Below are 55,664 nucleotides of genomic sequence, written 5' to 3'. Positions count from 1 at the left end.
GTGGACGTGCGCCTTGGTGCGCTTTCCCGGCGGGATGGTGGCGATACCCAGCCATAGCGCCTTGGCTCCAACGCTCTCCGCGCTGATCCCGGGCAGGTAGTCCGACCCTTGCTCGGCGCGATACCCTCCGCCGCCCTTCACAACGACGGCCCTGCCGGCGACAGGCGATGGACTGTCCGACCCGGCTGCCTGCTTCAGCATCGTCATTTTCGACCTCCATGTGGTAGTGTGCCACAGCGGCCAGATTGAACAGGCGAACAGCGGAAGTCCTTAAGCGAGCGGCGAAAAGTTCCAAATTCTTGCGAAAGCCGGCGAAGATCGTCTCATGGCAACCCAACACTTCGCGTTTGGCCCCTTCGTGCTCGATTTGCAGCGCGGAGCCCTCATGCGCGAAGACCGGCTGGTTGCGGTGGGACATAAGGGCCTGGCGCTGCTTCACGCCATGCTGCGATCACCAGGGCAGGTGCTGAGCAAGGCGGCGCTCATGGAGGCCGCATGGGCCGATACGGTTGTCGAGGACAGCAATCTCTCGGTTCAGATCGCCGCATTGCGCAAGCTGCTCGGGCCGCAGCCGGACGGCAGCGAGTGGATCGCCACCGTGTCCCGAGCAGGCTATCGGTTCGTCGGCAGCGTGTATACGCCGGAATCTTCCGTACGCGATGCCCCGCCGGCGGGCGGTCAGCCGGCAAACCTGCCGGACAGACCATCCATCGTCGTCTTGCCGTTTGCAAATGTCAGCGGCGACAAAGAGCAGGAATATCTGGCGGACGGCATCACCGAGGATATCATCACGACCCTGACAAGGTTCAGGTGGTTTCGAGTCACCGGGCGCAACTCAAGTTTCGCCTACAAGGGTCAGTCGATCGATTCGAAAAAAGTGGCCCACGAACTTGGCACCCGGTACGTGCTCGAAGGAAGCGTGCGGCGATCCGGACAGCATCTGCGAATCTCCGCGCAACTGGTCGATGCCGCGTCGGCGAGCCAGATTTGGGCCGAGCGATACGAGATGGAGCTCAAGGAGGCCTTCGCCGTTCAGGATGCCATCGCCGAGCGAGTAGCCGGTGCGATCGAGCCTGAGCTGCTTAAGACGGAATCACTTCCGGCCGCCGCCCGTCACAGCGGGAACGTCACGGCCTGGGACCTGGTACGCAAAGGCACTTGGCATTTTCATCACGTTGGCCGCGACACCCACTTGAAAGCCCGGGACCTGTTTCGGCGAGCGTGCAGGTTGGACCCCGAACTTGCAGAGGCCCATATCTGGCTCGCCCGTGTGAGCGCCGGCGTCATCGCGTATGGCTGGAGCGACAAGGCGGAGCAGGACATTCGGGAAGGTCTCGACGCCGCATTGAAGGCGATCCAGCTTGATGAGAGGAATCCCTATTCGCACTATGCGCTGGCCATCTGCAGTGCGTATGCCAACGCGCCAGAACAGGCGGTTCTTGCCGCAGAGAAGGCGATCGAGATCAGCCCAAGCTTTGCCCTTGGCCACCTCGTGTTGGGCATGGGACAGCTATTTCGAGGGAGCGCAGGCGAAGCGGCATCGTCGCTCGAACGAGGCCTCACGCTGAATCCCCATGATCCGCAGAACTTCGTTTGGTGCAATTTGCTGGCGCTCGCGAGCCTTTTTGCCGGCAAAGCCGAGGACGCGCTTGGCGCGGCCGTCAAGGCTCGAAAGCTTCGCCCGGCATGGCGTCCCATCTTTGAGACGCTCGCCTGCTGCTACGCTGCGCTCGGTCGGCTGCAGGAAGCAGGACTATGCATCGATCAGATGCGCCAACTGGAAGAGCTTTCCGCCGACGCCTTGGGACCACTCAGGTTGCGTAACCGGCATTGGATGGACGAAGTTGCGAGCCTGCTGAAAAAGGCCGGTTGGCAAGAATAGAGGTGCTGGGCCGACTTGCCGGCTTGCCCACGAGATGTCGTGCGGGATCGCGGGCAGTCGCAGTTTTGCCGATTGGAGCGCGCGGCAGGCTGCGGCATCATAGCGCCATAGCGAAGCAGTAGTGCCCATCTTCATCGGCCGTGGCGCGCCAGCTACGCCAGAGCACGCGATGACGATATGGAGCAGCCCTTTGCCCGATCTTGTGTGCCGATGCGCGTGGTGACGTCGTGGCCCACCGACCCGTCACCGAGTTGAGTTAGCGCGAACGCCTGCGACTGCCGCGCTTGCGTTCCGATACTCCATTAAGTCCGGGCGAGAGGGTTGTCTCTGCGACTTCCAGAAAGGCGTGAACCAGTCCAGCACGCAGCGACGCTCTGGTCCAAAGCAGACCTATGTACCGGGTGAACGAGTCGTCGGGAACAGGCAATTTCCGCAGCGACAAACCTTCCGGCCACGGCGGGGACCAATCGGGTACGAGCGACACTCCCAAGCCCCGATCGACCATGATGGCGATCGCCTCGAGTCCATCAAGTTCAAATCGCTCCTTGGGCCGAAGGTGGGCGTGACGGAGATAGCCGTCGACAAGGCGACCAGCCCAGCCCGTGCGGTCCAGTCGAATGAAGGGCTCCGAGGTCAAGGCAACATGAGGATCGCGGACCGATGCCGCTGCGGAGGTTAATACAATTAAAGGCTCTTTCCGCAACACGCGCCAATCGCAAGTCTTTGGGATTGGAAATGGTGGCTTGACGATTATCGCCGCGTCAAGCTCACCGCTCAACACCTTCGCGTAAAGCGGCGCCGGCATGTCACCCACAATATGAATTTCGATTTGCGGATACTTCTTCGCCATCCCGGACAGGATGTTTGGCAACAACCCCGCCTTCGCGCTCTGTATTGCGCCCAGCCGCAGTTCTCCCGAGGGCGTATCGTTGGCTGCGATCGATTTGAGATCGCGTACATGCCTTAGAAAATCCCTTGCGTGAACGAGAATCGCCGCTCCCGATTGTGTGGGCCGCACGGTTCGACCGGAGCGGAACAGAAGACGGACCCCGATCTCATTTTCAAGAGCACGGATCCGCTGGGCGACCGCGGCCGACGTCAGGTTAAGCTGACGCGCAGCCTCGGCGAGCGAGCCTTGCTCGACCACAGCAACGAAGCTTTCGAGAAAGCGTGTATCCATGGCAAACAAAAACTAACGTCTAAAGCAACTATTATCAATTTTTTATTTTGCATTGGACGGCGCATCATCGCCACACATCCGCGCCATGGGAGCCGCCACATGATGAAGGAGCAGATTGAAACCATCGTCATCGGCGGTGGCCAGGCCGGGTTGGCCATGAGCTATCACCTCCGGCAGCTCGGACGCGAACATCTCATTCTCGAACGGCGGCGTATCGCGGAGCGGTGGCGCAGCGAGCGGTGGGACTCCCTGATGTTTCAAAGCCCCAGCTGGAACATCCGCCTGCCGGGACTCGCCTTTCAAGCCAACGACCCCGATGCGTTCGCGTCGCGCGACGATATCGTGGGCTTCCTCGAGCAATATGCGGCGGTCATTCGCGCGCCGGTGCGCAGCGGAATATCCGTCACCAGCCTTCGCCGGAAGGCGGGATCGACGAGTCTGATCGTCGAGACACCGGCCGGGCTGATCGAAGCGAAAGACGTGGTCATAGCGACGGGACCCTATCATGCGCCGGTGGATCCTCTGCCGATCGCCGGCACTACGCTGCAACTGCACTCCAGCCGCTATCGCAACCCGGGATCACTTCCTCCGGGCGCGGTGCTGGTAATCGGATCGGGCAATTCGGGCTGTCAAATCGCAGAAGAGCTCTGCCACGCCGGCCGCCAGGTGTATTTGTCGGTGAGCCGTCATCGACGCGCGCCGCGCCGTTATCGCGGACGGGACCTTATCTGGTGGCAACAGGCATTGGGTGAGGCCGATGTGACCGTCGAACAGCGCCCAGATCAACCAACCTCAAGACTGTTGACGGGCGTTGCTGGCGGACACGACGTGGATTTGCGCCAGCTCGCCGCGAATGGCGTCGTCCTCCTTGGCCGCGTGATCGGTGGCAATAACAACGAACTAGCCATGGCAGATGATCTGCGTGGAAATCTGGAGAGCGGCGACGCGTCATTGGCTGATTTCCTGCGGCGAGCTGATGAGTACGCCGCCCGCAACCGTCTCGAACTATCTCCCTCGGACGAGCGCCCCCAGGTCCTGCCCGACCCGAAAGAAGTGGCCAATCCCGTCCTGACCCTTGAGACCCGCACGGCCGACATCTCCACCATCATTTGGGCCAACGGGTTTCGGTACGACTTCGATTGGATTGATCTCCCGATCTTTGACAACGGGACTGCGGCTGCGCGAGTACCCATGCACAAGCGCGGAATCACAAGCCTGCCTGGCGTGTATTTCCTGGGGCTGCCGTGGCTCTATAAGTACAAGTCCGCGCATTTGCACGGAGTCGGCGAAGACGCGGAATATCTTGCCGAGCAGATGAAAAGCAGATCAGGTTCGCTCAGTCAGGCGTTTCCGAGCCTAGCCCATCACGACAATCCGGGACTGATCTAGAGGGCCGCTATCGAAGGATAGCCAGACCACACCGCAAATCGGGAAGACAGCCGTCGGTGAAGCATAGCGCAGGATCGCAGGTCATCACAGATTAGCCGATTGGAGCGTTTGGTCGGCCGCTGCGTCATAGCGCCACGGCGAACACGTAGTGCCCATCTTCATCGGCCGTGGCGCGCCAGCCTTGTTGACGGCATGCAAGCCAAACCTTCCACGAATCGCGGGACACGTCGATGCAAAAGATCGGACGAATGATGCCGCGAGAATGCGGGCACAGGCTGCATGGCTATTTGACGTCTGAAGTTTGCGCAACGCGCGCCCCGGCCGGTCCTTGCTCTTGATCTGTTCAGGCCTGATCACCAAGTAGAGTCTGGGCGCGACCATCGAGGCTGCCGAGGGTCGCTATTCGCTTTCCTCGGCATGCCGATAGTCGTACGTGGCCTCCCGGAGGGAGGACGCAATGCTGCGATACATCCGGTTGGCGGCAATCGTCATGATTGCGACTGTGCTGGGCATTTCGACCAGCGTAGCCGAGACCTGCGCCCAGCGATCTGATTTCATTGCCCTCCTCAAGGACCGTTTCGGCGAGATCGAGGTGGCCCAAGGATTATCCAGCAACGGCCATCTCGTGGAGATCTTCGTTGCACCGGCAGGCAACTGGACAATCCTGCTGTCGCGGCCCAACGGTCTGTCGTGCCTGGTCGATGCAGGCGAGCCCTGGTTGATGGCGCCGGCCGCCGACCAGACAGGCGGAGCGACCCAACATCCAACCTCCACGCTTCCTGGTCAGCGTGGAGATTGAACGGACGCCGCCTCCAGTTGCATCGAGCGGATGTTTGAAAGGAATGGCGCTCGCGACGAGCGTCGGGCTGGTCGGCGCATGACAGACCGTCTCGACGCGACGGCCGTCGGGCTTCCAACACGAAGGCGCCGTAGTCGTTTGCGTGATAGCTCGGCCGAAGCCCGGGCGCGCCGTCGTCGTGTCCCCACACGGAAGGGCCACAGCGTGAAAGGCGTCGACCGCGGCGCGGTCGAGAGCGCGAAAGCAGATATGCGCGCCGGGAATAGGCGTCCTTACCTCCGCTTCGCGGGTAATTGTGAACTCAACGCCGGGCGACCCCGGCGAGGCATCATAATCGGAACCACGGCCCTCGCCGAAATCAACGATACGGACAAGGCCAAGCGGACGCGGTACTGCGCCGTAGAAACGACGACTGCGATTGATGTCGGTGACACCGAGCGAGAACATGATCCAGCACAGCATTCCGCCCTCAAACTGGGTCCCCGCGGCCGCAGCGCGAACTCGCATAAGCTCGCAGCTTCTGCGGCTTGAGCGTACGCCAGGCGCTATCATAGCGCTACGGCGAAACAGTAGTGCCCATCTTCAGCGGCTGTGGCGCGCCAGTTCGTCTTTCGGCACGGTTTGTTGTCCGGCCATGGTGCCGGCCGATCTGCCGGTTTCCGGCAGACCGGCCTCGCCTCAATGATGAGCCGACACGCTCTTCATGTATTCGGATATGAGATCGGCACCGGCAAAGTGGCCCACGTCCCCAAGGCTGACCATGCCGACCATCCGTTTGCTCTTGTTGATCACAGCCAGCCTGCGGATCTTCAGCGTCTCCATGTGATGCACCGCTTTCGCCAGATCGTCGTCTTCCCGGCAGCAGTGAATGCCTTCGGTCATCACATCCCGCGCCGTGGTGCGCGCAGAATTGAAGTTCTTGCTCGCAAGACCTTTGCAGACGAGGTCGCGATCCGTCACCATCCCGATCAGACGATCGTCTTGCCCGATCGGAATGCAGCCGACGTCGTGCCCTTGCATCAATTTTGCGATTTCGGTGATCGGGGTATCGGGGCTAACCCAATCGACGCCCTTGTGCATCACGTCCTTGACTTTCATGGAGGATCTCCCTTCCAAGGCAGCAGCCCCCTCGCTGGCAACTATACAGCAGATCGGGCGTGGCCGCATGCGTGCTGCGCCTCAAGGCGCAGCGACATCATGCCCTCAGTCGTGCGCACTGAAGCGGCCGTGCAGAGAACCGGCGGTCAAGCGTGCGAATTGCGCACGACCGAGATGAAGCAACGTCTCATGATCGCCGGCTTCGACATAGATCTCGGGCTGCATCTGGATGCTGTCATCAACGATGACGTCGAGCCCGTAGCAGATGCCGGCGGCGGGAACCGCCCCATGCGCACAGTCCGCGAACAGCCGATCGACCTCGCTTTCAGCGGCCATGGTGATATCGTCACCGAAGCTCGCCTTCAGATCCGCCAGCCTGAGGTGATGCGATGCGGGCAGCACCGCGAGCAGGTAGCCGCCGTTGCGGCGCAACACAACGGCCTTGGCCAGGCGATCACCCGGGACGTGACACGCCTGGGCGGTCAAGGCTGACGACATCGTCAGCACATGCGGAATTTCGTCGTACTCGATGTTTTCCGCAGCGAGATATTTGTGCAGTGTGGGAGAAATGGTCATGACATCACCTCCGGTGCGACATGCAACCATCCACCGTGGTCCCTGCCCGCCGCACGATGAGCGGCTGCGTGGTTCTCAAGACAGAACATAAGTCCTGCTGCAGGACACTGCAATTCGATCCCTAGAGCCGTTGGCTCTAGATTTTTGTTTTGACGCGTTTTCTTGACGCGAACCGGTATCCACTTCGCTCGAAAACGCTCTAATCTGGCCGCCGCGCCAGGCTCAAGTTCCGGGCCTTGTCCAGATTGCGGGCCTCCGCCAGCGCGGCCGCACCCGGCAAGAGGGCCGCCGCAAGGTCGGTTTCGGTGAAATCGGCGCTGGCGAGGTTGGCGCCGGAGAGGTCGGCTCCCGCAAGGTCAGCCTTGTTGAGGTTGCAGTTCGCCAGATTGGCGTTCTGCAACCGCGCGAATTCGAGATCGGCGCGCGCGAGATTGGCGCCGCTCAGATCCGCATTCCGGAGATCGGCGGATTTGAGCACACCACGCATCAGGCCCATCGACTGGTTGCGCATATCGGCGCTCAAATCCGCACCCGCGAGCCTGGCCCCGATCAGGCTGGCACCGGAAAGATCGGCGGTGATGCGGGCGCCGCTCAAATCGGCGCCACCAAGCTTGGCGCGCTGCATCTGCGTGCCGAGCAGCGATGCCTTGACGAGCGAAGCCCCCGTCAGATCTGCGTCGATGAGCCAAGCCTGGTTCAGCACGGCCCGATCGAAGCGCGCGGCTTTCAGATTGGTCCGGTTGAGCTTTACGAGATGAAGGTTGCCACCGGAGAAGTCGAGGCCCGAGAGATCGAGGCGCGACAGTCGCTTTCCCTCCAGATCTACGGTGTATCGGTCTCCTTGATGCGCCGTCTTGAGGAGCGCGTCGACGTCGGCGCGCGACATCTCCGACGTCGTCATATCGGGACTGTCGAGGTCGACGCTGCGCAACATGTCCTGCGACATGGCGGCAATCGGATCAACGAGCAGCGCCGCCATGGATACAAGAGCAAACGCGAGACGAAACCGCATCGCCGTCTCTCCGCCTTTAAGGTGTCGCCTCTCATCTTCGTGCCGGCCGCGCCGTGGAGATGCGCTTCCGGCGTCAGAGTATGAAACCGGATCACGATCCTGGCAATGCTCGTGACCGTTTCGTGCGCAGGGACGGGGCCTCGGCAGCGCGACAACGGGCCGATGCGAACCGGCCGCGCTTCTCAGCTCCGGCTCAGCAGTTGCCAGGTCGACGTGGCATGCGCGATCGGCTCGCCGGCTGCGGTGGAGGCCTGCGACTGCACGAAGAAGGTCTTCCGGCCGCGCTTCAGGAAGGTCGCGTGACAGGTCAGGCGCCCTTCGCGAACCGCGGCAAGATATTGCACCTTCATCTCCAGCGTGGTGCCGGCACCCGCGACGTGGTTGACGAGATGCCCCATCGAGATGTCGAGCGCGGTCGCGAGAACCCCACCGTGCAGCGTGCCTTGCGGGTTGAACAGCGGCCTCTCGACGTCGAAGGAGACGATGCATGCCTCGCCCTGGTAGGCGATCTCCAGACCGAAGAAGCGCGACAGGAAGAACGACCCGAATTCCTGGCGCTCGTCCGCGACGGCGCGACGCATCATCTGCTCGGCGATATCTCTCATGGCGACACTCACTTGATCACGATAATCAGTTCCGCGATCGCACGAAGCTCCGCCCAAAGTCTCCGAACGCGCCTTCGACTGCGAATCTCTCGAGCCGATCGTCGGTCCAGCCGCGCCATTCCGCAAGCACCTCGCGCGTGTGTTCGCCGAGCATGGGCGGCCGGGTGGAAGGTGCCGGGGGCTCGTCGTCGAACCGCGTCGGCCGCGCGATGAACCTGACGTCCCCTGCCGCCGGATGGCGGACGGTCTGGACCATGCCGCGCTGCGTGAGTTGCGGCGTCTCGCAGACTTCGCCGACCGATTTGATCGCGCCGCAGGGAATGCCGGCCGCGCCTAAAGCTCGCAGCCAATCGGCGCGGCTCCTGCGGGCGAAGATGGGGGCGAGGATCGCGATGAGTTCGTTGCGGCTCGCCGCGCGCTTCGGGGCGGTTTCGAAGCGCACGTCATCGCGCAAGTCCGGATCGCCAATGACGCCGCAAAAGGCCGCCCAGAACTTGTCGTTGGCGACCCCGACATTGATCCAGCCGTCACTGGCCTCAAACGGTTCGTACGGGCTGATGGTCGGATGGACGTTGCCCCGGCGCGTCGGGCTTTGTCCCGAGGCGAAGTACATGCCGGCGTTGAACGTCAGGAGCGACGCCATCGCATCGAGCATGGAGACGTCGACCCGGCCGCCCTCGCCGGTCCGGCTCTTCCGCATCAGGGCGGCGAGCACCGAATGCGACGCATACAGGCCGGTGACGAGATCGGCGATCGAGGTGCCGACCTTGGTCGGCGGCCCCTTGGGATCACCGGTGATATCCATCACGCCGGATTCGCCCTGCAGGATCAGATCGTAGCCGGGACGCAAGGCGTCTGTGCCGGTGCGGCCGAATCCCGAGATGCTGCAGAGGATGATGTCGGACTTGCGGGCCCGCAGCGCGTCGAAGCCGAGCCCCCATTTGTCGAGCGTGCCCGGGCGAAAATTCTCGATCACAACGTCGGCCGCGGATGCAAGGTCAAGCACCGCGTCTCGCCCCGCCGGCGACTTCAGATCGATGGCGCAACTGCGCTTGTTGCGGTTCACCGACAGGAAATACGCGCTCTCGCCGCCGACGAAGGGCGGCCCGTAGCGCCGGCTTTCGTCGCCCTGCCGCGGGTCCTCGATCTTGACGACGTCGGCGCCGAGATCGCCGAGCTGCATCGTGGCAAACGGACCGGAGACCACGCGGCAGAGGTCGAGGACCCTGATGCCCGACAGCGGCTCGCGATCAGACGATCGCATCGGCGAGGTCCTTCATCGACGGCACCAGGATATCGGGCTGGTGCGGCGTGATGCCGAACGGGCGGCTGCGCCGGTCGATGAAGGCCGTCCGCATGCCGGCGGACTTGGCGCCGATGCAGTCGAAGGCATGATTGGCGACGAACAGCACCTCGGCGGGCTTCACGCCCATGATCTCGGCCGCCTTGGTGTAGGTCGCGACATGCGGCTTGAACGAATTGGCTTCCGCCACCGAGATCACGCGATCGAACGGGACCTTGTGGTACTGCTTCGCGGTCTCGAGCATGTCCGGATCACCGTTCGACAGCACCACCAGTTTGTATTTGGCTTGCAACCGCGCCAGCGCCTCCGGCACCTCCGGAAACGGCACCAGCTTCTCGATCTCGCCGACGAGGGTGCGCACCTCGTCCATCGTGTAGTCGATCTTGGCGCGGTCCATCACGTGGGACACCGCGCGATGCCCGATCTCGCGATAGGGCGTGTGCTCGCGATGCAGCAGCGCATCGATCATCGAATTCTCGAAATGCGTGCGGCGCCACCATGTGACGAAGGAATTCGGATCGCCCTTCCAGCCCTTCTTCGCGAGGAACGGCGCCGCGATCCTGGTCAGGCCGCCCTGCATGTCGACGACCGTGCCGTACTGGTCGAACATGCAGATCTTCACGTCGCGTTTGATCGTCTCAGAGCTCATTGATGCCTCCTTGGTTCAGACCGATTGGATACGCGCTGCATCGTCATAGATGAAATGGATTTGTGATCTCTCACTATTCACGATATGAATGATGGCATGAATCTCCGATCCATCGACCTCAATCTGCTCGTCGCGCTGGACGCGTTGCTGACCGAGCGTCATGTCACCAAGGCGGCCGACCGCGTCGGCCTCAGTCAACCGGCGATGAGCAACGCACTCAACCGGCTGCGCGCCATGTTCGAGGACGAGCTTCTGGTGCGGACGACGAGCGGGATGAAGCCCACGCCCCGCGCCACCGAACTGGCGGAGCCGCTGCGCCAGGTGCTGCGCCAGGTCGAGCGCGTGATGGCGAGCGACGCCGGCTTCGATCCGACCCGGACCGAACGCACCTTCACGATCAGGATGTCGGATATTCTCGCGTGCTTGCTGCTGCCGCGACTCGCCGCGGCGCGGCCGCCGGATGCGCGGATCTCCTACAACACGATCCATCTGCCGCCGTCCTTGACGATCGATGCGCTGGAGCGGGACGAGGTCGACGTCGCGGTCAGCATGGGGCTCGAGCATTCCGCATCGATCCGTTCCGAGACGCTGCTGCGCGACCGCATGGTCTGCCTGATGCGGAGCGGACACCCGATCAAGCGCGGGCGGCTGACCTTCGATCATTTCATCGCGCAGGAGCACATGAAGGTCTCGATGAGTCCGACCGACCTTCGCTTCGTCGACGACGTGCTCGCCGAACGCGGCCATCGACGACGCATCGCGCTGAATGTGCCGCATTGGCTGGTCGTGCCTCACGTCTTGAAGAGCACCGATCTGCTCGCAGTGATGCCAAGGCACCTCGCCGCCGTGCTGATGGACGACGGTCTGCGAATGGAGGAACTGCCGTTCGAGTCCGCGCCGTTCGACTGGATGTTGTACTGGCATCGCAGATACGATCAGAGCAATGCCAACGGCTGGCTCCGCGATCGGATCAGGGCGGCGTGTTCTGATCTGGGCTGAAGTCCGGGTTGAATCGGGCACGCGGCAGACTGGGTTCACCTCTCCCGCTTGCGGGGGAGGTCGTATCGCATCGGAGATGCGATACGGGTGGGGGCTCTCTCCACGACATGACTCGCGGAGAGAGCCCCCACCCCAGCCCTCCCCCGCAAGCGGGAGAGGGGGCGCACCGCGTTCGCGATGATACCTGAATCTCACTATGCTCTAGGCGCCGATGTCCGCCGGCCTCCGCGCGATGGACAACTCGCTTCCTGCTTCGGCGTCAGTGACGGCCGACGCGTCCTCCAACGAGCGTCCCTTGGTCTCGAATCCGAACACAAGAAAGACCACGGCCTGGAACACGAGGATGCCGGCCAGGGTGGTCAGCACGCCAGTCAACCCTTGCCAGGCGAAGATCGCGACCACGACGTATTGCACCAGCGCGGTCGCGATGCGTCCGGACGTGGCGCAGATCGCCGTGCCGCGAAGCCGGTAGCGTGTCGGGAACAGTTCGGGGACATGCATCGCGAAACCGGTCGCCAGCATGACGTAGATCGCGGTGACCAGCAGGAAGCCAATGCCCGCCAGCGCAACGCCATCCGGCATGTATGGATAGGCAATGCCGAGCACGGCTGCCGCAATCGACGAGCAGACGATCGAGAGCCGGCGTCCCAGCCGATCCGCCAGCACGAGCCCGATCAGCGATCCGACCGGCCCGCCCAGGGCCATCACGCTGGTGTAGCCCAGCGAGGAGACCACGCTGTGGCCGCCCTTGACCATGAAGGTCGGCAGCCAGCCGATGAACCCGTAGAGACTGAAGCCGACGACGATGTGCAGCAGGCTGCCGAGCAGCGTGCGCGCGAGATATGGCGGCTGGAACAGGCGCCAGACCGCACCGGGCGATTCCTGCGCCGGCGCGCCGGCGGCGACGGGAGCCAGCGTTCCCTTGCGCGCGGCCTCCGCTTCGATCGCCGACAGAATCGCCTCGGCCTCATCGGCGCGGCCGTTGGCGGCGAGCCAGCGCGGCGATTCCGGCATCGACTTCCGCAGGAACCAGACGATCATCGCCAGGATGCCGACGAGGCCGAACATGTAGCGCCATCCGAGCGTCGGGATCACCCACAGGCCGATCATGGATGACGCGAACAGCGAGAAGTTGGTGATCACGGCCAATAGCCCGATCCAGCGGCCGCGCGAGGCGGCCGGCACGAACTCGGTCAAGGTCGCGTAGCCGACCACGATCTCGGCGCCGAGGCCAATGCCGATGACGAAACGCAGGCCGATCAGGACGGTCATGCTGGGCGCGAAGGCCGCCGCGATCGAGGCGAGGCCGAAGATCGCGAGGTTCATCTGATAGGAGAAGCGACGACCGAAGCGGTCGCCAAGGATGCCCGAGAACCAGGCACCAATCGTCATGCCAACGAAGGTCGCGGAGACGAAGGCGGCGTTGAGCTCGAGCGTCGACCAGCCTTCCTTGAGCACCGCGCCCAGCACACCGCCGGCCAGATAGATGTCGAACGCGTCGAGGAACATGCCGGCGCCGATCAGGGCCAGGATGCGCCAGTGGAATCCGCAGATCGGCAGCCTGTCGAGGCGCGCGCCCGCGTTGATGTCGATGTCGGCGGATCGCGCCATTCCAAACCTCCCTGCCCGGCCTTGTGCGAGCCGGATGTTCCAATGATCGATTGATGACGCGCAGGGGGTCGTCGTCCAATTCAAAAGGAAAATTCGACTATTTGGCGCAGTGATGAAGCTGTCGAGGGCGCACGATCGCGACGCAAGACGCCAGCACAACTTGATCCAGCCGCGAGGTCGCTCGCTTTGAAGCCGCAGCCGATCGAACACAGCTGATGCAGATCCCGAAGCAGACACGCGACACACTCGCGTCTCGTGCGAGTCGCGTGGCCTATATCCGAACTACGAATCGTCGCGATTCGCGTTCCATCCTGACACCGAGCTGACGTGCATTCGCTGTCGTTAACGCTTTCATCGACGCGCGATCGCAAAATCACGGTGTCAGCACAAACATTCACAACGGGTTCATGTCGCCGCCACTATTCAACTCCAACGCTGGGGGAAGAAGATTGGAGTATGTGCCATGCGCCGCATCGCCGGACTGCCTTTCGCCTTAGCTCTCAGCCTCTGCTGTCTCTCTCCACCTCACGCTGCGCGCGCGCAGCTTGCCATCGGCATCGGCATCAGCGTCGATGCAGCACCGCCGCCCTTGCCGGTCTACGAGCAGCCGCCGATCCCAGGCGATGGCTACATCTGGACTCCCGGCTATTGGGCGTGGAGCGACGATATCGGTTACTACTGGGTTCCCGGCACGTGGGTGCTTCCGCCCGCGCCTGAGTTGCTATGGACGCCCGGCTATTGGGGCTGGAACGATGGCGTCTACGCATTCCACGCCGGTTATTGGGGAGCGACCGTCGGCTTCTACGGCGGCATCTCCTATGGCTTCGGCTACACCGGCATCGGCTATGAGGGCGGTTATTGGCGCGGCGGCAACTTCTTCTACAACAGTTCCGTCAACAACATCTCGAATGTCTCGGTCACTAACGTCTACAACAAGACCGTCATCAACAACACGACCAACGTCAGCTACAACGGCGGTACCGGCGGCACCACGGTGAGACCGACGCCGCAACAGCTCGCCGCCGCGAACGAGCACCATGTGGCTGCGACCGGCGAGCAGACGCGGCACGCGGAAGCGGCGACGAAGGATCCGGCACTGACGCTCGCCAACAACCACGGTCATCCGGCGATCGCTGCGACCCCGCACGCGGCACGGTTCAGCGGTGCAGGCGTGATCGCCGCGCACCCGGGCAAGCCAGTCGCGGCGCCGCCGCCTCATCATGCGCAATCCACCACAGGACACGCTTTGCCGACGGGGAATGCCCTGCCGCCAACACACGCGCTGCCGACAGGAAATGCCCTGCCGCCAGGACACGCTCTGCCAAGCGGAAACGCTCTGCCGCCAACACATGCATCGCCGACGGGGCACGCCCTGCCTTCCGGAAACGCGCTGCCGCAAGCACAGACAACGACGACAGGACACGCCCTGCCCACCGGAAGCGCGCTACCGCCGGCACACGCGTCGACAACGGGACACGCCTTGCCTGCGGCAAGCGCTTCGCCGGCTGTACACGCACTGCCGACGGGACACGCTCGGCCTGTTGCCGTCAACCATCCCGCTCCGGCACCGCACGTCGCAGCGCCAGCCGTGCATGCGCCGAGACCGCAGATCGCACAGCACGCACCACCTGCGCCACGCCCGGCCGCGCGTCCGCCGGCGCCGCGCGTCGCGCAAACGGCTGTGCACCGGGCTCCGCCGCCGCCCCGGCGTCCGCCGCCACCGCATGTGTCACGGCCGGCTCCGCGGCCCCATCCTGCGCCACGGCCGCAGCATCCCGCTGCGAGGCCAGCGCCACACAGGCACGCGTGATCCAGCCTATCGGCGTGCCCGCAACGGCACGCCGATTTCGTATGAGAATCCATCGCGTGCAGAACGGCACGCGATGCAAATCGTCAGTCACGGGATTTCAGGCGCGCAAGGCGTACTGTCAGGCCAGCTCGTCGGCTGCGTCCGCGATCGCGGCATAAATCTCAACGAGATCCGCCTCCGTCACGCAGTAGGGCGGCATGACATAGATCGTGTTGCCGAGCGGACGCAGCAGCAGGTTTCGACGCGCGAAGAAGGCCTGAAGTTTTGGGCCGATGCCGGCGAGATAACCGGCATCGCTTGCCTTCAGGTCAAGCGCGGTGATGGTCCCCGTGCGGCGGACGTTCTCGAAGCGTGCGTCGGCGCGGAATGGTGCGATCAGGCGCTCCTGCATCGTAGCGACCGAGGCCACACGCTCCCCCGCGCCGTGTTGCCAGAGTTCGAGATTTGCCCTCGCCGCGGCGCAGGCGACCGGGTTCGCCGTATAGGAACTCGAATGGAAAAAGGTTCGCGAACGATCGCTGGAATAGTGCGCATCGTAGATCTCGGCACGGCAGAGCGTCACCGCGAGCGGCAACGATCCGCCGGTCAGGCCCTTTGAGTAGCATGCGATATCGGGCGTGACATCCGCCTGCTCGCACGCGAACAATGTGCCGGTGCGGCCCCAGCCGGTCATCACCTCATCGGCAATGAACAGCACATCATGGGCTTCGCAGATCCGCTTCATCTCCTTCAGCACCGAGGGCGGATACATCTGCATCCCGCCCGCGCCCAGGATCAGCGGCTCGACGATGAACGCGGCCGCGGTCTGCGTCTTGCATGCGGCTTCGAGCGCGTCGAGCGTCGCCTGCTCGTGGCCGGCCGCCGGAAACGGGATTGACGCGACGTCAAACAGCAGCGGCTCGTAGGCCTTGTTGAAGACACCGCGCGCGCCGACCGACATCGTCCCCACAGTGTCGCCGTGATAGGAGTGCTGCATGACAATGATGCGCGTGCGCGGTACGCCGATATTGTGCCAGTAGCCGAGCGCCATTTTCAGCGCCACTTCCACGCTGGTCGAGCCGGAGTCGGAGAAGAACACATACTCCAGGCCACGCGGCGCCAGCTTCAGGAGCTGCGCAGCAACGTCTTCGGCCGGATCGTGGGTATGGCCGGCAAAGATGATCTGGTTGAGCTGTTCCGCCTGGTTCTGGATCGCGCGCACGATATGCGGATGGCAATGGCCGTGGGTCACGACCCACCAGGATGAGATCGCATCGATAATCCGTCGGTCATCCGCGGTGTAGAAATAGGCGCCCTCTCCGCGCACGATCCTGGTCATCTGATCGTGCAGCGCGTGCTGGGTGAAGGGGTGCCAGATCGGCGATTTCTGGGCCGGTATCATGGGTTGAAATCGTCGCGCCGGAATGAGGCGTTGAAAGCCGTTTGCAGCGAGTCTGCGGCGAGCGGAGACAGCCAGGGCAACCGGCCGAGCCGGCGCACTTGTCCGATCTCGCAGATGGCGCGCTCGCTCTCGGGGTTGCTTTCGCCGATGAAGGCGATCCCGAGAACATCGATCCGGCGCTTGCGCAGCGCCTCGACCGACAGCAGCGAATGATTGATGGTGCCGAGCGCGGTGCGGGCGCACAGCACGACCGGAAGCTGCCATCGCGCGAATATGTCGATAAAGAGCGTGTCGCCATTCAGCGGCACCATCAGCCCGCCGGCGCCCTCGATCACCAGCGGCCGGCCCCCCGTGTCGGGCACGTCGAGCGCGCCAGGATCGATGCGGACGCCGTCGATCGCGGCCGATTGATGCGGCGAAGCCGGCGTTCGGAGGCGGTAACGCTCGAGCACGACGCGATCGGCCGCAAGACCCGCAAGCCGCGCCACCAGCTGCGCATCGGTCTCTTCCTCGAGGCCGGACTGAACCGGCTTCCAGTAGCTCGCGCCGAGGAAACCGGCGAGGCCCGCGGAGAAGATCGTCTTTCCGATCCCGGTATCGGTGCCGGTCACCACGATCCGGCTGATCATTGCGACCAACCCTGCGTCTCCGCGACGAGAGCATCGAGCAGTGCGCGCACGTCGTCCTCGTCGACATTGAGGGTCAGCGCAATGCGCAGCCGCGCGGTGCCCGCCGGCACGGTCGGCGGTCTGATGCCTCTGACGTCGAAGCCACGCGCCTGCAGCGCAGAGGCAAGCCGCATCGCGCGCGCATTGTCGCCGACGATATAGGGCACGATCTGCGAGCGCGACGGACTGCGCCAGCCGCGCAGATCGAGCTCGCGATGCGTGAACGCAACCAGTTCTGCGAGGCGCTGCTGGTGCTCAGGCTCCTGCTGCAGGATCAGCAGCGCCTCACGCACGGCGACGGCCACAAGCGGCGACGGCGCGGTGGCGAAGATGAACGGGCGGCAGCGATTGACCATGAAGTCGCGCAGCACGGTGGAGGCCGTGACCAGCGCGCCTGCTGCGCCCAGCGCCTTGCCGCAGGTATGAACGATCACGAGATTCTCGCGCCCCTCATAGGACGCCGTCAACCCACGACCCTGTTCGCCGTAGACGCCGGTGCCGTGCGCTTCGTCCACCATCAGGAACGCGTCGTGCCGTTCGGCGAGGGCGACGAGGTCGTCGAGCGGCGCGACGTCGCCGTCCATGCTGTAGACGCTTTCGACCACGATCCAGACCCGACCCGTTCCGCCCTCGGCGCGCCAGCCGCGAATGGTGTCCTCAACCGACTGCGGATCATTGTGCGCGCTGAACCGGAACGCAGCGCGGCCGGCCCGCGCGCCTTCATGGATGCTCGCGTGCACCAGCGAATCAAGCACGAGCAGGTCGCCGCGCTGCGGCAGCGTCGTCAGCACGGCAAAGTTGGCGACATAGCCGCCGCCGAAGAACAGCGCGGCCTCGGCGTGAAAGAAAGCTGCGGCCTCGGCCTCCAGCCGTTCGTGCTCCGCGCAATTGCCGCGCAACAGCCGCGACCCGCCGGCGCCGATCGGCGTGCCGGCCTCGATCGCGGCCGAAACGGCTCGCTTGATGCGTGGCGCGCTCGCCAGCGCCAGATAGTCGTTCGATACGAAATCGATCCCCGCGCGCGGCTTGAGACCGCGCAGCCGATCGTCCTTGCTCAGGGCGCGCAAGGCCGCGGCGTAATCAGCGGCCTTGGCCGCCTGGATTGCGCTCATGCTTCACTCTCAGGATGGTGGCAGATTTGTTTGACGCGTTTTCTTCACGCGAACCGGTATCCACTTCGCTCGAAAACGCTCTATCGCGCGGCGAACGACGCCGCGCGCGTGCCGGAGATTACGGTCAGGCGAGACGGGATGTGATGCCGAGCCGATCCAGCAGATCGGCGTCGCGATCGCGCTGCGGGTTCTTGGTGGTCAGCAGCACATCGCCGATGAAGATTGAATTCGCGCCGGCGAGGAAGCACATCGCCTGCAGTTCATCGGTCATGTATTGCCGTCCGGCCGACAACCGCACCACGCTCTTCGGCATCATGATCCGCGCCGTCGCGACCAGCCGCACCAGCGCGATTGGATCGGGCCGCTCGGCGGTGTCGTTGACCGGCACGCCCTTGACCTCGTTCCACAGATTGATCGGCACGCTCTCCGGATGGCTCGGGAGATTGGCGAGCAGCATCAGCATGCCGAGCCGGTCTTCGACCTGTTCGCCCATCCCGATAATGCCTCCGCAGCAGACCTTGATGCCGGCGTCGCGCACATGCGCGAGCGTATCGATGCGGTCCTGCAAGGTGCGGGTGGTGATGATCTTGTCGTAATACTCCGGCGAGGTATCGACGTTGTGGTTGTAGAAATCGAGCCCGGCGTCGGAGAGGCGTTCGGCCTGATCAGGCGTGAGCATACCGAGCGTGACGCAGGTTTCCATGCCGAGCCCCTTCACCGCGCTGACCATGTCGCAGACCTGATCGAGATCGCGGTCCTTGGGACTGCGCCAGGCCGCGGCCATGCAGAAGCGGGTTGCGCCGGCGTCCTTGGCGCGCTGCGCGACCGCGACCACCTCGTCCCGCGGCATCAGGCGGGTGGCCTTCAGGCCGGTGTCGTAATGCGCGCTTTGGGAGCAATAGCCGCAGTCTTCCGGGCAGCCGCCGGTCTTGATGCTGAGCAGGCTCGCGGTTTCGACGTGGTTCGGATTGAAGTTGGCGCGGTGGGCGCTTTGCGCCTGGAACATCAGGTCCGCGAACGGCAGGTTGTAGAGCGCCTCGGCCTCGGCACGCTCCCAGTTCTTGCGGAGCGGTGCGCTGCTGTGGCTTTCGGTCCGTTCGATCTCAACGACATCAACCATCGGGCTTGCCTTCTTGCTTGTGTAAATCATAGATAATTCTGTATATTATCTATGACATTGGACTTAGAATGATGCTAGCCGAGCGCAACCGAGAGCGCACCCATTTTTGTGATAGATAATCTATGAGCAGCGAAGGCGAGAACATGACGACCGCCGGGCGCATTGCCGAGGCGATCGGCGAGCGCATCATCGGCGGCGCATTGCCGCCGGATGCTCCGCTCCGGCAGGACCATGTCGCGCGGGAATTCCACTCCAGCCACGTCCCGGTGCGCGAGGCCTTCAGGCAATTGGAGGCGCAGCATCTCGTCGTTGCGGTGCCGCGTCGCGGGGTGCGGGTTGCCCCGCTCGACACCAGGTCGGTGAAGGAGATCGCCGAGATGCGGGCCGCGCTCGAGGTGGTGGCGCTCCGCAATGCCGCTCCCAGGTACACATCGGCCCATCTGGCACGGATCGAGGTCGCGCTGATCGAAGGCGACAATGCCGAAACGGTTCAGGAATTCGAACTGGCCAATCGCGCCTTTCATCACGCGCTGGTGGCGCCTTGCGCGATGCCGCGTCTGCTCGCGAGCCTCGACGGCCTGCAGCTCGCAAATTCACGCCTGGTGTTCGCCATGGCGCGCAACGCCGGCTGGCGGCCGCGGCCGAGCCAGGATCATCGCGTGATCCTGCAGGCCCTGCGCGCACGCAACATCGAGCAAGCCTGCAGCCTACTCGCGCGGCATATTCAGACGATCGAGCGGCTTGCCCTGCCGGCGGCGTGATCGGACATGGGATTCGATTGCGAATTGTGTGCTTAGCGCGCGTCGCGCGTGCGAGGCAATTGGAGCGCGATGAGATCAGCTGGCGACCGTGGAGGCGGTCTGCTCCCTCTCCCGCTTGCGGGGGAGGGCTGGGGTGAGGATATCACCACGAATCCCATTGCGGAGAGACCCCCACCCGCCGCGCTACGCGCGTCGGCCTCCCCCGCAAGCGGGAGAGGCGAACCGAATATGCGGACACGCTTGTTCAATGAAGCCCACGTTGCCTCACGCGATCGCGACGATCTCCAGCTCCTGGGCGCCCGAGCCTGCGACGTCGCCCACGGCCTTGCCCATCAGCTGCCTCGCCACCGGCGAGACGAACGAGATCGAGCCGGCCTTCGGGTCGGCCTCGTCCTCGCCGACAATGCGATAGGTCTGCACGCGGCCATCGGCGCGGCTGAACGTCACGGTGCTGCCGAAGGCAACGGTTTCGGTCGAGGCGGGGTCGGGGACGACCTGTGCGGTGCGGAGCCTTTCCGTGAGATAGCGTGTGTCGCGCAACGGAACCGCCGACTGCCGCCGCCGTTCGTTGACGTCGTCCAGCCGCTGCGCGGCCTCGTAGGCCTCGCGTGCCTCCAAGAGCTGGCGTTCCAGCGCCCTGCGTCCTGCTTCGGTCACCAGATTGGGATGCGGCGATATGGGGCGGTCCGGCAACAGCGTTTCGGACGCGGTCTCGGCACTTTCTTCCTTGGTGAAGGCAACGCTCAATCCAGAACTCCATCGATCGAGCGGGCATTATATCCCCGCCTCACGCGCTCCGCTAATGCCCGATGGGATTAGGCTGGATCGTCATCGCACCCTGGCTCGTTGATCACGCATGATCCTTCCGGATCATGCGCTAGTGCGACGCCGGCCGTTCCGCCTTGCCTCGACGACCGAAGCGGTTCTTTACACCCTCGCGCCAGCCCTGGAAGGTGACAAACAGCATCGGCACCAGGAAGATGCCGATCGAGCTGGCGGCCAGCATGCCGCCGAACACCGCGGTGCCGACCGCACGGCGGCTGATTTCCGCGGCGCCGGTCGCGACCACCAGCGGCACCAAGCCGAGGATGAAGGCGATCGAGGTCATCATGACCGCGCGGAAGCGCATCTGCGCGCCCATCGTCGCGGCCTCCGTGATCGGCCTCCCGGCCTCGCGCTGCTCCTTGGCGAATTCGACGATCAGGATGCCGTTCTTGGCGGCGAGTGCGATCAGCACCACGAGACCGATCTGGCCGTAGAGATCGAGGTTGAGGCCTGCGAGCTTGATGCCGAGATAGGAGCCCAGCACGCCGACCGTGACCGATAGCAGCACCGGAATCGGGATCGTCCAGCTCTCATACAGCGCCACCAGGAACAGATAGGCGAACAGCACCGCGAGCGCGAGGATGATGCCGGTCTGGCCGGAAGCCGCCTGCTCCTGATAGGCCGTGCCGGTCCATTCATAGGAATAGCCTGAGGGCAGCGTCGTCTTGGACAGGTCGGCCATCGTCGCGATCGCGGTGCCCGAGGACACGCCCGCCGCCGGACTGCCGTTCACCGTGACCGAACGATAATTGTTGTAGCGCGTGATCACCTGCGGGCCGGTCACGATCCGCAAGCTCGCGATCGAGCGGATCGGCACCATCTCGCCGCCGGTGTTGCGCACATAGATCTGCCAGATGTCGGGGATGTCGCGCCGGTCGGCCGCATCGCCCTGCACGTTGACCTGCCAGGTGCGGCCAAACAGGTTGAAATTGTTGACGTAGATGCCGCCGAGCGTGGCCTGCAGCGCGGTGAACACGTCGGCCATGTTGAGGCCGAGCGCCTGCGCCTTGGCGCGGTCGATATCGAGATAGACCGATGGGTTGGTCGCGGTGAAGGTCGAGAACACCCGGGCCAGATTTGGATTGCGGTTCGCAGCGCCGATCAGCCCGCTCATCACGCTGCTGAGCGAAGCCGGATCCTGCCCTTCCAGCGCCTCGAGCTGATATTCGAAGCCGCCGGAGGTCGAGAGCCCGATGATCGGTGGCAGATTGAACGGCAGCACCGAGGCCGAACGGATCTGCGACCCCGCGATGAAGGTCTGCCGGATCGCGGCCTGCACCGAGTCGGTGACGGCCTTGCGGTCCGCGAACGGCTTCATGCGCGCCACCATGAATGTCGAGTTGGGCTCACTGGCGCCGTCGAGCAGCGAGAAGCCGATGATCGACAGCACGTGGTCGATCGCCGGATTCTTCTTCAACAGCGCCTCGACCTGCTTGGTGACCTCGCTGGTGCGCGCCACCGAAGCGCCGTCAGGCAGCTGCACGGCGATGAAGAAGGCGCCCTGGTCTTCCTCAGGCAGGAAGCCGGTCGGCGTGATCTTCGACACGCCGAACACCGCGCCGGCAAACACCAGCACCGCGACCAATGACAACACCGCGACGCGGACCAACCGCTGCACCACGCTGGCATAGCGGTCGCGCACCCAATCGATGCCGCCGAGCACCCGTCCCATGATGCCGCGGCGCGGTCCGCCGTGGCGCAGGAACACGGCGCACAACGCCGGCGACAATGTCAGCGCATTCAGCGCCGAGATCACCATCGCGGCGCTGATCGTCACCGCGAACTGGCGGAACAGCGTACCTGATATGCCCGGGATGAACGCGATCGGCACGAACACCGAGAGCAGCACCAGCGAGATCGCGATGATCGGCGCCGTGATCTGCGCCATCGCCTTCTTGGTGGCGTCGGCCGGCGACAGCTCCGGCTCCTCCTCCATGACGCGCTCGACGTTCTCGACAACGACGATGGCGTCGTCGACCACGATGCCGATCGCAAGCACCATCGCCAGCAGCGACACCGTGTTGGCGGAATAGCCGAGCGCCAACAGCACCGCGAAGGCGCCGATCAGGCTGACCGGAACCGCGACCGCCGGGATCACCGTGGCGCGCAGATTGCCGAGGAACAGGAACACCACGATCACGACGAGCACAAAGGCCTCGCCGAGCGTCTTGATCACTTCCTTGATCGTATCGGAGACAAAGGTCGTGGAGTCGTACTGCACGAGGTAGGTCAGCCCCGGCGGAAACCGCTCCGACAACTTCGCAAGCGTGGCCTGCACGGCCTTGGCCGTGGTCACGGCATTGGCGCCGGGCGCAAGATAGATACCCATCGGCACGCCGGGATTACCGTCGATCCGCGACTCCGAGTCCGAGTTCTGTGCGCCGATCTCGACGGTTGCGACGTCCCTGATCCGCAGCACCGAGCCGTCCGGATTGGCCCGCAGCACGATGTCGCCGAACTGCTTGGATGTCGTCAGGCGGCCCTGGGTCTGCACGTTGAACTGGAATTGCTGGTCGTTGCTGATCGGACGCGCGCCGATGCGGCCGACCGGCGCCTGCACGCTCTGGGCACGGATGGCGGCGATCACGTCCGACGGCGCGAGATTGAGGCTGGTCAGGCGCTGGGTGTCGAACCAGATCCGCATCGAATAGTTCAGCTTGGCGAACAGCGAGGCCTGTCCGACGCCGGGCGTGCGCGAGATCGCGTCCAGCACGTTGATGATGGCGTAGTTGGTGATGAACAGCGGATCCTGCTCGCCGCTCTTGCTGTAGAGCACGATGAACTGCAGCACGGCCGAGGATTTCTTCTGGACGGTCAGGCCCTGCGCCTGCACCTCGGTCGGCAATTGGGCCAGCGCGCTCTGCACCCGGTTGTTGACGTTGACGGTGTTGATATCAGGGTTGGTGCCGAGCGCGAACGAGACCGTCAGCGTATAGCTGCCGTCATTGCCGCTGGTCGACTTCATGTAGAGCATCTTGTCGACGCCGACGACCTGCGCTTCCAGCGGCTGGGCGACGCTCGATTCCACGACTTCGGCCGATGCACCAGGGAACACGGCCGAGACCGTGACCTGCGGCGGCACGATGTCCGGGAACTGGGCGACCGGGATTTGCATCAGCGCCAGCGCGCCCGCGATCGTGATCACGAACGCGATGACGATCGCAAGCCGCGGACGATCGACGAAGACAGCGGAAATCATGGGTTATTGCCCGTCGCTTTCGGCGTGCTGCTGGCGCCGCCGTCAGCCGAAACCTTCATGCTGGACTGGATCAGCGCGCTGGCGGGTCCCGGCGCAACCACCTCGCCCGGCCTGACCTTCTGCAATCCCTCGACCACGACCTTGTCACCGAGCGCGATGCCGCTCGTCACCGCCGCGATCGTCGACGTCGATTGCCCCAGCTGGATCCGCTTTTGCTCGGCCTTGTTGTCCGCGCCGACGACGTAGACGTACTCGCCCTGCTGGTCCGACAGCACCGCCGAACGCGGGATCGCCAGCACCTCGACCGGCTGCACGCCTTCCAGCAGCACGGTCACGAACTCATTGTCGGTGAGTTCGCGGACCGCACCGCCGGCTGCGACTGATGTGTACGTCGACGGATTGGGGATGGTACCGCGCAAGGAGATGGTGTCGGTGTTCTGAGCGATGGTGTTGTTGACGAAGTTCAGCTCACCAACCTTGTCGTAGAGCCGGCCATCCGTCAGGCGCACCCGGATCACGACAGCCTTGAAGCCACCGCGCGTCGCATAGCGATCGCGCAAATCGAGCGCCTCGCGCACCGGCACCGGGAACGTGACATACATCGGGTCCTGGCTGACGATGGTCGTCAGGGTTCCCGAGCTCGGCGTCACGACGTTGCCCTCGGTGACTGCGGTGCGTCCGATCCTGCCGTCGATCGGCGAGCGGATCACAGTGTAGTCGAGATTGATCTGGGACAGGTCGACCTGGGCCTGCGCGGCCTGCACCTGTGCCTCGAGGCTTTGCTGGTTGGCGACCGCCGCGTCGACGTTCGATTGCTGGCCGGCCGGTCCGCCCATCAGGGCCTTGGCGCGATCAGTGGTCAGCTTGGCGTTGACCAGCGTCGCCTGCAGCTGGGCGACCTGCGCCTTCTTCGAGGCCAGGTCGGCCTCGAACGGGCCGCGCTCGAGTTGATACAAGAGGTCGCCGGCCTTGACCTCGGCACCCTCGACGAAGTTCCGCTTCTCAAGGAACGCCGTGACGCGCGCCACCACGTTGACGCGGTTGGGGGCCTCGATGCGCCCCAGGAACTCATTGGTCTCGGTGACCGGTCGCTTCACCGCCTCGAACACGCCGACGGCAGGAGGCCCGGGCGGCCCCGCCTGAGCATAGGCCGCCGACATCCCGATAGCCGCCAATCCCGCCGATACCAGAAGCCCTGCCAATCCACCGAGCATTCGTTCCGTACCACTCATGCTGTCCAACCCTTCGGCTACCAACAAGCTCTACGAGACGGATATGACGTCGAGTTCCCTCAGACCGAAGAAGGTCAGGATGGGCTAGGTGCATCACAGGAGATCATAACGCGCCCAATCCGACAATCCTGTAACGTGCTCGCCGCCGTGCCGGCGTCACCGGCGGCTGATCGCCTTGAAAGGCGACGTAACGCTGCAATGCCACGGCGACTGCATCCGCGCCGACAGGCCGCGGGGCGCACGCCGCGGACACCGACAACTCTCATGAATGTGACGCGAGAAGGCGTGACCTGATTGAAGTCAGGCGCGGGAGCTTGCAGGACGGTGCAGGCCCGGCGGCGTATCGCAGCGTGGATGGCCGCCGCCCCTCACAACGCGATCGCGTTCTTCAAACGCGACGTCTCTTGATAGGCCGGCGATGCCAGATGGCCGTACAGCCATGGCCTTGCGCGCTTGCCGCTGGCCTCGTGCCCGCCGTCGAAGATATCCATGTCAATCAGATGCGGATGAGCTGATGACGCATAGACGGATCGCATCTCTGCGAACTTCTCATCCCGCCCGAGCTCGACCGCGTTTGCAGCATCGCGGCTACCGATCTCGACGAACAGCGGACACGGACAGAGCAGATACGCGAGCTCCGCGCCGGTGTATTTGGCACGGCTGTTGGCGAAATGAATGTAGGCGGCAAGTTCGATGCCGAGGTTCTTGCTGATGGCGGACGACATCAGAAACTTCTTCTCATCACGCATATATCCGGAGACGACGGTCGGCCGCATCCGCCCCGTCGCGGCTTCCAGGTGCAGCGCGAGAAAGGCGCCCGAGGACACCCCATAGACCCCGACATTCAGACCGGCCGCTCCGGTCAGCTTCCCGCAGACGGTTTCGCCGGCGTCGATCGATGCGCACGACACGTTGTGCGCGGAGACGCCATGGGATGCCAGCATCGCGGCAATGTTGTTTTGGCTCTCCTGATTTCCGATCTGCACGATGTAGGGACACCACACGACATAGCCGTCCTGGCAAAGCTGCTTGCCAAGCGCGTTCATGTAGTCCTTGTCGGCGTCATCGAAGCATCGTTCCGGCGTGCTCGCCATACCGTGGCCGAGCAGGATCAATCCCTTGAACGGGCCGTCGGGAATCCCGAGACATCCGCGCACCGGCACGCCGCATTCCAGATCGAACTCGACCTTCACGACCGAGAATCCATCCGCCGTGCCGCGCCAGAGAATCCGGATATCGTCGTGCGATGGCCGATACAGCCGCCGCTCCCGGAACAGCGAGCGCATCTCCCTTCGGATGTCCGGGCCGGTGGCAACTGCGCGCAGCTTTCCTCGGGTTGCGATATCGAAGAACGACCGGCAGAACGTATCGTAGCCCAGCGCCGGTAGATCGACATTCGCGCAGGAGCCTTGGCAGTGACTGAGCATCAGCGTGTTGCCGGTGACGGATGAGGGTCCGACCAGCGTCATCAACAATCCTGAAAGCGCCCTGCGGCTGATCATCGGCCCTCCCCGAGCCGGCGATGGCTCGGCTGACTGTCAGCGATCTCCGCCTAGCAGGCGCGACAAGTGGCGCGGATACAAATTAAAGGATGTTCATGGTCGAAGGATCGCGCGCAGCGTTGCAAACGTGTGACGCTCGCAGGCCTTGCGCCGCAGCCATTCATGCCGAATACATTTCGAGATGCTTCGGAAATATGTCTGACTGTCACGCGGGTTCAATTTCGCCACACGCGGCGGCAATCGTCAGGTCTTGACCGTCAAGCGGCGGCCGCTCGCACGGCTGCGGCTGCAACTAAGTGCTGATGTCGGGAGGGCACCGAGGTGTGATCCCAACAGCTTCGGGCGCGAGCTTCCTGCAAGCCTCGCCATTCGACCAATTCATCCGCTTCCAAGCATCCAGGCAACCTCCTCCCCCGACTCCGGATCGCGTCACCGCAGTTGTCGGACGTCGAGGTTCCAGTCATCATTCCGCAGGCCTGATTGCCCTGCGAGACCGGGAATGGTTGCCAGTCCTGCCTTTGCCGAATTCCTGCGCGAGCAACTGGCGCCGCTCGGCCGCATCACGATGCGGCGCATGTTCGGCAAGACCGGCGTGTTCTGCGACGGCGTGATGCTCGGGATGGTCACCGACAACACATTCTACGTGCGGGTCGACGATCAGAACCGCGAGACCTTCAGGGAGGCCGCGACGAGCCCGCCGCTCAACTACGCCAAGCAGGGCGCGACCATCGACCTCGCGTTCTGGCGGGTGCCGGAACGGCTGTTTGATGAGCCCGACGAACTCGTCGTCTGGGCGCAGGCTGCGCTGGCCGCCGCGCGCCGGGTCGCAGCCAAACGAGCCAGGTCCTCCGCGCCCGTGCGAAAATCGCGAACAAGCCCGGCGAAACGCCGCAATTCCTCGTGATGCGCGCGGACGCGCCCCGGGAAAGCCCGGACTCGTGGCTTGGGCTGAATTGCTTTACGCAATATTTTCGCGGTCGATGGGTTAATCTGTTGGGCAGCAATATTTCCTGGAATGACCGATGGCGAACGACCTGCACGAGCATCTGATTGACCTGGCCTATGAGGCCGCGGTCGTCCCCGAACTTTGGCCGAACGTGCTGCATCAGGTCGGCGGGATCGCGCGGGCGCGCGGTATCGTGCTGCTGACGGCAGCCCCGCACGACGTCCGCTGGGTCGCATCCCCCGACATGCACGACGACACGGTTGCCTATGTCGAGGGCGGCTGGCACGAGCGCAACGGGCGGTTGCCGCGTCTCCTCGCGGCCAACCATGCCGGCTTCCTGCGCGACATCGACGTGTTCGATACGCCCGAGGACGTGCAGCAGGATTTCCAGATCCGCGAGTTCTTCCGCCCGCGCGGGCTCGGATGGGGTGCCGGTACCGCGATCCCGGTGCCGAGCGGCGACGTGCTGATCTACAGCGTCGAACGCGAATACCAGCACGGACCGATCGAGCGGGAAGCGATCGAGCAGCTCGACGCGCTGCGCCCGCATCTGGCGCGGGCGGCGCTGCTGTCGGCGCGGCTTGGAATGGAGCGCGCCAGGGCGGCAACCGAGTCGCTGGCGATGCTTGGACTGCCCGCGGCGGTGCTGCGGCGCGGCGGCCGTCTGATGGCGGCCAACACGCTGTTCGACCGCCTGGTGCCCGACGTGATGCAGGATCGCATCGATCGCCTGACGCTGGCGGCAACCGCCGCCGATGCGTTGTTCGCGCAGGCGCTGGCCGCGCTCGATCAGGGTCTCATCGGCGTCGAGGTCCGCTCGGTCCCGATCGCGGCACAGGACGATCGCCCGCCGCTGATCGTGCACCTGGTCCCGATCCAGGGCGCAGCGCGCGACCTGTTCGACCGCGCGCTGGCAATCGTGATCGTGACGCCGGTGGTGCCCGCAGAGGTGCCGACCGCGGAAGTGCTGCAAGGCCTGTTCGACCTGACGCCGGCCGAAGCGCGCGTTGCGCGCGGCATCGGCGAGGGACGAACCGTCGAGGCCATCGCCGTCGCATTCGGCGTCTCCCGCGAAACGGTGCGCAACCAGCTCAAGGCCGTGCTGGCGAAGACCGGGCTGGGCCGACAGGTGGAATTGGCCGGACTGCTCGCCGGCGCCAAGGTGCCGCCGGGTTCGTCTGTGGACTGAGACTCAAGCTGCGTTCAGACGAGCCTGGAAGAAACCGGCAACACGGTTAACCGCATCGGCAGTCATTGGATCATTGTCGGCGAAATCGAAACCGTGCGCCTTGCCCGGATATCGGACGATCTCCGCCGCGGCGCCGACCGACTTGCCGAGCCGGACAAGCGCCTCACCGCTGGCGAGCGGCACGTTGCGATCGGCCTCGCCGTGCAGCTCGATCATCGGCGGCAGACGCTTGACCTGCGGCGCGATCTTGTCGGGCATGCCGCCATACAACACGGCCAGCGCAGACACCCGCTCGTCGCGGGCCGCCGCGGCCGCGGCAACGTAGCCGCCTAGCGAAAAGCCGAGCAGGCCGATCCGGCCGGAACTGTCCGCGCCCGCCAGCACCGCTGACAGCACCGACGAGACCCGCGTGGCCCAGGCATCGAAGCGCCCGGTCTCGTAGGCCTCGCGGGTTTCGCGCGTGTTCAGCGTCTTGAATGCCTGCTCGTCGGCCGGCGTGTAGTAGCGAACCAAATAGGCGTCGATGCCGTCTGCCGTCAGCGCGTTGGCATAACGCTGATAGGCCTGCGGCCTCAGATCGAAGCCGCGCGAGCCGTGCAGGACAAGCGCGGCCGGCCGTTTGCCGGGGCGCCCGGACGCGAAACGGTTGAGCGTGACCGGGCTTTCGCCGGCATCGACAGTCAGCGTCTCGGCCGGCGCCGCAAGTGAAGGCGACGCCGCCAGCAGAACAAGGCCACCGAGCAGGCTTCTTCGGCTGATCGCTTGCATCGAAACCTCGCCTGGACTGCGCGGCCCCCGGCCGGCCGCGCCGCTATATCATGCCGAACTGCACGCCCGATAGAGCGCGCAATCATCCGCCGGGCCACACCCCTCGGGGCATCGCAAAGGATCGCATGTTCAAACGGCGCGGGTTGCGCTAGTGATAGCTCCCCCTCCTCCCACCGTGCGCCCACCCCGGCGTACGTCCAGTCAATGAGTGTATCTGAATGGCCGAAGCCGACCTCGACGCCGTCATCCGGCAAACCGCAAGAGCGCAGACCAAGGCCGTGATGGCGGCTGCCAAGAAGCGCCAGGCCGTCTGGGTCGCGCGCGCCGCCAAGGCCAAGGACAAGGAGACCAAGGCGCGCTTCCGCTTCCTGGCCAAGAGCACGATCCTGAACGCGACCGCGACCACCAAGCGGTTGCAGAACTCGGCAGAGAACGCCGCCGACGCCTATGCCCGCGCCATGAAGAAAGCGATGGAAGAGCCGCCGCCGGCCAAGAAGGCCGCGAAGAAGAAAGAGGACGCTTAATAAGGAGCGCGCATGCTCACCGTTCACCATCTCGGCAAGTCGCAATCGGAGCGGATCGTCTGGCTGTGCGAAGAGCTTGCGATCCCGTACGAGCTGAAGTGCACCACCCGCGACCCGGTCACGATGCTGGCGCCAGCCGATTACAAGGCGCTGCATCCGATCGGCGCCGCGCCCGTCATCACCGATGGCGCCCTGGTGCTGGCCGAATCCGGCGCGGTCGTCGAATACATCGTCGCCAAATATGGCAATGGACGGCTGACGCTGCAGCCCGACCATCCCGACTTCGCGCAGTTCCTGTACTGGTTTCACTTCGCCAACGGCACGCTGCAGGCGCAGATGGGCCGCAGCATGATCCTGAACCGCCTCAACCTCGCGGCCGACAATCCGATGCTGGTTGCGACCCGGGCGCGGGTCGACCGTTCGTTCGACCTGATCGAGGCGCGGGTGCGCGACGCCGAATATCTCGCGGGCGAGACGTTCACGACGGCCGATATCATGATCGGCTTCTCGCTGACGACGATGCGCTATTTCCTGCCCTACGACCTCGGCCGCTGCCCCAACATCAGGAACTATCTCGGCCGCATCGCCGCACGCCCGGCCTATCAGCGCGCGATGCAGAAGGGCGATCCGGGCATGGCGCTGCTGCTGACGTGAGATCGTGATGCCGCGTTACGTCGCCTTGCTGCGCGCGGTCAATGTCGGCGGCACCGGCAAGCTGCCGATGACCGAGTTGACGGCGATGTGCGTCGACGCGGGATTTGCCGACGTGCAGACCTATATCGCCAGCGGCAATGTCGTGTTCTCCTCGAAGCTCGGCGCGCCAAAGGTCAAGGCCGCGCTGGAGAAGCGGCTGCACGCCTATGCCGGCAAGCCGGTCGGCGTCGCGGTGCGGAGCGCGGACGAGATCGCCGCGGTGCTGAAGGCCAATCCGTTTCCGAAGGCACCGCCGAACACGACGGTCGCGATCTTCCTCGACGAGCCACCGCCCAAGGACGCCCTGAAGGACATCAAGGGCCAGCAGGACGAGCAGATGCGGCTCGGCAAGCGCGAGATCTATGTCGCCTATGGCAGCGGCATGGGCCGCTCGAAGCTGAAGATCCCCGCCGCCGCCAACGGCACCGCGCGCAACCTCAACACGATCGCGAAGCTCGCCGAGCTCGCGGCGGGCGATAATTAAGTCTAGGTCACAGGCCTTACACCCGTCATCCCCGCGCAAAGGCTTCGCCTTTGTCGCCGGAGGAGCGCGTAGCGCGTCTCGAAGGATGCACAGCCCGGCTGGTGGCCGATTCATCCTTCGAGACGCCGCTTCGCGGCTCCTCAGGATGACGGTTCAGGTGCTTCGACTCGCGGGTGCGCAAAGCGCTGCTAGCTAGCTCTCGCGCACCGCAAATCCCTCGGCGCCGAGCCTCGCCAGCACCTCTTCCAGATGCGCGCGGTCGCGGGTTTCGATCACGAGCTCGAGCAGCGTCGCCTTGGCCGGCAGATCGGAAAAGGTGCGCTGGTGCGAGACCTCGATGATGTTGGCGCCGGCATCCGCAAGCAGGATCGACACCGCCGCGAGCTGTCCGGGCCGGTCGACGATGTCGAGCGCCAATTGGGTCAGCCGCCCCTCGCGCGCCAGCTCGCGGGTCAGCACCGAGGCGATCAGCCTTGTGTCGATATTGCCGCCGGTCAGCACGAGGCCGACTGAGCTGCCGGCGAAGCGTTCGGGTGCCGCGAGCACCGCCGCGAGGCCGGCGGCACCGGCGCCCTCGACCACCGTTTTCTCGATCGAGATCAGGGTCGCGACCGCGCGCTCGATCTGGTCCTCACTGACCAGCACGATGTCGTCGACGAGTTCGCGGACGATTCTGGTGGTGATCTGCCCGGGCGCCTTGACCGCGATACCCTCCGCAAGCGTATCGCCGCGCATCGGCAGCTGCTCGCCTTTGATGGCATTGTACATCGACGGATAGAGCTGGGCCTGCACGCCGACGATTTGCACCGACGGCTTGATCGCCTTCGCGGCGGTGGCGATACCCGAAATCAGCCCGCCGCCGCCGATCGGCACCACCAGGATATCGAGCTCCGGCACCGCCTCGAGCATTTCGAGCCCGATCGTGCCCTGTCCTGCAATGATCAGCGGATCGTCATAGGGGTGGATCAGGATCAGGCCGCGCTCTGCGGCATGCGTGCTGACGAACGCGAAGCATTCCTCCAGCGTCTGTCCGGTGATGATGACCTCGGCGCCGTGCCGCCTGGTGTTCTCGATCTTCACCATCGGCGTGCCCACCGGCATCACGATGGTGGCGGGGACGCCGAGCCGCCTGGCGTGATAGGCCACGCCCTGGGCATGATTGCCGGCCGACATCGCGATCACCCCGCGCTTGCGCTCTTCGGGGGACAGCGCCTGCAGCCGGTTCAGCGCACCGCGCTCCTTGAAGGTCGAGGTGAACTGCAGGTTCTCGAATTTGAGGAACAGGCGGCAGCCGCAGATTTCGCCCAGCGTGCGGCTCTCGTTGCACGCCGTGACCATGACCGAATCCCGGATCACGTCGGCGGCACGGCGCACGTCTGCAAGAGTCACGTCAGCAAGGGTGACGGCGGTAGTATCGGAAGGATGCGGCATCGGGTTTCGCTTTGGACCGTTTCGTCAAACGGAACCTAGCGTGTTTCGGTGCCGAAAACGACCGCGCTATCGTACGGTCAACACCGGTTCCTCCGGCTTGGCCGGCCCGGCCAGCTCGATCTCATCGCATTTGGGGCAAATCAGCGCGGTCCGGAAATGCTTGTCGAGCACAATGGTGCGCATCCTGCCGCACCGGCAGCGCATCGGCTTATCCATGGAAGATCGGCCCGGGTTCGAGATGCAAGGAAAGCGTACGCTTAGCTATCCCGGTCCGGTTAACCCAATATGACGTGCCGCCGGAAAAATCAGAAGAAGCCCGCGCTCAGATCGAGGCCATAGCTTGCCCTGAGCACCGCGACGAACAACGCCGCAAAGGCGAACAGCAGGACATGCCGAGCGATATTGCTCCGAAGCGAATTGGCCGGGAATACGCGCGCGATCGATTGAGCCAAAGCAGTCATTTGCGACCTCCAGAGCCACGTCCCGAAGTTAGGTCGCGCGCGGGGCCATGAGGTTCAACGCGGCTCGCGGAACGGCCGGCGGCGCACCGATGCACTCGGCTCCGGGTCACGCTGCGGCCGTGCCTTGTTCCTGAAGCGGTGACCGACCACGATCAGCTTGCCCTCTTCGCGGATTGCGGGCTCGGCCAATGGCACAGGCGGCAGATTATCTTGCGTGACGGCCTCCAGCGCGCGCAGGAACTCACGACCGGCCGCTGTGATCTCCCAGCCTTCGACGTCACGCAGCACATAGCGATTGCTAAAGATGTCGAGTTCGAAAACCCGAGACGCCAGGCGCTTGATCCGCGCATGCCAATCGTCGCCGCTCGAGGAGAGAATGGCGAGGTCGTGCTTGAGTGAATCGAGCGTGGCTCTCCCGCTGACGTGACTGGCCAATATTTTTAGAATCGCAACCTGTATGCTCAACTCAAAGCCTCGACCGCCACGGTTCTTTTTGTTCTGCGCAGCCGATCTGGAAATTATCGTGCTGATGACTCCAACGTCCAGTCATCAGCGCCAGTTATCCAGAAGACGGCATGACGGTATCGATTTACGCTGCGCGTGATGTACCGACGCGGCGCTCAGGCCGCTGCGACGACATCGATTCCTCTTCCGTATCCTGCGGCGCGCCCCAAAATTCCCGCACCGTCGGCCCGTGCCTCAACCTGCGAGCGCGCAGGAAGCCGAGAATCTCGTGCGGCCAGACCCGGCGTCCCATCTGCGTGTACCAGCGCATGGCATGACGAAGTCCGGCGTCGCGATGCAACAGCACGCGGAGCAAGGCCTTCGGGCGGCATTGCAGCACCATCTCGGTGAACTTGAACCAGAGCAGCACCCGCCACGGCGGCATGTGCCGTGTCGCCAGCACCTGATGCTTGTAGTCCCAGAGCCGGCGATCGGTCTGGATGACGCGCCGTTCTGCCGCGAGACGGAAATACGGCGTCCAGCGATGCGGCGTGACGTATAGCATCTGGATCTGATCGGGATCGTAGGACAACAGCTGCCGCAAACCGCGCCAGTGATCGCGATCGGTCTCCTCCTCGAAGCCGACCACCCAGGTCGCCATCGACAGGATGCCGTGCCGGCGCATCAGACGGATGGCCTCGCGATCGATCGTGGTGGTCGCGCCCTTGCGGATCAGCTCCAGCGTCTTCTCGTCGGTATTCTCCATGCCGAGCAGGAAGCGCTGCCAGCCAGCCTTCTTGTAGAGATGCAGGATGTCGGCATCGCGGACGATGTCGTCGGCGCGGGTCGAGCCGACCAGGATCAAATCGACATTCTCCGCGATCAGGGCCTCGAGGAAGGTCCGCCAGGCTTTCTTCGAGACAGTCGGGTTCTCGTCGGCGAAGTTGATCACCTTGACACCGTGCTCGCGATGGAGCCGTGCCAATTCCTTGGCAAAGCGCACGGGATCGCGGTGCCGCCATCGAGTCCAGAAGCCGCGCTGGCCGCAATAGTTGCAGAGATGCGGACAGCCGCGCGAGAACTGCACCACGACGGCGCGCAGCCCTCCCCAGTAGCTGTAGCGCGCGTGATCGATCAACTCCCAGCCGACGCGATAGGCATCGAGATCGCGGATGACGGGCGCGGGCCGTGTGGCACGCGGTCCACCATCGTCGCGGAATGCGATGCCGTCGACGCTGCCGAGATCGCCGCCATATTCCAGCGCCCGCATCAGGCGGCGCACAGTCTCTTCGCCCTCGCCGCGCACGATCGCGGTGACGTAAGGCTCCTCGCGCAGCACTTCACGCCAGTGATAGGTCGGGAATACGCCGCCATAGACGATCAGCGTCCCGGGCACCGCCCTGACGATCGCCTGCGCCACCTCGGTGATGACCGGATGGCCCGAGGTCGAGCCGGAATGGCCGAGCAGGACCGCATCCGGCGAAAACCGCGATGCCTCCGCCAGGATAGCGGCAAGCGGCATCGGCCCGAACTCGGCATCGAGAAGCCGGACTTCATGTCCATCGTCGATCAGGGGACCGCCGATCGACAGCAGCCCGAGCGGCGGCAAATGATCGTCGGGGATCCGGCTACCGATCGCCGGATGAGGCACGTTGATGAGAAGAATGCGCATGGATGATCGCTCCCGCTTTGGTTGGCGTGATCGTTCGTCCCCGCATCTTGTGTAAGGAGAGCCCAACCCCCGGCCGGGCTTTAGGAACTACTGGAAGCGCGACTGCGCGCTAGAGGTTCGCCACCTCTGCCGGCGCGATCGCGGTCAGTCCGCCGAAGCGGCGCTCGCGGCGATTGAAGGAGGCGAGCGCGTCGGCGAGATCGTGGGCATTGAATTCGGGCCACATCCGCTCGGTGAAATGCAGCTCGGCGTAGGCGCCTTCCCAGAGCAGGAAGTCCGACAGCCGCTTCTCGCCCGAGGTGCGGATGATCAGGTCGACGTCGCGCAGGCCGGCTTCGCCGGTGATGAGATCGGCAAAAGCCTCGCGGCTCAGCTGGCCTGCACCGGCGGCACGCGCGGCGGCGTTCAGGATGGCGTCGCGCGCCGAATAGTCGATCGCGATGCGCAGATGCAGCGTGGTGCCGTCCGCGGTCTCGGCCTCGGCGCGCGTGATCGCGGCGGCGATGCCGTCGGGCAGCCGGTCGCGGCGGCCGATCACGGTGAGACGAACGCCGTTGCGCACGAGGGCTGCGATCTCGTTGGCGAGATAGAACCGCAACAGCCCCATCAGCGCCGTGACCTCGGCCTTCGGACGGCGCCAATTGTCGCTCGAGAACGCGTAGAGCGTCAGCGTGCCGACGCCCTGGTCCGGTGCGGCCTCGACGATGCGGCGGATCGCCTCGACGCCCGCCTCATGTCCACGCAGGCGCGACAGGCCGCGCCGCGTCGCCCAGCGGCCGTTGCCGTCCATGATGATACCGACATGGAGCCTTGCCACGGCTTCCGGCTTGAGCGCAACATTACTTTGCATCACAAAGTCTCCGGGTAAAAAATGGAATAATCAAATCGTCTGAACGCCGAGCCGTCCGGGCGCGCCTTCGTGCTTGCCGGCGGCTTTGGCCGCGTCGCGCACCAGTTGCTCGAGCACAGCGAGATAATCGAGGAAGCGGCGGCGGCCACTCTTGGTCAGGCGACAGGTGGTGTGCGGACGATTGCCTTCATAGCCCTTGATGACGTCGACGAGGCCGGCCTCCTGCAAAACCTGCAGATGCCGGCTGAGATTGCCGTCGGTCAGGCCGCAGAGCTGCTTGAGATCGGCGAAGGCGAGCCCCTTCGGATGCGCCATCAGCGAGGTCAGCAGGCCGAGCCGCGCCTTCTCGTGGATGACGCGGTCGAGGCCATCATAAGCGAATGGCGCGGTGGTCACGTCAGTCTTCGACATCATTGCCTCCGGAAGCGAAATACAACAGTGCTGCGAGCAGCAACTGGCCGATCGCGAATGGCAGGCCCATGGTCCAGGGCGACAGTGTGTGGCTCTGGCTTGCGATCAGCAACACCGTGAAGCCCGACAGGAAATACCAGGCGCCGCCGAGCGCGATGGTGCGCGGCAGCAGCCGAACCGAGGCGAATACGCCGAGGCTGACCAGCACCTGCCACAGGCCGGGCAGCATCCACAGCGTCTCGGGCGCGAATTTCCATTGCAGGATCGCGAGCAGCACGCCGGCGATAACAGCCGGAACGAATTGCTCGATCGCCTGCTGGACCATCGCGTCCGCCAGGCCCGAATGATGCCGCCGCGAGCGCGCCTGCATCTCGATCCAGATCAAGACCGCAGAGAGGAACGCGGCTGCGGCCCAGCCCGCGAGGAATACGATCGGATGGCCGGTGGGATCGGCGAGCCAGAGATATTGGGCAAGCGCCGTGACCAGCGCGATGCCGCTGGTGGCGGCGACCGTCGCCGGACCGTAGCCGCGGAATGCGGTTCCTGCCGCAATCTGGCTGCGGATCGCGAGAATATCGGCCAACGCCTTGTCGAGGTCGCGCATGATTCGCCCGAACTTTGTAATGCAAAGTATACGGGATCACCAAGCAAACGCAAGCGGCAACGCGCCACTTGCCGCGCGTGATGTTTAACAGCCAGTTACTGCACGGATTGCGGCGAAAGCGCGACGCCTCAGACCTTCACCAGGCTGGTAAAGCCGCCATAGATCATGCGCTTGACATCGAACGGCGCCGTCTTCGGATCCATCGACGACGCCAGGCGAGGATCGGCCATCACCTTGGCGTTGATCCTGTCGCGCTGGGCGCGCGACTTGTAGGTGATCCAGGCGAACACGACGGTTTCGCCGGCCTTCAGTTTCACGCTTTGCGGAAACGAGGTCAGCTTGCCCGGCTTGACGTCGTCGGCGACCCATTCGCGATAATCCAGCGCGCCGTGTTCGCGCCAGACCTTGCCGGCCATTTTCGAGAGCTGGGCGTAGGCTTTGAGTTTCTTCTTCGGCACGGCGACGACGAAACCATCGACGTAGGGCATGGGCGTTTCCTGTTATCTGGTTCCCCGTCATTGCGCGGAGCCAACGGGGCGCGCACTCGCGCGACCTGTTGGCTCGCAATGACGATCAGGAGTGACAGCAGGATGCCTGAACCGGCGCCGGTTGGTACTGGTCACGTAGCCGCACCCAATCCATCGGATAGGGCAACCCTTCCTCGTGGCGGCCGAGCGGCGTCAGGTCGAGATAGTGATAGGCGGCATTCATCATGTCGAGGCCGCGCGCGAAGGTCGAGTAGGTGTGGAACACGCTCCCTTTCTCGTCGCGGAAGAACACGCTGATGCCGGGCAGTTCGGGACCATAGAGCGGGGTCGTTCCATAATTGTATTTCGCGTCCCCCGCATCGATCTGGCCTTGCGTGAACGACACGCCGTAATCGTAATTGAAGTCGTTGGCGCCCGACGACACCCAGTCGAAGGTCCAGCCCATCCGCTGCTTGAAGGCCTCGAGCTTGGCCAACGGCGCAAGCGAGATCGCCACCATCGTGGTGTCGCGCGCCGCCAGATGCGGCACCATGCGGTCGAAGCCGTCGACCCAGAACGAGCAGCTCTTGCAGGCTGCGTCCCACTCCGGCGCGAACATCACGTGCTGCACCACGAGCTGCGGCCTGCCCTTGAAGAGATCGCCGAGCGTCACCTTGCCATCCGGTCCGTCGAACACGTAGTCCTTGTCGACCTTCACCCACGGCAGTTCGCGGCGCTCCTGGCTCAGTGCCTCGCGGGCCCGGGTAAGTTCCTTCTCGCGGGTCATCAGCGCCTTGCGGGCCGCGATCCATTCGTCACGCGAAACGATCTTGTGCTGTTGCATGAGATGCTCCTTTGCGGTTCAGGCGTCGACGTATTGAGCGAGATTGCCGAGGAATTCGGTCCAGCCGCGCTGGTGGTTGTCGCGCGCGGTCTCGTCGACGAACTGCGCGTGATGGAAGGTGAGCAACGTGCCGCCGGCGTCGGGCTTGATCGACACGGTCACCTCGGACTCGCGCTCCGGCGTCGAATGCCAGGCCCAGCTGAACACCAGCCTCTCGTTCGGCACCACCTCGCGATAGACGCCGCCGACCTCGTGATACTCGCCGTTGGTACCGGTGAACTTGATCCGGTAGCGTCCGCCGACACGGACATCGAGTTCGGCCTGCGTCGTGCCGGGCTTGACCTGGCCCGGGCCGAACCATTGCACTAGGTTTTCCGGCTCGGTCCACGCGGCGTAGACTTTTTCCGGCCGGGCGCGGAGGCGCCGCGTGAGGGTGAGGCTTGGGCGCGCGGCGAGGCCGGCGTCGGCTGCGGATTGGTTTGCCGATTTAATTGCCATGGGTCTTCCTCCACAAAAGCGGCGAGGCGGTCGAGATTGTCGGACCAGAATTGCGCATAGCGATTGAGCCAGTTCATCGCCTGCTCCATCGGCCTCGCGGTGAGCCGGCACGCCACCGTGCGGCCGGTCTTTTCGCGCGCGACCAGGCCGGCATCCGTGAGCACGTCGAGATGCTTCATGATCGCCGGCAACGACATCGCGAATGGCTGCGCCAGCTCGCTCACCGACAGGCTTTCCTGCTCGCCGAGCCGCGCCAGCAGCGCGCGGCGGGTGGGATCGGAAAGCGCCGCGAAGGTGCGGTCCAGCGTCTCGTCTTGATACTTAACCATTTGGTTTAGTATAGACGCAAACGGCGCGGCGTCAAGCGCCCGGCTTCACGATCACGTCAATGCCGGGGCGCCACGACGCCGGATGGTTGGGACGATCGGCAGGCAGAGCGCAGAAGCGCCCTCCCGGCCGGCGGCTACTGCCGGTGGTGCCGATGCCGGTGACGGTGCGGCAGAGGCTGCTCCAGCTCGAGCTGCTCGCGAAACAGGACGCGCGGATTTTCTCCGCAAGCAAGAAAGCGTCCGGACACGCTCGCAAGGCACTGATCGTAAGTCCGATAGGCGCACTCGCCGGGATAGCCGAGGCTCGGGCCCTGTGCGCACCACGGGTAATCATAGGGATCGGCCGACGCCCGATCGATGCCGGCCACGCCGGCCAGCGTCATCGTTCCCATCATCAGCACTGCCAATCGCAATGTGCGCATGATCCCACCCGTTCCGGTCCTGAAGAGCCGCAGTCAATCAAGCGCGGCATAACCGGTATGGTTCCTGAAGGCCACTCTATTCCGCATCAAGATCAGTCAACTTTTTGCAGCCGGAGGGCAGGACAAGTCCGCCCTCGCGGCCGGATTCGTCCCGCGCGTGCAGCGTGCGACTACTCGACCTTGAGGCCGGCGAACTCGACCACCTTCTTCCACTTGTCGGTCTCAGCCTTGATGTCGTTGCCGAAGGCTTCCGGCGTCTGGATCAGCGAGTCGCCGCCGAGCTCGACCAGGCGCTTCCTCATGTCGGGCTCGGCGAGCACGGCGTTGATCTCGGTGTTGAGCTTGGCGACCAACTCCTTCGGCGTGTTCTTCGGCGCGCCCATGCCGAACAGTGCGCTCGCCTCATAGCCCTTCACGGTCTCGGCGATCGCGGGCACGTCCGGCAATTGCGAGGAGCGCGCCGTCGTGGTCACGCCGAGCGCGCGCAGCGAACCGGAGCGGATGTGCTGGATGATCGAGGGCATGTTGTCGAAGATCACCTGCACCTGGCCGCCGAGCAGGTCGGTGATCGCAGGCGCGGCGCCGCGATACGGCACGTGCTGCATCTTGCAGCCCGTCATCGACATGAACATCTCGCCGGAGAGGTGCACCGAGGTGCCGTTGCCCGATGAGGCCATGTTCACCTTGCCGGGATTGGCCTTCACATATTCGATGAACTCGGCGACGTTCTTCGCCGGCACGTCCTTGTTCACCGTCATCACGTTCGGCACGCGATTGAAGGAAGCGACCGGCGCGACGTCGCGCACGAAGTTGAACTTCAGATTGGCGTAGAGCGAGGCGTTGATGTAGTTCGCCGGATTGACCAGCAGCACGGTGTAGCCGTCCGGCTCGGCATTGATCGCAGCTTCCGTGCCGATATTGTTGCCGGCGCCCGGCTTGTTCTCGATCACGAACTGCTGGCCGAGCTTCTCCGACAGCCGCTGCCCGATCAGGCGCGCGATGATGTCGGTGGCGCCGCCCGGCGGATAGCCCACGATCCAGCGCACCGGCCGCGCCGGATAGTCGGCAGCCGAAGCGCGGCCGATCGCGAATGTCGAAATCCCCGACCCGATCAGGCCCAACGCGGCGCGGCGTGAAATCATGAAGTCTCTCCCAATCCCGCAGGGTTTGACCCCTGCCCGTTTCTGTTGCGTTGCGTGCGGCGCGGTTCTAACAAACAATGTCTGAAGCGGCCAGTGCGACACGTGCGACACTGACCGCGACGAAAGACTAAGCTGCAACGCTCCGGACCGAAGAGGATCGATCATGTCCGTCAAGGTGAATGGGCTCGACCATCTCGTGATCAACGTCACCGATGTCGTGCGCTCGGTTGCCTGGTACAGCAGGATCCTCGGCATGGAGGTGAAGGTGTTCGACCCCGGCAAGGGCAAGACACCGCGCACCTCGCTGGTGTTCGGCAAGCAGAAGATCAATGTGCGGCCGCGCGATGCCGACAAGGTGGAATGGTTCACCGCTGATCATGAAGCGGCCGGCAGCGACGACCTCTGCTTCCTCACCTTGAGCACGCCCGAGGCGGTGGTCGCGCATCTGAAGGCCCATGGTGTCAAGATCGAGGAAGGCCCCGTCGCCAAGCAGGGTGCGCGCGGCACGCTGCGCTCGGTCTATTGCCGCGACCCCGACGGCAGCCTGATCGAGATCTCGTCGTATGAGAGGGACGCAACCTAGCGATCGTTCGTCATTGCGAGCCAACTATTCGCGCGAATGTACGCTCGAAGACAGGCTGCGCGAATAGAGTCATCCGTTCCGTGCGACGGAACGGATGGCTTCGTCGCTTCAGCGCAAGATTGTTTTGCAAATCCCGATTTGCTCTCGGCGCACACCGATGGCAGAACTGGTCCCAACCAAGATCGATGGCGGCCGGCAAGGCTGCGCGGGAGGACATATGACCCATTCACAGCCAGTGCCGGGCATCGTGGGACCGTTTGCGGGGCTCGACGTGCCATGGCTGCTCAGCATGCGCGCCGAGGTGCGTCGCGATCATCCGTTTCTGGTCTGGGCGCCGTTCGATGCGCCGGCGCGGCGCTGGAGCTACGGCGAATTCCACGAACGCGTCGGCGCGCTCGCGGCCGGCCTCGCCGGGCGCGGCATCAAGCAGGGCGACTATGTCCTGATCCATCTCGACAACTGCGTCGAGGCGATCATGTCGTGGTTCGCCTGCGTCGAGCTCGGCGCCATTGCCGTCACCACCAACACCCGCTCGGCTGCGGCCGAAATCGAATATTTTGCCGGCCATTGCGGCGCGGTCGCCGCGATCACTCAGCCGGCGTATGCCGAACTGATATCTGCCAACTGCAAGGGGCTGCGCTGGATCGCGGTGACCTCGCATGATGCGGGGCAGGCGCCGGCACAGGCGCCCGCGCGGGGCGACAGTTTTGACGCGCTGTTCGCCGACAGCGCCGATCGGCCGAAGCGTCCGATCGATCCGCTCGCACCGTGCAGCGTGCAATATACCTCAGGCACCACGTCGCGGCCGAAGGCGGTGCTGTGGACGCATGCCAACGCGCTGTGGGGCGCCAAAATCAACGCCGCCCATCAGGACCTGCACGCCTTTGACGTGCACCAGACCTATCTGCCGCTGTTTCACACCAACGCGCTGGCCTATTCGATGCTGGCGAGCCTGTGGGTCGGCGCGACCTGCGTGATCCAGCCGCGCTTCTCGGCGAGCCGCTTCTGGCCGGTCGCGCTCGAGCACGGCTCGACCTGGACCTCGACGATCCCGTTCTGCATGAAGGCGCTGCTGGAGCACGAGGTTCCGAAGAACCACAAGTTCCGCCTCTGGGGCACTGCCGTGAACGAGCCGCCGGCATTCGCGGTGTTCGGCATCAAGATCATCGGCTGGTGGGGCATGACCGAGACCATCACCCACGGCATCATCGGCGAGGTCGACCAGCCGAACCCGCCGATGTCGATCGGCCGCGCCGCGCCGGAATACGAAATCCGCATCACCAACGATGATGGCGCGCCGACCGGCGTCGGCGAGACCGGCAATCTCCTGATCAAAGGCATCCCCGGCCTGTCGCTGTTCGCCGAATATCTGCACAATGAGAAGGCCACGCGGGAGAGCTTCGACGAGCACGGCTATTTCATCACCGGCGACCGCGTCACGATGCTGGAGCGCGGCTATGTCAGGTTCGGCGATCGCTCCAAGGACATGCTGAAGGTCGGTGGCGAGAATGTCGCGGCCTCCGAGATCGAGCAGGTGATCGCGGTGGTGCCGGGTGTGCGCGAGGCCGCCGTGGTGGCGAAGAAGCATCCGATGCTAGACGAGGTGCCGGTCGTCTTCATCATCCCGCAAACCGGCGTCGCGGCGCTGCCCGCCGACCTGCACGACAAGGTCATGACCGCCTGCCGCTCCGCGCTCGCCGACTTCAAGGTGCCGCGCGAGATCCGCTTCGTCGACGAGATGCCGCGCTCGACGCTGGAGAAGGTTGCCAAGGCAGAGCTGCGGAAGATGCTGGAGTAAGAACGGCGCTCTGCCTCGCCGTCATTGCGAGCCAACGGGTCGCGCGAACGCGCGCCCGATGACAGGCTCCGCGAAGCAATCCACCGCTCAGCATACGCTGAAGTATGGATTGCCTCGTCGCTTCGCTCCTCGCAACGACGCGAAGTTCTCAATTCACCTCGAACCGGATCGGCAGCTTCTTCGGGCCACTGACAAAATAGGCCTGCGTCATCTTCACCTCGCCATCGAGCGACAGCGATTTCAGGTGCGGCAGCAGCTCCTCGAACAGGATGCGCATCTCGAGCTTGGCCAGATACTGGCCGAGGCAGAGATGCGCGCCATAGCCGAACGCGACGTGGCGATTCGGCTTGCGGTCGCTGCGGAAGCGATCGGGGTCCTCGAATACGTCCTCGTCGCGGTTGCCCGAGGCGTAGCACAGCATCAGCCAGTCGCCCTTCGCGATCTTGCGGCCGCCGAGCTCGGTATCCGCGGTGGCCGAACGCATGAAATGCTTGACCGGCGTCATCCAGCGGATCGCCTCGTCGACCAGGCCCGGGATCAATTCCGGGTTGGCCTTCACCTTGGCGAATTCCGCAGGATCCCTGGCCAGCGCCCAGATCGCGCCCGCGGTCGAGGATGAGGTGGTGTCGTGGCCCGCGGTCGCGACGATCATGTAATAGCTGGTCTGATCGTGCTCCGGCATGTAGTCGCCGCCGATCTTCGCATTGGCGATCACGGTGGCGAGATCGTCGCGCGGGTTCTGTCGACGTTCCTCGGTGATCTTGCGGAAGTAGGCGGAGAAGTCGGCGATGATCGCCTGCAGCATCGCGGAGACCTGCTCCGCGCTCAGCGCGTCGCGGACCCGCGCGGTGTCGGGATCCTGCGGTCCGAACAGCTCCTGCGTCAGCTTCAGCATGCGCGGCTCGTCCGCCTCGGGCACGCCGAGGATCTCCATGATGACGTGCAGGGGATAGCCGAGCGCGACGTCCTCGACGAAATCGCAGGCGCCGCCCCGCTCGAGCATGCGCTGCACCGTGGCGCGCGCGATCTCGCGGACGCGGCCCTCGAACTTGCCAAGATTGGCCGGCATGAACCAACCCTGCGTCAGCGCGCGGTATTTCGGATGGTCGGGCGCGTCCATCTGCACCAGCGAGCGCACCAGGTTGGGCCCGCCGGTGATCTTGCGGACGCGCTCCTCGAGCGCCTGCGTCGTCAGCGTAGTCGGGCGGTCGGCATTGTGGAACAGATCGTTCTGGCGGCTGATCGCCTGGATATGGGCGTGCTTGGTCACCACCCAGAACGGGTCGAAGCGGTCGGGCCGCGCGATGCCGAGCGGATTGTTGGCGCGCAGCCAGCGATAGCTGTCGTGGATGCGATCGTCGGCATAGGCGACGGGATCGACGAGGGTTTCCGCGATGTTGGCGGGGATATCAAAATCCCCGGTCGTTGCCGTGTCCATGATCGTCCTCATCTGCCCAAGCACCGGTCGCGCGCCGATGATCGCCGAAATCTAGGCGGAGGTAAGGAGGACGACTTGCGTTGATTGGCTAAAGGTCTCGCTGCAGGCGCGATTGCGCGGAGCGACGAAGCGATGACGTGGGGCTCAATAATGCCCGAACGCCACCGGGCGGAACGCCTGCAGCAATTGCTGGTCGAGCTTGCCGCCCATCTCCTCCATCATGGAGAACGCCTTGGCGTGGGTGAATTGCAGCCGGTAGGCGCGCTTCTCGACCAAAGCGGCATAGACATCGACGATCGTGGTGACGCGGACGATGTCGCTGATCTGGTTGCCGCTGAGGCCGTTCGGATAGCCGGTGCCGTCGAGGAATTCGTGATGATGCAGGATCACGTCGAGCATTTCCGGCGGGAAGCCGCCCTGCGCCGACAGCGCCTCGTAGCCGCGGCGCGGATGCTCTCGCATCTCGGCCATTTCCTCGACCGTGAAAGCGCCGGGCTTGTCGAGCAGCGCGACCGGAACGAAAGCCTTGCCGACATCGTGCAGCAGCGCGGCACGGGCGAGCCGGCGCTGGTCGTCGTCGCGCATGCCGAGGTGCTGCGCGAACGCCACCGCAAAGCCGGTCACGAACAGGCAATGGCGATAGGTTTCCTGGTGATGGCAGCCGACCGTGGTCAGCCATTCACGCAGCGAATTGTGCTTGATCGCCTTGAGGATCTTGTTTTCGGCGGCGACGATGTCCTCGAATTTGAGCGGCTCGCCGGCGCGCATCCGCTCGAACATCTTGACCATCACGCCGTGCGCGGCCTCGACGCCGCGGTTGAGCGCCTTGCCGCGATCGGTCTCGTCATAGCCGCTGTTGTCGGGAAACGCGGCGCGGATGCGCTGCAGGATGCCACGCGCGTCGAACGGCCGCGAGATCGTGTCGGTGGCGCCGAGCGCCCAGGCCTGCATCGAGGCGTGATGCAGCGCATCCGCCAGCACGAACAGCCGCGGCATCTCGCGATAGGCGTCGGCCTGCAGCTTGGCGCGGACCATCTGCACGGCTTCGGGCGAGCGCAGATTGATGTCGACCACAATGCCGGAGAGATCGTGGGCCGGCTGCTCGGGAATATCCGAGGTCGGAACGGTGTCGACCTCGCCCACCGAGCGCAGGATGCTGGCGAGTTCGTTGCTCTGATCGCTTCGATCCGACGCCAGCAGCAGGCGGCGCTTCGAAGTCTGGTTGTTGGCTAAAGCTGTCATGCAATCCCCGTCGCGGTAACGACCGACGCCGGGACGCTACCTGACGATGCGTTCCCTCCGGCTTAATGGGGATGCTGAACGGCGGTTAAGCGCAATGGATACAATTTGAGGAACCGCGGAATCCACCAGCGGAATCAGGCCGGCAGAAAATGATGGCGGGCGGCCGCAGCGCCGACGAATCGTGAATTTTCGCGGCGTCAAAGACGGCGACGCCGCCCCCACCCGGCCGACGCTTGGAGCAAAGAAAAACGCCGGAGAGCGCTGTGCTCTCCGGCGTCTTCATTGGTTCAGGCCGTTACGCCTTCATCGCAGCCTTGACGGCCTCCGCGGTGATCGGCAGGCCGCGGACGCGGGCGCCGACCGCATTGAAGACGGCGTTGCCGATCGCCGGCGCCACCACCGTCACCGCAGGCTCGCCGACGCCGGTCGCCTTCTCGCCATTGGCGATGACGTTGACCGCGACTTCCGGCAGCTGGCTCATCCGAAGCGGCGTGTAGCTGTCGAAATTGGTCTGTTCGATGCCGCCGTCCTTCAACGTCGCCTTCTCGAACAGCGCCAGTGACATGCCCCACAGTGCCGCGCCCTCGACCTGGGCCCGGATGCCGTCGGGATTCACTTGCGTACCAACGTCGGTCGCAACCGTCAGCTTCTTCACCGTCACCTCGCCCGAGGGGGCGACGGCGACGTGGGCGACACAGGCGGTCCAGCTCGCCGTGGCGCGCTCCTGCGACGACACGCAGGCAACGCCCATGCCTTCGCCCTTGGGCAGCTTCTTGGTGCCGTAGCCGGCGAGACCCATCGCCGCGAGCAAGGTGTTACGGAGACGCTGCGCGCCGCCGTCGTTCTTGCCCTTGCCGTCGAGCAACTCGACGCGAAGCAGGGCCGGATCCTTGCCGGTCGCATGCGCGATCTCGTCGATCATGCTTTCGACCGCCCAGAACGTCCAGCCCGGCGCCACCGAACGGAGCTGACCCGACGGGGTGGCGTTGTGCGCCATCTCGTTCTTGATCGCCCGCACATAGTGGTTGGGGACGGTGTAGAAGAAGTCCGAACCGTTCACGGTGAAAGCGTCGAGCGGTCCCTTCTTGTCGACCGAAGGCGACAGGAAGTCGGGGATGCCCCAACGCTGGGTCGGCCAGGCTGAGACCACGTCGTGGCTCAATGCGACGAGCTTGCCGTCGCCGTCCACGCCGGCCTTTACTTTCTGGTAGGTCAGCGGACGCGAGAAATCCATCGTCATGTCGTTCTCGCGCGTGTAGATGACCTTGACCGGCTTGCCGACGGCCTTGGCCGCCTGCACCGCAGGCACCATCATGTCGGCGTCGAGACGCCGACCGAAGCCGCCGCCCAGCCACATCTGGTGCATCACCACGAACTTCGGATCGATCCCGGCGGCGCCGGCTGCGATCGCACCGGAGCGAGTCGCGAACTGGTTGCCGGAATAGATGTGCAGGATGTCGCCCTTGAACTCCGCGGTGGCGTTCATCGGCTCCATCGGCGCGTGGATGTTGATGTTGGTGGTGTATTCCGCCTCCAACACCTTGGCCGCCGTGCCGAAGGCTGCGTTCGGATCGCCGTCCTTGACGAAGAACTCGCCGGAATCGCTCAACCCCTGAAGCCGCTTGGCCTCGGCGAACAGCGATTCGCTCGACAATTTGGCGTTCGGACCGCCATCGTAGTCGATCTTCAGCGCCGCCGCCGCCTTCTTGGCGTTGGCGTAGGTGTTGGCGACCGCGACGACCCAGCCGGTCGTGGTCGTGGTCTTGTCGTCCAGGGTGACGGCCTTGATGAAGCCCGGCACCTTCTTGGCCGCGCTATCGTCCACCGACTTCACGGTGGCGCCGTAGCGGACCGGCGGGGTGACCAGCGCGCCGTGGACCATGCCCGGCAGCATCACGTCGATGCCGTACTTGGCGGTGCCGTTGACCTTCAACGGAATGTCGAGCTGCGGCACCGAGACGCCGATCATGGTGTACTGGTCGGCCGACTTCAGCTTGATCGCCTTCAGATCATCCGCCGTGAAGGTCTTGGTCGCCTTGCCGCTCTTCACCACCTCGGCGAATGACATCGACTTCTTCGACTTCGGATGGCTGATCGTGGACGCGCGCACCACCAGCTCGCTGGCCGGCACGCCCATCGAGGCCGCCGCCGCCTCGGTCAATGCGATACGGCCGGCAGCGCCGGCGCGGCTCATGGCGTCGAAGTTCATCATCGTCGACCAGCTGCCGCCGGTGATCTGCGCGCCCAGCACGGGATCGTTGAACTTCGGATCGTTGGAGGCGAGCTGGACCCGCATGTCCTTCCAGTTCGCGCCGAGCTCTTCGGCCACGATCTGCGCCATCGTCGAGGCGACGTGCTGGCCCATGTCGGCCTTGCCGCAGGTCACGGTGACGAGGCCATCGGGCGCGATCGCGTACCAGACGCTCGGCTCGAAGTTGGCGGGTGCAGGGGCCGCGAGCGCGTGGTCGATGCCGGACGCGGCGTAGCCGAGCACGAGACCGGTTGCAGCGGTGCCGACCAGGAAGGAACGGCGGCTGAGATCGGTCGTCTCGGGGGCGAGGTCTTTCACGTGCTTGTTCATGTGGCCCTCCGCTCGGATCCGGTGGCCGATGCGGTGCGCATGTCGGACGCAGCGCGCATGATCGCCTTCTGGATTCGTGAATAGGTCATGCAACGGCAGAGATTGCCATCCATATGCGCGACCACTTCTTCCTTCGTCGGGTTGGTGTTCTTCGACAGCAGCGCTGCCGCCTGCATGATCTGGCCGGACTGGCAGTAGCCGCATTGCGGCACCTGCTCGGCGACCCAGGCCTTCTGCAAGGGATGTTCGCCCTTGGCGGAGAGGCCTTCGATGGTGGTGATCTTCTTGCCGACGGCGTCGGCGAGCGAGGTCTGGCAGGACCGCACCGCTTCGCCGTTGAGATGAACCGTGCAGGCGCCACAGAGACCGGCGCCGCAACCGAATTTGGTGCCCGTCATCTGCAATTGCTCGCGGATGACCCAAAGCAGCGGCGTGTCATTGGCCGCTTCGACGGACATATTCCGTCCGTTGATATTGAGATTTGGCATCTCTCTCCCCTTCCGGTGTAGGAAGCCGCTTACGGCGGCAACTCACTGTTGGGTCATGGCTGGCGCCCACCGGGTAAGCGACAGTTGCCGAAACAATGATCCGGTTCCCGGCTGGAGGCAATCCAATTTGGAATTGCTCGAAAAGAATAAATTTCGGAAACTGCCGGTTGTGCGATGCGGAAACGGCATGAAGCTTTGAAATGCCAGTATTGATGCCATATCGATCACTCCTACCAAGGTCGGTAGCGCTGCCGGACCTGACATCGACAGCAGAAGGAGCCCGTCAATGGCCAAGCTCAACCGCAGCGGCGTCGATATCTACTACGAGATTCACGGCAGCGGCCCACCCCTGATCCTCACCCACGGCTATTCGTCGACCTCTGCGATGTGGCACGGCCAGATCGAGGCGCTGTCGAAGCGGCACAAACTGATCCTGTGGGACATGCGCGGGCACGGCCAGTCCGACTATCCGGAAAATCCGGATGCCTATAGCGAAGCGGCGACGGTCGGCGACATCGCCGCCCTGCTCGACGTTGCCGGCGCCGACAAGGCGATCGTCGGCGGCCTGTCGCTCGGCGGCTACATGTCGCTTGCCTTCCACCGCGCCCATCCGGAGCGGGTGCGCGCGCTGTTGATCATCGACACCGGCCCGGGATTCAAGAAGGATGACGCCCGCGAGGTCTGGAACACACGCGCCCGCGACACCGGCGACCGTTTCGATCGCGAAGGGCTCGAGGTGCTGAAGTCGCTGAGCGCCGAGCGCGCGTCGGTCACGCATCGCAATGCCAAGGGCCTGGCGCTCGCCGCGCGCGGCATGCTGGCGCAACGCGATGCGCGGGTGATCGAGTCATTGCCCGGGATCAAGGTGCCGTCGCTGGTTGTGGTCGGCGCCGACGACACGCCGTTCCTGGCGGCGTCCGATTACATGGCGGCGAAGATCCCGGGCGCACAGAAGGCGGTGATTCCGAACGCCGGCCATGCTGTCAACATCGATCAGCCGCAAGCCTTCATCGCCGCCGTGCTGCCGTTCCTCGATAGCCTTGAAGCGAGTGCGCCGGAAAAGACCGCGTCATGAAGACGATCGCCGTCGCATTGTTGCTGACTGCCGCCGCAACAGAAGCGAGCGCGCAGAAGCTGCCGTTCGTAACTGCCCCGTCTACCTTCACTGCGACGCTGTCGAACAACACGCCACTGGTGTTCGGCATGGACGTCGCGGACGCGCAGCGCGCACTGGGCACGCCGCTCACCTATGTCAGCGGGCGGCCCGGCAACGAGATCTTCCTGACCTTCCGCGACCTCGGGGGCAGCGGGCTGTTCCCGCACCATGACCGCCTCTTCCTGCAATTCCGCAAGGGCCGGCTCGCCGGCTGGAAGGGCGACTGGGGCGAGAACTGGATGTGGCGCTAGAGCATGATCCGGAAAAGTGCGGAGCGGTTTTCCGAGAAGATCATGCTCAAAATATGAGGCGCCTTCATCATCGAAAGCTTCATGCAACCCCCAACATGACAAGGATGGACCATGGGACAAGACATCAGACTGAAAGCTTCGGACGGATTTGAACTCGGCGGCTATCGCGCCGATCCCGCCGGCGCGCCGAAGGGCGCTGTTGTCGTGATCCAGGAGATATTTGGCGTCAACCACCACATCCGCTCGGTCTGCGACCGGCTGGCGAAGGAAGGCTATGTCGCGGTTGCGCCGTCGATCTTCGACCGCATCACACCGAACTTCCAGAGCGGCTACTCCCCCGACGAAGTCGCAGAGGCGCGGAAGTTCGTCGCCAATCCGGACTTTGCCGCGATGCTGCGCGACAGCCAGGCGGCGATCGACACGGTGAAGTCGGTCGGGCCGGTCGGCATCATCGGCTTCTGCCTCGGTGGCAGTATCGCCTATGCGGCCGCCACCAAGCTGTCCGGGCTCTCGGCCGCGATCGGTTATTACGGCGGCGCCGTCGTGCGCTTCGCCGACGACAGGCCGACCGTGCCGACGCAACTGCATTTCGGCGAGAAGGATGCAGGCATTCCCTTGAGCGATGTCGAGACCATCAAGTCGAAGCGGCCCGAGGTCGAGGTCTTCATCTATCCCGGCGCGCAGCACGGCTTCCATTGCGACGAGCGCGCCAGCTACGACAAGGCGAGCGCCGAGACCGCCTGGCCGCGCAGCATGGAATTTTTTGGAAAGCATCTGCGCTGACCGTCATTGCCGGGCTTGACCCGGCAATCCATCTTCTTCGGGAGACTCTTCGTAAATGGATGCGCGGGTCAAGCCCGCGCATGACGAGCGGTGGTCAGAACCAGCGCTCGCCGACGAACACCGTATCGCCCGGGCTCATCGGTGTGCCCAGCGGCACCACGAAGCGGCCGGCGCCGGACGCGTCCGTGTGGGTCAGCGTCACGCTGTCGCGGCGGGCACGTGGCGAGAAGCCGCCGGCGATCGCGACCGCGCTCTCGACGGTCATGTTCGGCACGTAGGGATACTGGCCCGGAGCCTGGACCTCGCCGAGGATGAAGAACGGCCGGTAGGATTCGATCTCGACCGCCACCGAAGGCTCGCGGATGAAGCCGTTGCGCAGCCGTGCAGAGATTTCACCGGCGAGCCCGGCCGGCGTGCGGCCACGCGCCGGCACCGAGCCGATCAGCGGCATGGTGATCGAGCCGGCGGCGTCGATCGCATAGGAGTTGGTCAGGCCTTCCTGGCCGTAGACCACGACGCGGAGCTTGTCGCCCGGGCCGAGATGATAGGAGTTGTCGTAACCGGCGGGCCCACCCGGTGCGGCGGCATAGACCACCGGGGCGGCGACCGGCGCGGCATAGCCATAACCAGGAGAAGCACTGGCGAAGGCGGAGCGTAGTGCGCTGATGGCACCGCCGCCTCCGTCAGCAACCGGAGCGGGTGCGTAGCCCGGTCCATAGGTGACGGCATCGACACCTTGCGGGCCGACGGCGACCGGACCGGACGTGCTCATGCAGCCAGACAGCGCGAGCGCAGCCACAACGGCAGTGATCGGCAATCGTAACGCGTGTGCAACCGGCACCGGACCTATCCCTCAACGGCGAGACAAGCCCAGTCTTGCACCACTTATGGTTAATAAAAGGTTTTCGAGGACCGAGTGGGAGCCGGAACGCCCGCCTCCCCCTCGATTTAGCGCATGACAAGAGCGATCAGGCGTTGACGCCGACGCCGATCGGGCAGGACACGCCGGTGCCGCCGAGCCCGCAATAGCCCGCCGGATTCTTGGCGAGGTATTGCTGATGGTAGTCCTCGGCGAAGTAGAACTCGCCGGCCGGTGCCACTTCCGTCGTGATCGCGCCGAGGCCCTTGGCGGCAAGCGCCTTCTGATACATCGCTTGCGACGCATCGGCGGCTTTGCGCTGCGCGTCGCTGAACGTGTAGATCGCGGAACGATACTGCGTGCCGATGTCGTTGCCCTGGCGCATGCCCTGCGTCGGGTTGTGGTTCTCCCAGAACGTCTTCAGCAGTTTCTCGTAGGAGATCTTCTTCGGGTCGAACACGACCAGCACGACTTCGGTGTGGCCGGTGCGTCCCGAGCACACCTCTTCATAGGTCGGGTTCGGCGTATGGCCGCCGGCATAGCCGACCGCCGTGGTGTAGATCCCGTCGCCGAGTTCCCAGAACTTCCGTTCCGCGCCCCAGAAGCAGCCGAGCCCGAACACGGCCTGCTCGAGGCCTTGCGGATAAGGCGGCGTCAATTTGCTGCCATTGACGAAATGCGTGGTCGCGGTCGGGATCGGCGTCGCGCGGCCAGGCAGCGCCTCGGCGGCGCTTGGCAACGCGGTGGTCTTGCGCATGAACAACATGGATACCTCCGGGCGGGACATCGGCCGACGCGGCAACGGCCTGCGGGCCGGCTGTCACCTATATATGTCCTTACGCGGATGATGGCAGCCCCGTTACTGACCGTTGCGGCCCGTTCAGTCGCGCGCGTAGCCGATCAGCGGCTTGCGCGGCCGGAATAGGATCATCAGCAGGATGCCGGCAATGCCGAGCACCGCGAACACCGGCTGCTCCAGAAGCACGCGGATCACGTCGTTCCAGAGCCAGGGCGCGAAGCGATCCACCCAGGCATGGAACGCCTGCTGGCTCGACTGGTGGATATCGTTCCAGAACTGGCCGAACTGGGTAAACCGCAGGCTCTGGTCGGCGACGTAGCGGGCCCCGTCATAGACCATGAAGATGAAACTGCCGGCCAGCAGCAAAAGGCCGATCAGGCGGAAAAAGCCGCGGATCATGCGTCACCCTAACTCCCTGTCGCGCCCCACGCGTCGACAGGCCTTACCGGGCGCCCCCCGGAAATTCAACCTCTTCAGCGACTTATCCGGCCCCCGCGAGGCCGATTTCAGGCCCTTTTTCGGTCCCGAAAGCGTTGACGGTTAAGCCTGCGCCATCTATAAGACCGGCCGATGGCGGCGGGCGCAATCCTGCCGCCGCTGTTCTTTGGACAGTGCCGCATGCGGGGGCAGCATTATGCGCCTTGGCATGGCCGCCTCAAGGACACCCAAGAAAACCACCTTGGACAAATACATCAGAGTTGAGATTTGAACCGGCCGGTGCGCGCAAGCCCGACCACCGAGCGATCACCGCCGAAGGACAGTTAGAGAACCATGGCCAACACCACCTCCGCCAAGAAGGCGACCCGCAAGATTGCTCGCCGCACCATCGTCAACAAATCGCGCCGCACGCAGATGCGTGGCGCGGTTCGCACCGTCGAGGAAGCGATCAAGAGCGGCGACCGCGAGGCGGCACTCAAGGCGATGAGCAAGGCCGAGCCCGAACTGATGAAGGCAGCGCAGCGCAACATCATTCACAAGAACCTCGCGAGCCGGAAGGTGTCGCGCCTTACGCAGAGCATCGCCAAGCTCGCCAAGTAAGCTCAGCGAGTAAAGCTCGCCGCGTGAGCTGACTGAACAACCCATTTGTCACGAAGCCCGGCTCGCGCCGGGCTTTTTGTTTTGGCCTCGCATTTTGTCGTGGAAGTTTCATAGCGCGAGAAGAGTCGGCGTTGCCGCGCAACGAACTGCGTGTCATGTTTCGTCGCGTCCGTAGTTCTACCGGCCCAATATGCTTAATGCGTCGCACTCGCGCAGATTGTTCGGCGCTAAGCGCGATAAATGGAATAGGGCGCGGCATCTCGCGTCGAAAATTGCGACGCGGGTTACCCTGCAAAAGTAATCGTGAAAACTCACGCGTCGCGAATTACTTATGCACATAGCGCTGAGCAGCGATTGGAAAAATGACCGGCGCGAGACCAAATGTAAATTTTCTATGAAAAATTTTTGGTATTGCACCGTCGTTTGTGACACGCGTGAATCTGTGCGCTGATTCAAAAACTTGCTTTCGCAACTCCGCGTCGGCAACACCGCAACAGTCGCGAAGAGTCTCGATCCCCGTCGAATCCACGGATTGTCAGAAAATACGCTTGGTGTATTTATTTCTTGTTCGCGACGCCCACGGCTCTCCAGATCAGCGCGGTTTGAGACCCAAGGGCGGACGTGCAAATCGGCGGCGGTGTGCGCGTTAGCGACGCTTTCCAAGCGAAGCTAGATTGACGGCTCATAGCGATATGAGGACGGTCGACCTGTGTCAAAATATCTCCGGCGGTGTCCCCGGCAATTTGGGGGATCGAACAAGAGAGACCAGGACGTCAGTCGGAATCTGGCAGCGGGGACGTGGCGCAAGCGAACGGATTGACGGCGACACGCGGCGGCGAAGCGCCGGGCATTTCGGTGTTCGGTAGCAGCAGTTCGATTTTGAAGACACGAGCAAGCTGACAACTTGCCGCGATACGTCGCGGCGGGAGGGGGAGGACTTATGCCTTACGGTATCATCACTGCAGTCGAACCAACGACAGCCCAAGTGCAGATTTCCTGTGGTGCCGTAATCAACCCCTCGGACGCTGGCTCTTACCCGCAGAGACCGTCGAGTACGCGCTGACCTCGCGGGACGCATCTTCTCCAAACAGCTGACCTGTCGCGTGGCGCATGGCCGCCACACGGGAGAGCTTTGTCCGGAGCAGACCGCGCCCGCTAGAGGTCGCGTCGTGGCAGGACCCCTGCACGGCGCTTTCGCAATCATCATCTCTCAGTTTTGGAAAAGTACGAAGGCAATGACGAACACGGAACAGGATCGCTGGTCGCGGGTAAAGGGACGTTTGCGGACGAGCGTTGGCGAGGACGTCTACACGAGCTGGTTCGCACGGATGGATCTGGAGAGCGTGCACAACGAGAGCGTGCATCTGTCGGTTCCGACCCGGTTCCTCAAGAGCTGGATCCAGGCGCATTACGCCGAACGCGTGCTCACCTGCTGGCAGGCCGAGATGCCCGAAGTGCATCGCATCGACCTCACCGTGCGCTCGGCGATCCGCGCGACGGCTCCGGTGAAGGAAGCGGCTGCGCCGGTCGAAGTGCGCCGTGTCGAGCGCCATGACGGCCGTCCCGCGCCTGAACTGCGTTCGTTCGCGACGGCGCCGGTGTCCGCCAGCCATGACGCGCTCGGCGGCTCGCCGCTCGATCCGCGCCTGACTTTTGCAAGCTTCGTCGTCGGCCGTTCCAACACGCTGGCCCATGCGGCTGCGCGCCAGGTCGCGGAAGGTCGCCGCGGCGATCCAGTGATGTTCAACCCGCTCTA

The 55,664-nt window shown here is 64.2% G+C and carries 55 protein-coding genes and 1 pseudogene (2 of these 56 cut by a window edge); 18 read left to right on the top strand and 38 right to left on the bottom strand.

What is annotated here, in order from left to right:
- Positions 1-207 carry the 5' end (the start) of a cupin domain-containing protein gene (locus Q0030_RS19680; protein ID WP_298370519.1) on the bottom strand. 240 nt of this gene lie to the left of the window's left edge, so the window shows 207 of its 447 coding nt (coding positions 1-207); its start codon is at positions 205-207; the stop codon falls past the left edge of the window.
- Positions 208-325: 118 nt separating this feature from the next.
- On the opposite strand from Q0030_RS19680, the gene Q0030_RS19675 reads away from it, so the two are divergent.
- Positions 326-1,882: a winged helix-turn-helix domain-containing protein gene (locus Q0030_RS19675; RefSeq protein WP_298370517.1), complete on the top strand. Its 1,557-nt coding sequence runs from the start codon at positions 326-328 to the stop codon at positions 1,880-1,882.
- A gap of 256 nt (positions 1,883-2,138) precedes the next feature.
- Here the strand turns inward: Q0030_RS19675 and Q0030_RS19670 are convergent, their stop codons facing one another.
- A complete protein-coding gene (locus Q0030_RS19670; RefSeq protein ID WP_298370515.1) occupies positions 2,139-3,062 on the bottom strand; it encodes a LysR family transcriptional regulator in 924 nt (307 codons plus the stop codon).
- 99 nt (positions 3,063-3,161) lie between these two features.
- Between Q0030_RS19670 and Q0030_RS19665 the strand changes: the two genes are divergently transcribed.
- Both Q0030_RS19665 and Q0030_RS19660 read left to right on the top strand, forming a co-directional pair.
- Positions 3,162-4,451: an NAD(P)/FAD-dependent oxidoreductase gene (locus tag Q0030_RS19665; protein ID WP_298370512.1), complete on the top strand. Its 1,290-nt coding sequence runs from the start codon at positions 3,162-3,164 to the stop codon at positions 4,449-4,451.
- Positions 4,452-4,908: 457 nt separating this feature from the next.
- Entirely contained in the window at positions 4,909-5,250 is a 342-nt protein-coding gene (locus Q0030_RS19660) for a hypothetical protein (protein WP_298370509.1), read from the top strand.
- Between the two features lie 678 nt (positions 5,251-5,928).
- On the opposite strand, the gene Q0030_RS19655 is transcribed toward Q0030_RS19660, so the two are convergent.
- The 6 genes from Q0030_RS19655 to Q0030_RS19630 form a co-directional block, all read right to left on the bottom strand.
- The gene (locus Q0030_RS19655; protein WP_298370506.1) at positions 5,929-6,348 is read right to left on the bottom strand and encodes a CBS domain-containing protein; all 420 of its coding nucleotides are present in this window, start codon (positions 6,346-6,348) and stop codon (positions 5,929-5,931) included.
- A 105-nt stretch (positions 6,349-6,453) separates the two neighbouring features.
- Entirely contained in the window at positions 6,454-6,924 is a 471-nt protein-coding gene (locus Q0030_RS19650; RefSeq protein ID WP_298370503.1) for a YbaK/EbsC family protein, read from the bottom strand.
- Between the two features lie 199 nt (positions 6,925-7,123).
- Positions 7,124-7,936 carry a pentapeptide repeat-containing protein gene (locus Q0030_RS19645; RefSeq protein ID WP_298370500.1) on the bottom strand — a complete coding sequence of 271 codons (813 nt, stop codon included), beginning with the start codon at positions 7,934-7,936 and terminating at the stop codon, positions 7,124-7,126.
- Positions 7,937-8,118: 182 nt separating this feature from the next.
- Positions 8,119-8,541, bottom strand: a complete 423-nt coding sequence (locus tag Q0030_RS19640) for a PaaI family thioesterase (RefSeq protein WP_298370497.1) — start codon at positions 8,539-8,541, stop codon at positions 8,119-8,121.
- A 25-nt stretch (positions 8,542-8,566) separates the two neighbouring features.
- Positions 8,567-9,805 (bottom strand): CoA transferase, encoded by a 1,239-nt coding sequence (locus Q0030_RS19635; protein ID WP_298370495.1) that lies wholly within the window; start codon positions 9,803-9,805, stop codon positions 8,567-8,569.
- Complete coding sequence (locus tag Q0030_RS19630) at positions 9,792-10,493, bottom strand: haloacid dehalogenase type II (RefSeq protein WP_298370493.1); 702 nt, start codon at positions 10,491-10,493, stop codon at positions 9,792-9,794. Before Q0030_RS19630 ends, Q0030_RS19635 begins: the two co-directional genes overlap by 14 nt.
- A gap of 96 nt (positions 10,494-10,589) precedes the next feature.
- On the opposite strand from Q0030_RS19630, the gene Q0030_RS19625 reads away from it, so the two are divergent.
- The gene (locus Q0030_RS19625) at positions 10,590-11,492 is read left to right on the top strand and encodes a LysR family transcriptional regulator (RefSeq protein WP_298370490.1); all 903 of its coding nucleotides are present in this window, start codon (positions 10,590-10,592) and stop codon (positions 11,490-11,492) included.
- 201 nt (positions 11,493-11,693) lie between these two features.
- On the opposite strand, the gene Q0030_RS19620 is transcribed toward Q0030_RS19625, so the two are convergent.
- Complete coding sequence (locus tag Q0030_RS19620; RefSeq protein ID WP_298370488.1) at positions 11,694-13,103, bottom strand: MFS transporter; 1,410 nt, start codon at positions 13,101-13,103, stop codon at positions 11,694-11,696.
- A 463-nt stretch (positions 13,104-13,566) separates the two neighbouring features.
- Here Q0030_RS19620 and Q0030_RS19615 point away from each other — a divergent pair, with 463 nt between their 5' ends.
- On the top strand, positions 13,567-14,913 hold the full coding sequence (locus Q0030_RS19615; RefSeq protein ID WP_298370485.1) for a hypothetical protein: 1,347 nt from the start codon (positions 13,567-13,569) through the stop codon (positions 14,911-14,913).
- Between the two features lie 118 nt (positions 14,914-15,031).
- Here Q0030_RS19615 and Q0030_RS19610 read toward each other — a convergent pair whose 3' ends face one another.
- The 4 genes from Q0030_RS19610 to bioB all read right to left on the bottom strand — a co-directional run bounded on the left by Q0030_RS19610 (position 15,032) and on the right by bioB (position 19,194).
- Positions 15,032-16,294 (bottom strand): adenosylmethionine--8-amino-7-oxononanoate transaminase, encoded by a 1,263-nt coding sequence (locus Q0030_RS19610; protein WP_298370483.1) that lies wholly within the window; start codon positions 16,292-16,294, stop codon positions 15,032-15,034.
- Positions 16,291-16,923, bottom strand: a complete 633-nt coding sequence (gene bioD / locus Q0030_RS19605; protein WP_298370763.1) for a dethiobiotin synthase — start codon at positions 16,921-16,923, stop codon at positions 16,291-16,293. Before bioD ends, Q0030_RS19610 begins: the two co-directional genes overlap by 4 nt.
- The gene (locus tag Q0030_RS19600) at positions 16,920-18,074 is read right to left on the bottom strand and encodes an 8-amino-7-oxononanoate synthase (protein ID WP_298370480.1); all 1,155 of its coding nucleotides are present in this window, start codon (positions 18,072-18,074) and stop codon (positions 16,920-16,922) included. Before Q0030_RS19600 ends, bioD begins: the two co-directional genes overlap by 4 nt.
- 124 nt (positions 18,075-18,198) lie before the next feature.
- A complete protein-coding gene (gene bioB / locus Q0030_RS19595) occupies positions 18,199-19,194 on the bottom strand; it encodes a biotin synthase BioB (RefSeq protein ID WP_298370477.1) in 996 nt (331 codons plus the stop codon).
- A 122-nt stretch (positions 19,195-19,316) separates the two neighbouring features.
- Here bioB and Q0030_RS19590 point away from each other — a divergent pair, with 122 nt between their 5' ends.
- Positions 19,317-19,955, top strand: coding sequence for a GntR family transcriptional regulator (locus Q0030_RS19590; protein ID WP_298370474.1), 639 nt, complete (start codon positions 19,317-19,319; stop codon positions 19,953-19,955).
- A 264-nt stretch (positions 19,956-20,219) separates the two neighbouring features.
- On the opposite strand, the gene greA is transcribed toward Q0030_RS19590, so the two are convergent.
- The 4 genes from greA to Q0030_RS19570 all read right to left on the bottom strand — a co-directional run bounded on the left by greA (position 20,220) and on the right by Q0030_RS19570 (position 26,713).
- Entirely contained in the window at positions 20,220-20,702 is a 483-nt protein-coding gene (gene greA / locus Q0030_RS19585) for a transcription elongation factor GreA (RefSeq protein WP_298370472.1), read from the bottom strand.
- 130 nt (positions 20,703-20,832) lie between these two features.
- Positions 20,833-23,979: a multidrug efflux RND transporter permease subunit gene (locus Q0030_RS19580; protein WP_298370469.1), complete on the bottom strand. Its 3,147-nt coding sequence runs from the start codon at positions 23,977-23,979 to the stop codon at positions 20,833-20,835.
- Positions 23,976-25,139 (bottom strand): efflux RND transporter periplasmic adaptor subunit, encoded by a 1,164-nt coding sequence (locus Q0030_RS19575; RefSeq protein ID WP_298370760.1) that lies wholly within the window; start codon positions 25,137-25,139, stop codon positions 23,976-23,978. The genes Q0030_RS19580 and Q0030_RS19575 overlap by 4 nt, the downstream gene beginning before the upstream one ends.
- Before the next feature lie 440 nt (positions 25,140-25,579).
- Positions 25,580-26,713 carry a hypothetical protein gene (locus Q0030_RS19570; protein WP_298370466.1) on the bottom strand — a complete coding sequence of 378 codons (1,134 nt, stop codon included), beginning with the start codon at positions 26,711-26,713 and terminating at the stop codon, positions 25,580-25,582.
- Positions 26,714-27,212: 499 nt separating this feature from the next.
- Between Q0030_RS19570 and Q0030_RS19565 the strand changes: the two genes are divergently transcribed.
- Both Q0030_RS19565 and Q0030_RS19560 read left to right on the top strand, forming a co-directional pair.
- Entirely contained in the window at positions 27,213-27,617 is a 405-nt protein-coding gene (locus Q0030_RS19565) for a TfoX/Sxy family protein (RefSeq protein ID WP_298370464.1), read from the top strand.
- Between the two features lie 118 nt (positions 27,618-27,735).
- Entirely contained in the window at positions 27,736-28,848 is a 1,113-nt protein-coding gene (locus Q0030_RS19560) for a helix-turn-helix transcriptional regulator (protein WP_298370461.1), read from the top strand.
- A 3-nt stretch (positions 28,849-28,851) separates the two neighbouring features.
- On the opposite strand, the gene Q0030_RS19555 is transcribed toward Q0030_RS19560, so the two are convergent.
- On the bottom strand, positions 28,852-29,616 hold the full coding sequence (locus Q0030_RS19555; protein WP_298370458.1) for a dienelactone hydrolase family protein: 765 nt from the start codon (positions 29,614-29,616) through the stop codon (positions 28,852-28,854).
- A gap of 218 nt (positions 29,617-29,834) precedes the next feature.
- On the opposite strand from Q0030_RS19555, the gene Q0030_RS19550 reads away from it, so the two are divergent.
- The 3 genes from Q0030_RS19550 to Q0030_RS19540 are packed head-to-tail and all read left to right on the top strand — an operon-like array spanning position 29,835 to position 31,317.
- Positions 29,835-30,140 (top strand): hypothetical protein, encoded by a 306-nt coding sequence (locus tag Q0030_RS19550; RefSeq protein ID WP_298370455.1) that lies wholly within the window; start codon positions 29,835-29,837, stop codon positions 30,138-30,140.
- Between the two features lie 12 nt (positions 30,141-30,152).
- Entirely contained in the window at positions 30,153-30,794 is a 642-nt protein-coding gene (locus Q0030_RS19545) for a glutathione S-transferase (protein WP_298370452.1), read from the top strand.
- Between the two features lie 7 nt (positions 30,795-30,801).
- Positions 30,802-31,317 carry a DUF1697 domain-containing protein gene (locus tag Q0030_RS19540; RefSeq protein WP_298370449.1) on the top strand — a complete coding sequence of 172 codons (516 nt, stop codon included), beginning with the start codon at positions 30,802-30,804 and terminating at the stop codon, positions 31,315-31,317.
- 192 nt (positions 31,318-31,509) lie between these two features.
- Here the strand turns inward: Q0030_RS19540 and Q0030_RS19535 are convergent, their stop codons facing one another.
- From Q0030_RS19535 to Q0030_RS19475, 13 genes and pseudogenes are all read right to left on the bottom strand, one after another.
- Complete coding sequence (locus Q0030_RS19535) at positions 31,510-32,748, bottom strand: threonine ammonia-lyase (RefSeq protein ID WP_298370446.1); 1,239 nt, start codon at positions 32,746-32,748, stop codon at positions 31,510-31,512.
- Positions 32,749-33,053: 305 nt separating this feature from the next.
- Entirely contained in the window at positions 33,054-33,209 is a 156-nt protein-coding gene (locus Q0030_RS19530; RefSeq protein WP_298370443.1) for a response regulator, read from the bottom strand.
- Positions 33,210-33,263: 54 nt separating this feature from the next.
- On the bottom strand, positions 33,264-33,674 hold the full coding sequence (locus Q0030_RS19525; RefSeq protein WP_298370440.1) for an aminoacyl-tRNA deacylase: 411 nt from the start codon (positions 33,672-33,674) through the stop codon (positions 33,264-33,266).
- A gap of 124 nt (positions 33,675-33,798) precedes the next feature.
- The gene (gene bchE / locus Q0030_RS19520) at positions 33,799-35,325 is read right to left on the bottom strand and encodes a magnesium-protoporphyrin IX monomethyl ester anaerobic oxidative cyclase (RefSeq protein WP_298370437.1); all 1,527 of its coding nucleotides are present in this window, start codon (positions 35,323-35,325) and stop codon (positions 33,799-33,801) included.
- A gap of 109 nt (positions 35,326-35,434) precedes the next feature.
- Positions 35,435-36,175, bottom strand: a complete 741-nt coding sequence (locus tag Q0030_RS19515; protein WP_298370435.1) for a di-trans,poly-cis-decaprenylcistransferase — start codon at positions 36,173-36,175, stop codon at positions 35,435-35,437.
- 30 nt (positions 36,176-36,205) lie between these two features.
- Complete coding sequence (locus Q0030_RS19510) at positions 36,206-36,586, bottom strand: transcriptional regulator (protein WP_223971751.1); 381 nt, start codon at positions 36,584-36,586, stop codon at positions 36,206-36,208.
- A complete protein-coding gene (locus tag Q0030_RS19505) occupies positions 36,573-37,190 on the bottom strand; it encodes a hypothetical protein (RefSeq protein WP_298370429.1) in 618 nt (205 codons plus the stop codon). The genes Q0030_RS19510 and Q0030_RS19505 overlap by 14 nt, the downstream gene beginning before the upstream one ends.
- Before the next feature lie 128 nt (positions 37,191-37,318).
- Complete coding sequence (locus Q0030_RS19500) at positions 37,319-37,678, bottom strand: DUF1428 domain-containing protein (RefSeq protein ID WP_298370426.1); 360 nt, start codon at positions 37,676-37,678, stop codon at positions 37,319-37,321.
- Between the two features lie 85 nt (positions 37,679-37,763).
- A complete protein-coding gene (locus Q0030_RS19495; RefSeq protein ID WP_298370423.1) occupies positions 37,764-38,501 on the bottom strand; it encodes a thioredoxin family protein in 738 nt (245 codons plus the stop codon).
- Positions 38,502-38,519: 18 nt separating this feature from the next.
- A pseudogene (locus tag Q0030_RS19490) lies at positions 38,520-38,882 on the bottom strand (SRPBCC domain-containing protein); the annotation flags it as partial.
- Complete coding sequence (locus Q0030_RS19485; RefSeq protein ID WP_298370421.1) at positions 38,867-39,328, bottom strand: metalloregulator ArsR/SmtB family transcription factor; 462 nt, start codon at positions 39,326-39,328, stop codon at positions 38,867-38,869. The gene Q0030_RS19485 and the pseudogene Q0030_RS19490, both read right to left, overlap by 16 nt.
- A 134-nt stretch (positions 39,329-39,462) precedes the next feature.
- Complete coding sequence (locus tag Q0030_RS19480) at positions 39,463-39,711, bottom strand: DUF3551 domain-containing protein (RefSeq protein WP_298370757.1); 249 nt, start codon at positions 39,709-39,711, stop codon at positions 39,463-39,465.
- Between the two features lie 209 nt (positions 39,712-39,920).
- Positions 39,921-40,892, bottom strand: coding sequence for a tripartite tricarboxylate transporter substrate binding protein (locus tag Q0030_RS19475; protein WP_298370419.1), 972 nt, complete (start codon positions 40,890-40,892; stop codon positions 39,921-39,923).
- Between the two features lie 163 nt (positions 40,893-41,055).
- Between Q0030_RS19475 and Q0030_RS19470 the strand changes: the two genes are divergently transcribed.
- Both Q0030_RS19470 and Q0030_RS19465 read left to right on the top strand, forming a co-directional pair.
- Positions 41,056-41,475 (top strand): VOC family protein, encoded by a 420-nt coding sequence (locus Q0030_RS19470; protein ID WP_298370417.1) that lies wholly within the window; start codon positions 41,056-41,058, stop codon positions 41,473-41,475.
- A gap of 217 nt (positions 41,476-41,692) precedes the next feature.
- Positions 41,693-43,273: an AMP-binding protein gene (locus Q0030_RS19465; RefSeq protein ID WP_298370414.1), complete on the top strand. Its 1,581-nt coding sequence runs from the start codon at positions 41,693-41,695 to the stop codon at positions 43,271-43,273.
- Positions 43,274-43,421: 148 nt separating this feature from the next.
- Here the strand turns inward: Q0030_RS19465 and Q0030_RS19460 are convergent, their stop codons facing one another.
- The 4 genes from Q0030_RS19460 to Q0030_RS19445 form a co-directional block, all read right to left on the bottom strand.
- On the bottom strand, positions 43,422-44,711 hold the full coding sequence (locus Q0030_RS19460) for a cytochrome P450 (protein ID WP_298370411.1): 1,290 nt from the start codon (positions 44,709-44,711) through the stop codon (positions 43,422-43,424).
- A 144-nt stretch (positions 44,712-44,855) separates the two neighbouring features.
- Positions 44,856-45,953: an HD domain-containing phosphohydrolase gene (locus Q0030_RS19455; protein ID WP_298370409.1), complete on the bottom strand. Its 1,098-nt coding sequence runs from the start codon at positions 45,951-45,953 to the stop codon at positions 44,856-44,858.
- Between the two features lie 295 nt (positions 45,954-46,248).
- Positions 46,249-48,534 (bottom strand): molybdopterin cofactor-binding domain-containing protein, encoded by a 2,286-nt coding sequence (locus Q0030_RS19450; protein ID WP_298370406.1) that lies wholly within the window; start codon positions 48,532-48,534, stop codon positions 46,249-46,251.
- The gene (locus Q0030_RS19445; RefSeq protein WP_050425001.1) at positions 48,531-49,022 is read right to left on the bottom strand and encodes a (2Fe-2S)-binding protein; all 492 of its coding nucleotides are present in this window, start codon (positions 49,020-49,022) and stop codon (positions 48,531-48,533) included. The genes Q0030_RS19450 and Q0030_RS19445 overlap by 4 nt, the downstream gene beginning before the upstream one ends.
- A 286-nt stretch (positions 49,023-49,308) precedes the next feature.
- Here Q0030_RS19445 and Q0030_RS19440 point away from each other — a divergent pair, with 286 nt between their 5' ends.
- The 3 genes from Q0030_RS19440 (at position 49,309) to Q0030_RS19430 (ending at position 51,212) form a co-directional block, all read left to right on the top strand.
- On the top strand, positions 49,309-50,097 hold the full coding sequence (locus Q0030_RS19440; protein ID WP_298370400.1) for an alpha/beta fold hydrolase: 789 nt from the start codon (positions 49,309-49,311) through the stop codon (positions 50,095-50,097).
- A complete protein-coding gene (locus Q0030_RS19435) occupies positions 50,094-50,429 on the top strand; it encodes a hypothetical protein (protein WP_298370399.1) in 336 nt (111 codons plus the stop codon). The genes Q0030_RS19440 and Q0030_RS19435 overlap by 4 nt, the downstream gene beginning before the upstream one ends.
- 111 nt (positions 50,430-50,540) lie before the next feature.
- Entirely contained in the window at positions 50,541-51,212 is a 672-nt protein-coding gene (locus tag Q0030_RS19430) for a dienelactone hydrolase family protein (RefSeq protein ID WP_298370398.1), read from the top strand.
- A 94-nt stretch (positions 51,213-51,306) separates the two neighbouring features.
- Here the strand turns inward: Q0030_RS19430 and Q0030_RS19425 are convergent, their stop codons facing one another.
- The 3 genes from Q0030_RS19425 to Q0030_RS19415 form a co-directional block, all read right to left on the bottom strand.
- The gene (locus tag Q0030_RS19425) at positions 51,307-51,984 is read right to left on the bottom strand and encodes a polysaccharide biosynthesis/export family protein (RefSeq protein ID WP_298370755.1); all 678 of its coding nucleotides are present in this window, start codon (positions 51,982-51,984) and stop codon (positions 51,307-51,309) included.
- A gap of 196 nt (positions 51,985-52,180) precedes the next feature.
- Positions 52,181-52,837: a peptide-methionine (S)-S-oxide reductase MsrA gene (gene msrA / locus Q0030_RS19420; protein WP_298370396.1), complete on the bottom strand. Its 657-nt coding sequence runs from the start codon at positions 52,835-52,837 to the stop codon at positions 52,181-52,183.
- A 114-nt stretch (positions 52,838-52,951) separates the two neighbouring features.
- Positions 52,952-53,269, bottom strand: a complete 318-nt coding sequence (locus Q0030_RS19415) for a hypothetical protein (RefSeq protein WP_223971711.1) — start codon at positions 53,267-53,269, stop codon at positions 52,952-52,954.
- A gap of 372 nt (positions 53,270-53,641) precedes the next feature.
- Between Q0030_RS19415 and rpsT the strand changes: the two genes are divergently transcribed.
- Together rpsT and dnaA are read left to right on the top strand one after the other, a co-directional pair.
- Complete coding sequence (gene rpsT, locus Q0030_RS19410; protein ID WP_029079417.1) at positions 53,642-53,908, top strand: 30S ribosomal protein S20; 267 nt, start codon at positions 53,642-53,644, stop codon at positions 53,906-53,908.
- A 1,235-nt stretch (positions 53,909-55,143) separates the two neighbouring features.
- Positions 55,144-55,664, top strand: the beginning of a protein-coding gene (gene dnaA, locus Q0030_RS19405; protein WP_298370385.1) for a chromosomal replication initiator protein DnaA. Its footprint extends 910 nt past the window's final position; the window shows 521 of its 1,431 coding nt (coding positions 1-521); the start codon lies at positions 55,144-55,146; the stop codon falls past the right edge of the window.

It is taken from the genome of uncultured Bradyrhizobium sp. (assembly GCF_947648125.1).
Taxonomy (GTDB): Bacteria; Pseudomonadota; Alphaproteobacteria; order Rhizobiales; family Xanthobacteraceae; genus Bradyrhizobium.
Note: the sequence above shows the minus strand (reverse complement) of the source record. Positions and strands in the feature narration are given on the sequence as shown.

Coding starts and splice junctions, on each gene's coding strand:
- Q0030_RS19620 (WP_298370488.1), bottom strand. CDS start 13,103: ATGGCGCGATCCGCCGACATCGACATCAACGCGGGCGCGCGCCTCGAC.
- Q0030_RS19505 (WP_298370429.1), bottom strand. CDS start 37,190: ATGCGCGACCTCGACAAGGCGTTGGCCGATATTCTCGCGATCCGCAGC.
- Q0030_RS19600 (WP_298370480.1), bottom strand. CDS start 18,074: ATGAGCGCAATCCAGGCGGCCAAGGCCGCTGATTACGCCGCGGCCTTG.
- Q0030_RS19570 (WP_298370466.1), bottom strand. CDS start 26,713: ATGATCAGCCGCAGGGCGCTTTCAGGATTGTTGATGACGCTGGTCGGA.
- Q0030_RS19580 (WP_298370469.1), bottom strand. CDS start 23,979: ATGATTTCCGCTGTCTTCGTCGATCGTCCGCGGCTTGCGATCGTCATC.
- Q0030_RS19590 (WP_298370474.1), top strand. CDS start 19,317: ATGAGCAGCGAAGGCGAGAACATGACGACCGCCGGGCGCATTGCCGAG.
- Q0030_RS19485 (WP_298370421.1), bottom strand. CDS start 39,328: ATGGTTAAGTATCAAGACGAGACGCTGGACCGCACCTTCGCGGCGCTT.
- Q0030_RS19565 (WP_298370464.1), top strand. CDS start 27,213: ATGGTTGCCAGTCCTGCCTTTGCCGAATTCCTGCGCGAGCAACTGGCG.
- Q0030_RS19425 (WP_298370755.1), bottom strand. CDS start 51,984: ATGAGCACGTCCGGTCCGGTCGCCGTCGGCCCGCAAGGTGTCGATGCC.
- Q0030_RS19650 (WP_298370503.1), bottom strand. CDS start 6,924: ATGACCATTTCTCCCACACTGCACAAATATCTCGCTGCGGAAAACATC.
- Q0030_RS19415 (WP_223971711.1), bottom strand. CDS start 53,269: ATGATCCGCGGCTTTTTCCGCCTGATCGGCCTTTTGCTGCTGGCCGGC.
- Q0030_RS19510 (WP_223971751.1), bottom strand. CDS start 36,586: ATGTCGAAGACTGACGTGACCACCGCGCCATTCGCTTATGATGGCCTC.
- Q0030_RS19475 (WP_298370419.1), bottom strand. CDS start 40,892: ATGATTTCACGCCGCGCCGCGTTGGGCCTGATCGGGTCGGGGATTTCG.
- Q0030_RS19480 (WP_298370757.1), bottom strand. CDS start 39,711: ATGACGCTGGCCGGCGTGGCCGGCATCGATCGGGCGTCGGCCGATCCC.
- Q0030_RS19455 (WP_298370409.1), bottom strand. CDS start 45,953: ATGACAGCTTTAGCCAACAACCAGACTTCGAAGCGCCGCCTGCTGCTG.
- bchE (WP_298370437.1), bottom strand. CDS start 35,325: ATGCGCATTCTTCTCATCAACGTGCCTCATCCGGCGATCGGTAGCCGG.
- Q0030_RS19675 (WP_298370517.1), top strand. CDS start 326: ATGGCAACCCAACACTTCGCGTTTGGCCCCTTCGTGCTCGATTTGCAG.
- Q0030_RS19610 (WP_298370483.1), bottom strand. CDS start 16,294: ATGATACCGGCCCAGAAATCGCCGATCTGGCACCCCTTCACCCAGCAC.
- bioB (WP_298370477.1), bottom strand. CDS start 19,194: ATGGTTGATGTCGTTGAGATCGAACGGACCGAAAGCCACAGCAGCGCA.
- Q0030_RS19560 (WP_298370461.1), top strand. CDS start 27,736: ATGGCGAACGACCTGCACGAGCATCTGATTGACCTGGCCTATGAGGCC.
- Q0030_RS19665 (WP_298370512.1), top strand. CDS start 3,162: ATGATGAAGGAGCAGATTGAAACCATCGTCATCGGCGGTGGCCAGGCC.
- Q0030_RS19495 (WP_298370423.1), bottom strand. CDS start 38,501: ATGCAACAGCACAAGATCGTTTCGCGTGACGAATGGATCGCGGCCCGC.
- Q0030_RS19640 (WP_298370497.1), bottom strand. CDS start 8,541: ATGAGAGATATCGCCGAGCAGATGATGCGTCGCGCCGTCGCGGACGAG.
- Q0030_RS19555 (WP_298370458.1), bottom strand. CDS start 29,616: ATGCAAGCGATCAGCCGAAGAAGCCTGCTCGGTGGCCTTGTTCTGCTG.
- Q0030_RS19630 (WP_298370493.1), bottom strand. CDS start 10,493: ATGAGCTCTGAGACGATCAAACGCGACGTGAAGATCTGCATGTTCGAC.
- msrA (WP_298370396.1), bottom strand. CDS start 52,837: ATGTTGTTCATGCGCAAGACCACCGCGTTGCCAAGCGCCGCCGAGGCG.
- Q0030_RS19615 (WP_298370485.1), top strand. CDS start 13,567: ATGCGCCGCATCGCCGGACTGCCTTTCGCCTTAGCTCTCAGCCTCTGC.
- Q0030_RS19445 (WP_050425001.1), bottom strand. CDS start 49,022: ATGCCAAATCTCAATATCAACGGACGGAATATGTCCGTCGAAGCGGCC.
- Q0030_RS19440 (WP_298370400.1), top strand. CDS start 49,309: ATGGCCAAGCTCAACCGCAGCGGCGTCGATATCTACTACGAGATTCAC.
- Q0030_RS19450 (WP_298370406.1), bottom strand. CDS start 48,534: ATGAACAAGCACGTGAAAGACCTCGCCCCCGAGACGACCGATCTCAGC.
- Q0030_RS19625 (WP_298370490.1), top strand. CDS start 10,590: ATGAATCTCCGATCCATCGACCTCAATCTGCTCGTCGCGCTGGACGCG.
- Q0030_RS19655 (WP_298370506.1), bottom strand. CDS start 6,348: ATGAAAGTCAAGGACGTGATGCACAAGGGCGTCGATTGGGTTAGCCCC.
- Q0030_RS19645 (WP_298370500.1), bottom strand. CDS start 7,936: ATGCGGTTTCGTCTCGCGTTTGCTCTTGTATCCATGGCGGCGCTGCTC.
- Q0030_RS19515 (WP_298370435.1), bottom strand. CDS start 36,175: ATGCAAAGTAATGTTGCGCTCAAGCCGGAAGCCGTGGCAAGGCTCCAT.
- Q0030_RS19535 (WP_298370446.1), bottom strand. CDS start 32,748: ATGCCGCATCCTTCCGATACTACCGCCGTCACCCTTGCTGACGTGACT.
- Q0030_RS19660 (WP_298370509.1), top strand. CDS start 4,909: ATGCTGCGATACATCCGGTTGGCGGCAATCGTCATGATTGCGACTGTG.
- Q0030_RS19670 (WP_298370515.1), bottom strand. CDS start 3,062: ATGGATACACGCTTTCTCGAAAGCTTCGTTGCTGTGGTCGAGCAAGGC.
- rpsT (WP_029079417.1), top strand. CDS start 53,642: ATGGCCAACACCACCTCCGCCAAGAAGGCGACCCGCAAGATTGCTCGC.
- Q0030_RS19465 (WP_298370414.1), top strand. CDS start 41,693: ATGACCCATTCACAGCCAGTGCCGGGCATCGTGGGACCGTTTGCGGGG.
- Q0030_RS19530 (WP_298370443.1), bottom strand. CDS start 33,209: ATGACTGCTTTGGCTCAATCGATCGCGCGCGTATTCCCGGCCAATTCG.
- Q0030_RS19500 (WP_298370426.1), bottom strand. CDS start 37,678: ATGCCCTACGTCGATGGTTTCGTCGTCGCCGTGCCGAAGAAGAAACTC.
- Q0030_RS19460 (WP_298370411.1), bottom strand. CDS start 44,711: ATGGACACGGCAACGACCGGGGATTTTGATATCCCCGCCAACATCGCG.
- Q0030_RS19435 (WP_298370399.1), top strand. CDS start 50,094: ATGAAGACGATCGCCGTCGCATTGTTGCTGACTGCCGCCGCAACAGAA.
- Q0030_RS19550 (WP_298370455.1), top strand. CDS start 29,835: ATGGCCGAAGCCGACCTCGACGCCGTCATCCGGCAAACCGCAAGAGCG.
- Q0030_RS19575 (WP_298370760.1), bottom strand. CDS start 25,139: ATGTCGGCGGCCTATGCTCAGGCGGGGCCGCCCGGGCCTCCTGCCGTC.
- Q0030_RS19430 (WP_298370398.1), top strand. CDS start 50,541: ATGGGACAAGACATCAGACTGAAAGCTTCGGACGGATTTGAACTCGGC.
- bioD (WP_298370763.1), bottom strand. CDS start 16,923: ATGATCAGCCGGATCGTGGTGACCGGCACCGATACCGGGATCGGAAAG.
- Q0030_RS19545 (WP_298370452.1), top strand. CDS start 30,153: ATGCTCACCGTTCACCATCTCGGCAAGTCGCAATCGGAGCGGATCGTC.
- Q0030_RS19540 (WP_298370449.1), top strand. CDS start 30,802: ATGCCGCGTTACGTCGCCTTGCTGCGCGCGGTCAATGTCGGCGGCACC.
- Q0030_RS19635 (WP_298370495.1), bottom strand. CDS start 9,805: ATGCGATCGTCTGATCGCGAGCCGCTGTCGGGCATCAGGGTCCTCGAC.
- Q0030_RS19470 (WP_298370417.1), top strand. CDS start 41,056: ATGTCCGTCAAGGTGAATGGGCTCGACCATCTCGTGATCAACGTCACC.